The following is a 55,000-nucleotide window of genomic DNA, read 5'->3' on the forward strand; positions in this document are numbered from 1 at the left end:
TATTGGAAATTGGAGCGGAAGACGGGATTCGAACCCGCGACCCCAACCTTGGCAAGGTTGTATTCTACCACTGAACTACTTCCGCAAGACATGTTTGAGTTATTTCATTAAAAGTGCGGGTGAAGGGAGTCGAACCCCCACGCCAAAGGCGCTAGATCCTAAGTCTAGTGCGTCTGCCAATTCCGCCACACCCGCATATTTCATTAAAATGGTGAGCCATGAAGGATTCGAACCTTCGACCCTCTGATTAAAAGTCAGATGCTCTACCAACTGAGCTAATGGCTCTTGCAATAAAAACTGGTGCCGACTAGAGGACTTGAACCCCCAACCTACTGATTACAAGTCAGTTGCTCTACCAATTGAGCTAAGTCGGCTAAATGGTGGAGGATGACGGGATCGAACCGCCGACCCCCTGCTTGTAAGGCAGGTGCTCTCCCAGCTGAGCTAATCCTCCGAATTGCCTGGCAACGTCCTACTCTCACAGGGACAAGGTCCCAACTACCATCGGCGCTAGAGAGCTTAACTTCCGTGTTCGGTATGGGAACGGGTGTGGCCTCTCTGCCATCATTACCAGACTGTATTCATTTAAGACAAGAATCATCATAACTTATTTAACTTTTAAAGTCAACAAGTTTTTTATATTCTTTCAAAACTAGATAACATTTGCTTCATATTATATGGTTAAGTCCTCGATCTATTAGTATTCGTCAGCTCCACATGTCACCATGCTTCCACCTCGAACCTATCAACCTGATCATCTTTCAGGGATCTTACTAGCTTACGCTATGGGAAATCTCATCTTGAGGGGGGCTTCATGCTTAGATGCTTTCAGCACTTATCCCTTCCGCACATAGCTACCCAGCTATGCCCTTGGCAGAACAACTGGTACACCAGCGGTGCGTCCATCCCGGTCCTCTCGTACTAAGGACAGCTCCTCTCAAATTTCCTACGCCCACGACGGATAGGGACCGAACTGTCTCACGACGTTCTGAACCCAGCTCGCGTACCGCTTTAATGGGCGAACAGCCCAACCCTTGGGACCGACTACAGCCCCAGGATGCGATGAGCCGACATCGAGGTGCCAAACCTCCCCGTCGATGTGGACTCTTGGGGGAGATAAGCCTGTTATCCCCGGGGTAGCTTTTATCCGTTGAGCGATGGCCCTTCCATGCGGAACCACCGGATCACTAAGCCCGACTTTCGTCCCTGCTCGACTTGTAGGTCTCGCAGTCAAGCTCCCTTATGCCTTTGCACTCTACGAATGATTTCCAACCATTCTGAGGGAACCTTTGGGCGCCTCCGTTACACTTTAGGAGGCGACCGCCCCAGTCAAACTGCCCACCTGACACTGTCTCCCGGGTCGATAAGACCCGTAGGTTAGAATTTCAATACATTCAGGGCGGTATCCCACCAGCGCCTCCACCGAAGCTAGCGCTCCGGTTTCAATGGCTCCCGCCTATCCTGTACAAAATGTACCAAAATTCAATATCAGGCTACAGTAAAGCTCCACGGGGTCTTTCCGTCCTGTCGCGGGTAACCTGCATCTTCACAGGTACTATAATTTCACCGAGTCTCTGGTTGAGACAGTGCCCAAATCGTTACACCTTTCGTGCGGGTCGGAACTTACCCGACAAGGAATTTCGCTACCTTAGGACCGTTATAGTTACGGCCGCCGTTTACTGGGGCTTCAGTTCAGAGCTTCGCTTACGCTAACCCCTCTCCTTAACCTTCCAGCACCGGGCAGGTGTCAGCCCCTATACTTCGCCTTACGGCTTCGCAGAGACCTGTGTTTTTGCTAAACAGTCGCTTGGGCCTATTCACTGCGGCTTTCCGTTAAGAAAGCACCCCTTCTCCCGAAGTTACGGGGTCATTTTGCCGAGTTCCTTAACCAGAGTTCTCTCGCACACCTTAGGATTCTCTCCTCGCCTACCTGTGTCGGTTTGCGGTACAGGCACCTTTTATCTCGCTAGAAGCTTTTCTTGGCAGCGGGGAATCAAAGACTTCGCTCCATAAGGAGCTTCCCCATCACAGCTCAGCCTTCACGATAAGCGGATTTGCCTACTTATCAGCCTAACTGCTTGGACGTGCACAACCAATCGCACGCTTCTTCTATCCTTCTGCGTCCCTCCATTGCTCAAACGATAAAGAGGTGGTACAGGAATATCAACCTGTTGTCCATCGCCTACGCCTGTCGGCCTCGGCTTAGGTCCTGACTAACCCTGAGCGGACGAGCCTTCCTCAGGAAACCTTAGGCATTCGGTGGACGGGATTCTCACCCGTCTTTCGCTACTCATACCGGCATTCTCACTTCTAAGCGCTCCACCAGTCCTTCCGGTCTGACTTCACTGCACTTAGAACGCTCCCCTACCACTGATACCATTGGTATCAATTCGCAGCTTCGGTGGTGTATTTAGCCCCGGTACATTTTCGGCGCAGAGTCACTCGACTAGTGAGCTATTACGCACTCTTTAAATGGTGGCTGCTTCTAAGCCAACATCCTAGTTGTCTAAGCAACTCCACATCCTTTTCCACTTAATACACACTTTGGGACCTTAGCTGGCGATCTGGGCTGTTTCCCTCTTGACTACGGATCTTATCACTCGCAGTCTGACTCCTAAGGATAAGTCATTGGCATTCGGAGTTTGACTGAATTCGGTAATCCGATGAGGACCCCTAGTTCAATCAGTGCTCTACCTCCAAGACTCTTACACTTAAGGCTAGCCCTAAAGCTATTTCGGGGAGAACCAGCTATCTCCAGGTTCGATTGGAATTTCTCCGCTACCCACACCTCATCCCCGCACTTTTCAACGTGCGTGGGTTCGGGCCTCCATTCAGTGTTACCTGAACTTCACCCTGGACATGGGTAGATCACCTGGTTTCGGGTCTACGACCACGTACTAAACGCCCTATTCAGACTCGCTTTCGCTGCGGCTCCGCCTCTTCAGCTTAACCTCGCACGGGATCGTAACTCGCCGGTTCATTCTACAAAAGGCACGCCATCACCCATTAACGGGCTCTGACTATTTGTAGGCACACGGTTTCAGGATCTCTTTCACTCCCCTTCCGGGGTGCTTTTCACCTTTCCCTCACGGTACTGGTTCACTATCGATCACTAGGGAGTATTTAGCCTTGGGAGATGGTCCTCCCAGATTCCGACGGAATTTCACGTGTTCCGCCGTACTCAGGATACATTCAAGAGAGAACGAAGTTTCGACTACGGGGTTGTTACCCTCTACGACGGACCTTTCCAGGTCGCTTCGTCTACCTCGTTCCTTTGTAACTCCGTATAGAATGTCCTACAACCCCAAGAGGCAAGCCTCTTGGTTTGGGCTATGTTCCGTTTCGCTCGCCGCTACTCAGGAAATCGCATTTGCTTTCTCTTCCTCCAGGTACTTAGATGTTTCAGTTCCCTGGGTCTGTCTTCCTTACCCTATGTATTCAGGCAAGGATACCATACCATTACGTATGGTGGGTTTCCCCATTCGGAAATCTTCGGATCAAAGCTTACTTACAGCTCCCCGAAGCATATCGGCGTTAGTCCCGTCCTTCATCGACTCCTAGTGTCAAGGCATCCACCGTGCGCCCTTTCTAACTTAACCAAACTAAAATTAAAAAAATATGAGCTACACTGTTATCTAGTTTTCAAAGAACATACATTTATATATGAGAGATAGTTCTCTCAAAACTGAACAAAACGAAACACGGAAACTTATATTGATGAACAGCGTTCATCAATTCTCCATAGAAAGGAGGTGATCCAGCCGCACCTTCCGATACGGCTACCTTGTTACGACTTCACCCCAATCATCTGTCCCACCTTAGGCGGCTGGCTCCATAAAGGTTACCCCACCGACTTCGGGTGTTACAAACTCTCGTGGTGTGACGGGCGGTGTGTACAAGGCCCGGGAACGTATTCACCGCGGCATGCTGATCCGCGATTACTAGCGATTCCAGCTTCATGTAGGCGAGTTGCAGCCTACAATCCGAACTGAGAACGGTTTTATGAGATTAGCTCCACCTCGCGGTCTTGCAGCTCTTTGTACCGTCCATTGTAGCACGTGTGTAGCCCAGGTCATAAGGGGCATGATGATTTGACGTCATCCCCACCTTCCTCCGGTTTGTCACCGGCAGTCACCTTAGAGTGCCCAACTTAATGATGGCAACTAAGATCAAGGGTTGCGCTCGTTGCGGGACTTAACCCAACATCTCACGACACGAGCTGACGACAACCATGCACCACCTGTCACTCTGCTCCCGAAGGAGAAGCCCTATCTCTAGGGTTTTCAGAGGATGTCAAGACCTGGTAAGGTTCTTCGCGTTGCTTCGAATTAAACCACATGCTCCACCGCTTGTGCGGGCCCCCGTCAATTCCTTTGAGTTTCAGCCTTGCGGCCGTACTCCCCAGGCGGAGTGCTTAATGCGTTAACTTCAGCACTAAAGGGCGGAAACCCTCTAACACTTAGCACTCATCGTTTACGGCGTGGACTACCAGGGTATCTAATCCTGTTTGCTCCCCACGCTTTCGCGCCTCAGTGTCAGTTACAGACCAGAAAGTCGCCTTCGCCACTGGTGTTCCTCCATATCTCTACGCATTTCACCGCTACACATGGAATTCCACTTTCCTCTTCTGCACTCAAGTCTCCCAGTTTCCAATGACCCTCCACGGTTGAGCCGTGGGCTTTCACATCAGACTTAAGAAACCACCTGCGCGCGCTTTACGCCCAATAATTCCGGATAACGCTCGCCACCTACGTATTACCGCGGCTGCTGGCACGTAGTTAGCCGTGGCTTTCTGGTTAGGTACCGTCAAGGTGCCAGCTTATTCAACTAGCACTTGTTCTTCCCTAACAACAGAGTTTTACGACCCGAAAGCCTTCATCACTCACGCGGCGTTGCTCCGTCAGACTTTCGTCCATTGCGGAAGATTCCCTACTGCTGCCTCCCGTAGGAGTCTGGGCCGTGTCTCAGTCCCAGTGTGGCCGATCACCCTCTCAGGTCGGCTACGCATCGTTGCCTTGGTGAGCCGTTACCTCACCAACTAGCTAATGCGACGCGGGTCCATCCATAAGTGACAGCCGAAGCCGCCTTTCAATTTCGAACCATGCAGTTCAAAATGTTATCCGGTATTAGCCCCGGTTTCCCGGAGTTATCCCAGTCTTATGGGCAGGTTACCCACGTGTTACTCACCCGTCCGCCGCTAACTTCATAAGAGCAAGCTCTTAATCCATTCGCTCGACTTGCATGTATTAGGCACGCCGCCAGCGTTCATCCTGAGCCAGGATCAAACTCTCCAATAAAGTTAGTTTGTCTAGCATCTAAAAATAAAAATTGACGTTTCACGTTGTTTGTTTCGTTCAGTTTTCAAAGAACTTATCTGCCGCTCAGAAGCGACTTTATTAATATAACATTTCGTTATATTTTCGTCAACAACTTTTTTCAATAAGTTGTTTTTCGTTTGTTTTGCTTGTTACCTTTCGTGGCAACGAATATAAATATACCAGTTTGATTATTAAAATGCAATAGTTTTTCTAATAAAATTTTTAACTTAGTAAAAAAGTATAAAAACAGCACATTTCTTCTATATAAATATAATTTCTCGCACCATCAAGAGCTACTATCCCTACGTAGCTCATACTCAAATAAAAAAAGCTTTGGAGAAATCTCCAAAGCTTAGTCTTGTTTATGACGCATAGCAGGGAATAATAATACATCACGAATAGATGGTGCATTCGTTAACAACATAACAAGACGATCAATACCAATTCCTAGACCACCTGTAGGAGGCATACCGTACTCAAGAGCTTCAATATAATCATCATCCATCATGTGAGCTTCATCATTACCTTGTTCGCGCTCTTTTAATTGCGCTTCAAAGCGTTCTTTTTGATCAATCGGATCATTTAGCTCAGTGAATGCATTTGCATGTTCGCGTGCAACGATAAATAATTCGAAACGATCTGTGAATCGTGGATCTTCGTCATTCTTTTTCGCAAGTGGCGAAATTTCTACCGGATGACCGTAAATAAATGTTGGTTGGATTAATTTATCTTCTACTTTTTGTTCGAAGAATTCGTTTATAATATGACCAACTTCCATCGTATCCTTAATACCTACATTATGTTCTTTTGCAAGTTCACGCGCTTCTTCTACACTCATTGGATTCCAGAAATCTGCTCCAGAATGTTCCTTGATTGCATCTACCATATGAAGACGTGTCCATTCTGGTTCTAGATTAATTTCATAATCACCATATTGGATTGTTGTTGTACCTAGTACTTGCTTCGCAATATGCGCAACCATATTTTCTGTTAGTTTCATAATATCTTTATAATCAGCATACGCTTCATATAATTCAATCATTGTAAACTCTGGATTATGACGAGTTGATACACCCTCATTACGGAATACACGACCGATTTCATAAACTTTTTCTAATCCACCCACAATAAGGCGTTTTAAATGAAGTTCAATTGCGATACGCATGTATAATTCCATATCTAACGCATTATGGTGCGTAATGAAAGGACGCGCAGAAGCTCCACCTGCAATTGCATGCATCATAGGTGTTTCCACTTCAAGATAACCATTGTCATCTAAGTATCTTCTCATTTCACGAATGATTTTACTGCGAGTAACGAATGTTTCACGGCTTTCCATACTTGTGATTAAGTCTAAGTAACGTTGACGGTAGCGTTGTTCAACATCTTTTAATCCATGATATTTATCCGGTAATGGACGAAGAGATTTCGTTAATAGTGTAAAGCCCGTTGCTTTCACCGAAAGTTCTCCAACGTTCGTTTTGAACACTTTACCTTCAATACCTACTAAATCACCTAAATCTGCTGTTTTAAACAATTCGTACTCTTCATCTCCAACAGCATCTTTACGAACATAAATTTGAACTTGTCCATGTAAATCTTGAATATGTGCAAATCCAGCTTTTCCTTTACCGCGTTTTGTCATAATACGACCAGCGATAGAAACAGAGATTTCTTTCTCTTCTAATTCTTCTTTAGAGAACTCTCCATATAAGCTTAATAAGTCATTTGTTGCATTTGTACGTTCAAATCGTTTACCAAACGGATCGATTCCTTGCTCACGTAAGTTATGTAACTTTTCACGACGAACAAGCAATTGGTCGTTTAATTCTTCGTGGTTCATGTTATCCATGGTATTGATATCACTCCAGCTCTATTAATTTTTACAATATATACAGTATAGCATTTTCTACTCAACTAGAAAAACTGCCAGCAACTAGCTGGCAGTTCTTCTTTCTTTCACGTAATTATAGGAAGTGTATAGAAGAATGTCAATCTTCCCTATCTATTATTAACCAACGTGAATTGTTTGTTGTTTCGCTTCTACTTCTTCTACAAATGCACCTAATACATTCGCAAGGTCCTCACGCGTATTACAAGCATTAATACCATTACGTACAGTTGCATTACCACGAACACCCTTTAAATACCAAGCTGCATGCTTTCTCATCTCTCTTACAGCGACATTTTCGTTCTTTAAATCGATAAGACGATCTAGATGCAACATACATACGTCAATTTTCTCACGCACTGTCGGTTCCGGCATTAATTCACCTGTTTCCAAATACTTTACCGTACGATAAATCATCCACGGGTCCCCAAGGGCAGCGCGACCAATCATAACACCGTCTACACCAATTTCATCAAGCATACGCTTTGCATCTTGTGGCGTTTCGACATCACCATTTCCGATAACCGGGATATTTACAGCTTGCTTTACTTGTTTAATAATATCCCAATCCGCTTTCCCTTCATACATTTGTACTCGTGTACGTCCATGAACTGCTACTGCTTGTCCGCCAGCACGCTCAACAGCTTTTGCATTCTCAATTGCAAAAATATGATCTGCATCCCAACCAATACGCATCTTAACTGTAACCGGCTTTTCAACAGCATCTACAACCGCCGCTACCATTTCATATATTTTATTTGGGTCTAAAAGCCACTTTGCTCCCGCGTCACACTTAATGATTTTCGGTACTGGGCAACCCATATTAATATCAATAATGTCTGCTGTCGTATATTTATCTACGTATTTCGCAGCATCTACAAGAGTTTCTTTCTCTCCACCAAAAATTTGTAAACTTAATGGCTTTTCTCTTTCATCAATATATAACATATCTAATGTTCTTTTGTTATTAAGTAATATCGCTTTATCACTTACCATTTCAGCACAAACTAAACCTGCACCAAATTCTTTTACTGTCAAACGGAATGCAGAGTTACACACTCCCGCCATCGGTGCTAATACAACCGGGTTTTTCATCTCAATATTTGCAATCTTTAACACTCGACTTACTCCTTCCTTCATAGTCACTTCGGCATTAATTCCTCCACTGAAACCTTTAATGCCTTAGCAACTTCCACTACAAAATCTTGGGAAGGCGATCGATTCCCTCTCTCAACTTCACCTAAAACAGATACAGATACCCCTAACTCTTTCGCAAAACCTTCTTGTGTATAACCTTTTAGCTTTCGAAAAGCACGAATGCGTCTTCCCCATTTTTCTGCTTCCATACCGTTACTCCCTCTCGCCTTTTCATTTCTTCTACTTGTGAACGTGAAATGTTTTGTTTTATATCTTGATTAATCTCTAACAACGGAACGATAACAAAAGCTCTTTCGAACATCCGCGGATGCGGAACAATAAGATTCTCTGCTTCAATATTTTCTTGATTATATAGTAAAATGTCAAGGTCGATGGTCCTCGGACCCCATCTAATTTCCCTTTTTCTTCCTAAATCATTCTCTACTCTTTGTGTAATTTTCAATAATTCTTGCGGTGATAAATTGGTAGAAATTTTTATAACTAAATTTAAAAAGCAACTTTGGTCAGTATAGCCAACTGGCTCTGTTTCATATACAGATGAAATATCGTTAACTTGGATATACGGGTTTTTGTTTAAAAACTGAATCGCTTCAGTTAAATACGTATAACGTTCTCCGATATTTGAACCTAATGCAATGTAAGCTATATTATTCATGGACGTTCTCTCGTAATTTCCACTGCTACAGCACGATAATGCCCAGGTATCGGCGGATCTGGTTTAATTACTTTAATTGTACAACGGAAAATGCTCTCATATTGTTTTAATATATCTGCAGCAATATTTTCAGCGATACTCTCTACAAGCTTATACGTTCTATCTTCAACAACTTTTCTACATAACTCGAAAAGCTCTCCATAATTGACAGAATGCTCTAAGTCATCACTTTCTCCTGCCTGTTTCAAATCCAACTCCACCGTTAAGTCCACTTTAAATCTCTGACCCAATTTATTTTCCTCTGGGAATACACCATGATAACCGTAAAACTCCATATCATGAACATAAATTTTATCCAATTACTTTACCCCCTTACCAATCATCGCATCCATCATCTTAGCCATACGTGCCATTTCCTTCACATCATGAACACGAACAAACTCACAACCCTTTTCAATGCCGAGACAAACGGTAGCTCCTGTTCCCTCAAGACGTTCCTCTACCGGTAAATCTAACACATGTCCAATAAAGGACTTTCTTGAAGTACCTAAGAGAACTGGATAACCCAGTACGTTTAACTGTTCTAAATTACGCATCGCTTCTAAATTTTGTTCAGGTGTTTTAGCAAAACCGATGCCTGGGTCTAAAATGATATTCTCATCTCTTACGCCAGCATCTTTAGCAATTTTGATGCTTTCATATAAATCAGCAATCATATCAGCCATTAAATTGCGGTAATTCATGTTATCGCGATTATGCATCAAGATAATAGGTACATCGTAATGAGCTGCAACTTCAGCGATTTTCGGTTCCGCCTTCGCTCCCCAAACGTCATTAATAATATGAGCGCCCGCTTCGATTGCTTGTTTTGCAACTTCAGCTTTATACGTGTCGATAGAAATAGGCAATTCCACTTCTTTTGCAACCGCCTGAATCATCGGAACAACTCGCTTTATTTCTTCTTCCACCGATACTTTAGCAAAACCCGGGCGAGTAGATTCACCGCCGATATCAATAATATGAGCACCTTCATCTCGCATTTCTTTCGCATGGCGCACCGCAGCCTCTAACTCGTTGTAACTCCCACCATCAGAAAACGAATCTGGTGTTACATTTAAAATCCCCATAATTAAAGTTTTTTCATTTAAGTTCAATGTATATTCGCCGCAGCGTAAATCATAATCCCACTTCAAACTACACATCTCCTCTTCGCAATTCATTTCTGCTCCACAATTTCTCTCTCTGCATTTCATAAAGACTCATAAACCTTTTTGTAACCATACCTACTTTACCCGGGAAATCTCGTCCCTCTATATGATAAAGCGGGACAATTTCTTGAATCGAGTTTGTTACAAAGACTTCATCAGCTGAAAGTAATTCATCTTTTGTAAAGAAACCTTCCTTTACTTCGATGCCCAGCTCTTCAGCAACCTTTATAATAAACGCACGAGTGATACCATTTAAAATCCCTGTTTTTAGCGAAGGTGTATACAAAATATCACCTTTCACGAAAAAGAGATTCGAAACAATACCCTCTGCAACATAACCTGTTTCAGTAAGGAAAATACCTTCCTTATTCACAACATTTCCAATTTCACGTTTTCCTAAAATGTTATTTAAATAATGATGAGACTTTAAGCGAGACGCACCCTCTGGTGTATTTCGCACTTGTTTTAAAACAACCCCTTCTTTTTCCACTACATCTTCAGGGGCTGCTAAAGGTTTTATAAAAACAATAACAGACGGCTCTTCATACATTTCCGTTTGCAATCCAATTTCATCTATACCCGCTGATACATTAAAACGTACATATGCATGCTCTAATTCATTCTTAACGAGTAAATTCTTCAAAATAAGCAGTACTTCATCTTTCGTCATTGTCCATTTAATTTGCAATGTATCCAGCGCATCTATTAAACGGTCATAATGATCATCCAATAAGAAAGGATGACCATTATAAATACGAAATGTCTCAAAAACTCCAAGACCATATAAATAACCATGATCATAAGGAGAAATTCTCGCTTCACTTGCTTCTACATACTCACCATTTACGTAAATTAACACGATGTCACACTTGGGCTGTATTTACGAATGAAATTCTGCAACAACTCTTTCCCGTGGGAAGTCATAATTGATTCTGGATGGAACTGTACACCTTCAATCGGTAATGTTGTATGACGGAGCGCCATAATTTCCCCTTCTTCTGTCCAAGATGTTACCTCTAAGCAATCAGGTAACGTCTCTTTCTTAACGATAAGGGAATGATAACGTGTCGCAGTAAACGGATTAGGGATATCCGAAAAAATCGTCTTTCCGTCATGATGCATAAGCGACGTTTTCCCATGCATTAAGCGCTCCGCACGTATAACCTCTCCGCCAAACACTTGTGCAATGGATTGATGTCCAAGACAAACCCCAAAAATCGGAATCTTTCCAGCAAAGTATTGAATAACCTCCATACTAACACCTGCTTCATTAGGACTACACGGACCTGGCGAAATCATTAAAAAGTCTGGTTTCATATTCTCAATATCTGAAATAGTCACTTCATCGTTACGTTTAACAACAAGCTCTTGTCCAAGTTCTCCAAGAAACTGCACTAAATTAAATGTAAAAGAATCATAATTATCAATCATTAATATCATTTCTCTCACCTAACCGTTTCTTCGCTACGTTCTTTTGCACGCCATAAAGCAATCGCCTTTTTTAACGACTCTTTATATTCATTTTCCGGATTCGAATCAATTACAATTCCCGCTCCTGCTTGTACATGTGCTTTTCCATCTTTAGCAAGCAGTGTTCTAATTACAATATTCAATTCTGTATCTCCAGAATAACCGATCCACCCGATTGAACCTGTATAAATCCCTCGGCGAACAGGTTCTAATTCTTCAATAATTTCCATCGTACGTATTTTCGGAGCACCAGTAATTGTTCCCCCAGGGAATACAGCCTTCACTAAATCAAAAGCATCTTTATCTTCTTCCACCTCACCACGCACATTAGAAACAATATGCATAACATGTGAGTATTTCTCAATTACCATAAATTCATCTACTTCTACAGTGCCATATTTACAAACACGCCCTAAATCATTTCGTTCTAAATCCACAAGCATGACGTGCTCTGCTCTTTCTTTTTCGTTCTCAATTAATTCTTTTGCTAATTCTTCATCCTCTTGCTCATTCTCCCCTCTAGATCTCGTTCCAGCAATCGGTCTTGTACTTACTTCGGTTCCCTCTTTCTTAATTAGCAACTCTGGCGATCCACTAACAATTTGAAAATCCCCGAGCTCCAAGTAACCCATATATGGAGATGGATTAATCTCACGAAGACTTGTATAGATTTCTAGTGGGTGTGTTTGTAACGTTCTTTCTTGCCTTGTCGACAAGTTTACTTGGAACACATCACCAGCCCCAATATATTCTTGAATACATTCAACCGCCTTCATAAAGCTTTCTTCTGTAAAAGCAACTGTTTCACTTTTCTCTTCAGGGCATGCAAAAGGTATATTCACTTCTGGCGCTTCTGTCGCCCAAAGAATCTTCCATTCATTTAATCGCTCTTTTGCCTCTTCATGCTTATCTACATAATGTGTAATAATCCATAATACTTTTTCTTTTTGATCATAAACAAACACATCATCAAATAATAAAAAGAATATATCAGGTATATTAATGTCATCCTCCGCATGGGAAGGGAGTTTTTCAATATAACGGATGCAATCATAACTAAAGTAACCAATTGCACCACCTTGAAATGGAGGGTATTCCGGATTATAATCCGTTTTCCATCGCTCCATATATTCCTGCATTAAATCTAATGGGTTTCCTTGTTTTATTGTTTCCTTACCACTTTCGCTTATATGTAACGTTTCACCCTTCCCTCGGATTACCGCTACTGGGTTCAACCCCACAATGTTATAACGACCGCCACGTCCACTCTCTAACAAAATATGTTGCGGTTTATCCTTAGAAAGAAATTTATACTGCTTAAAGAAATCTAACTGATATGGAATAGAAAGCGCTACAGATTTTCTTCGTTGCATATCAACACCCCGTCTTCTTTTATCCCACCCTCTTAGATTAACCACCTCAAAATACATTCGTTATGTATATAAAGTGGTTATACTCGAAGGCTAGTGAAAATAAATTAATTATACTACCTCTTATTTTACATGAAGTTTTCTAGTCATTCACTCTTTTCCTATTTCCAATCCAAAAAGAAAAAGCATCCTTTTCAAGGATGCTTTTTCAATCACATATAATTAAGACTCAAATTGATAAAGCGGTGTACTTAAATAACGTTCACCGTTACTTGGGATAATAACAAGTACCTTTTTCCCTTTACCTAACTTTTTCGCAATTTCTGTTGCTGCATAAATAACTGCTCCAGAAGAGATACCCACTAAAATACCTTCCTCTTTAGCCACTCTTCTTGCATATTCAAATGCTTGCTCTGCTTTTACTTGAACAATTTCATCATATACCTCTACATCCAATGTCTCTGGGATGAATCCCGCCCCAATTCCTTGGATTTTATGTGGACCCGGTTTCCCACCAGATAGTACTGGTGAATCCGCAGGTTCTACTGCATAAATTTTAATATCTTTATACGCTTCTTTCAGCACTTCACCAGCACCAGTAATCGTTCCACCTGTACCAATACCTGCAATAAACGCATCTAATTGGTCACCCATTTGTTCAACAATTTCTGGCCCTGTTGTTAAACGATGAATTTCTGGATTCGATTGGTTTTTGAACTGTTGTGGTATAAAGTAGCCATGCTCTTTTGCTAATTCAGTCGCTTGACGAATTGCTCCACCCATTCCTTCAGGCCCTGGAGTCAATACTAATTCCGCACCGTAAGCACGTAATAAATTACGACGCTCAATACTCATTGTTTCTGGCATTACTAAAATTGCCTTATATCCTTTAGCGGCCGCTACCATCGCTAAACCAATTCCCGTGTTACCACTTGTTGGCTCAATGATTGTATCGCCTTCTTTTAATAATCCTTTTTTTTCAGCATCTTCAATCATAGCTAATGCAATACGATCTTTAACACTGCTCCCTGGATTCATAAATTCTAATTTTAAGTATATATCTGCGCTGTTTGATTCTACGATGCGGTTCAACTTAACGATCGGCGTTTTCCCGATTAATTCTGAAACTGATTGTGCCACTCGCATTCCTGTCACTCCTAACACCGAGTATTTTTATTGGTTTTATCTATATTTAGATTTTGTCAGAAAATTCCCTGTTTGTCAATCTATTTAGAGGATGGATTCCCTCACTTCCCTTATTACAAACTCTCAATTAAATTTGTAATATCTTCTTTAGAGAACTTGTATCGCTCATTACAGAAATGACAATGAACTTCTGTCTCTTCTTCTTCTTCGCGAATTTGCTCTAACTCTGTTTTACCTAAACTAATTAACACACTCTCAATACGTTCGCGTGAGCATGTACAATTAAATTGAACATCCATCACTTCTAATACTTTTACTTTATCTTCTCCAAGAACTGCATACAGTAACTCTTCTGGAGAAAGCCCTTGTTCAATTAACGTTGATACAGGAGGAATCTTCTGCAAACGATCTTCAATGAATGAAATTGTTTCTTCCTGTGCACCTGGCATAATTTGAAGGATAAATCCACCTGCCGCTAATACGCTGTCATCTCCATTTACAAGAACGCCAACTCCTACAGAAGAAGGTGTTTGCTCAGAAACTGCAAAATAATACGTGAAGTCTTCCCCTAATTCTCCTGAAACAATTGGAGATTGACCAATAAACGGCTCACGCATACCAATATCTTTAATTACTGTTACAAATCCCTCAGTACCTACCGCTTGATATACACGTAATTTCCCTTGTTCCGTTCCTTCAAAATCAACATGTGGATTCGTTACATAACCACGTACATCCCCATTTGCATGAGCATCTACTAAGATAGGACCAATCGGACCATTACCTTCTACCTTAATCGTTAACTTTTGGTCACCTTTTAACATCGCGCCCATCATTGTACCTGCAGTTAAAGAACGACCAAGTGCCGCCGAAGCTGTTCTCCATGTATCATGACGTCTTTGCGCCTCACTTACTGTGTTTGTAGTACGTACACTATATGCACGCACTTCTCCATCAAATGCTAACGCTTTTACTAAATAATCTTTCATACTCATTTATTCACCTTTCTCATGCTGTAAATTTGCATTACGCTCGTATAACATATACAAACCTTTTAATGTTAAAAATGGATCTACAACATCAATTACATTCGATTCTTCTGAAATTAATTTCGCCAATCCACCTGTTGCAATAACTTTCGGTTCTTGTTTAGCTTCCTCTTTCATACGCTTAACAATACCTTCCACTTGTCCAACATAACCATAAAGAATACCAGATTGCATTGCACTTACCGTATTCTTTCCAACAACACTGCTTGGTTTTGTAATTTCAATACGAGGAAGTTTTGCCGCTCTACTATATAAAGCCTCTGCTGAAATCATAATTCCCGGCGTAATAACCCCACCCATATAATGCTTTTCTTCGTTAATATAACAATATGTAGTAGCCGTACCGAAATCGACAATAATAAGCGGACTTCCATACAAGTGGATTCCTGCTACCGCATTTACAATTCGGTCCGCGCCTACTTCACGTGGATTTTCATATTTAATATTTAGCCCCGTTTTTATTCCAGGACCTACTACAAGCGGTTTAATTTTAAAATACTTTTCACACATGCGCTCTAATGCAAACATAATTGGTGGTACGACTGAAGACACGATAATACCTTTCACATCTTCAAACGAAAGACCTTCATGCTCAAGCAACTGCTTTACAAGCATTCCATATTCATCTTCTGTCTTATGACGATCTGTTTCCATGCGCCAATGTTGACGAAGTTCCCCCTCTTCAAACACGCCTAGTACAGCATTTGTGTTCCCTACATCCAATACAAAAATCATATTCTCACCACTTATCTTATTTAATCTATATTTGTGCAGTATGTATAAAACTTATAAAAACATCATATCACACATACTTATATAATCAGCTTTTCTATCCTCATCATTTTACAAAAAGATTACGCTCTATTTCAATTTTTAATACCAGATTTACTTAAATTTTTTTCTACTTCATTTCGTTCCACAAATAAAAAAAGGAGTGACCATCGTCACTCCTTCACCTCTTACTTATCTTCTGATTCTTCATCGTCCTTCTTCATATTGATGTTTACTTTCACATCATCTGAAGATGTTGGACGCTCTGGCAATCTGCCGTAATCATATAAATGATTGATTTGCTCTGCATCTAACGTTTCTACTTCAAGTAACGTTTTCGCAATAATATCTAGCTTATCACGTTTTTCAGTAAGAATTTGTTTCGCGCGAGCATAACATTCTTTTATAATAGTTTGCATTTCCACATCGATTTCATGTGCAATTGCATCACTGTAGTTTTGTTCTGAATGGAAGTCTCTTCCTAAGAACACTTGACCACCTTGTGAGCTACCGAATTGCATCGGTCCAAGCTTATCACTCATACCGAATTCCGTAACCATACGTCTTGCAATACCAGTCGCACGTTGGAAGTCGTTGTGAGCACCTGTACTTGCTTCACCAAACACAATCTCTTCAGCTACTCGACCACCAAGTAAACCAGTGATTTTATCAAGTAACTCTGGTTTTGTCATGAAGTAACGATCTTCTTTCGGAAGCATTACTGCATATCCACCAGCTTGACCACGAGGGACAATTGTTACTTTATGAACGATATCTGCTTCATCAAGGACAACACCAATTACAGTATGGCCAGCTTCATGGAATGCAACGATATTACGTTCTTTTTCAGAGATAACACGACTTTTCTTAGCTGGACCTGCAATAACACGATCCGTTGCTTCATCAATGTCACTCATATCAATTTTCTTCTTATCTTGACGCGCAGCCACTAAAGCAGCTTCGTTTAATAAGTTTTCAAGATCCGCACCAGAGAACCCTGGTGTACGAGTTGCAATTGCTCTTAAGTTGATATGATCATCAAGCGGTTTATTACGAGCATGTACTTTCAGCACAGCTTCACGGCCATTTACATCTGGACGATCTACTGTAATTTGACGGTCAAAACGACCTGGACGTAATAACGCTGGATCAAGAATATCAGGACGGTTTGTTGCAGCGATGATAATAATACCTTCGTTTGCACCGAATCCATCCATTTCAACAAGTAATTGGTTCAACGTTTGCTCACGCTCATCATGGCCACCACCAAGACCTGCGCCACGTTGACGTCCTACTGCATCAATTTCATCAATGAAAATGATACAAGGAGCATTTTTCTTTGCATTTTCGAATAAATCACGTACACGTGATGCACCGACACCGACGAACATCTCTACGAAATCAGAACCACTGATAGAGAAGAATGGAACGCCTGCCTCACCTGCAACGGCACGTGCTAGTAAAGTTTTACCTGTACCTGGAGGTCCTACTAATAGAACACCCTTCGGAATACGGGCACCAACTTCAGCGAACTTACGAGGATCTTTCAAGAATTCAACTACCTCAACAAGCTCTTGTTTCTCTTCATCCGCTCCAGCAACATCTCTGAAACGAACTTTTTTCTTTTCGTCATTATATAACTTCGCCTTACTTTTCCCGAAGTTCATAACACGGCTACCGCCGCCCTGAGCCTGGTTTAATAAGAAGAAGAATAAAATGAAGATAATGACAAACGGAATGATTGAAGTAAAGAACGTTACCCAAGCACTTGTTTCTTCTGCTGGTTGATACTTAACTTCAGCACCTTGCGCTTTGTCATTAATTTTCTTTTGTAATTCCTCAGTATTTGGTGCATAAGTAACAAATTGTTCTCCTTGGCTAGAGTTGTTAAATTGTCCTTTTACCTCAAATACACCATTTTTCGGTTGAAGTTGCACATTACGCACTTCACCTTTTTCTAGTTTAGTAATGAATTTATCGTAGCTAACTGATGTCGTTTTTTGTGTCGAACCATTAAAATAGCTCACGATTCCAATTACTACTAGGAATATCAGTAAATAAAAGATGGTATTACGGAAGATACGATTCATTCCTAACCTCCTCTCACGGCATAAACACTATAGTAAATCGTAACATAGAAAAACTTTCCTATACAATTGTGACGCCTGTATTTAATTAATTTGAGTAAACACTTGGTTTTAATACTCCTACATAAGGAAGATTACGGTACTGCTCTTTATAATCTAATCCATACCCTACAACAAATTCATGTGGAACAGTAAACCCAACATAATCCGCTTTCAAATCTACCTTACGGCCTGTCGGCTTATCTAATAACGTAACAATTTTTACAGACTTCGCTTTACGATATTTGAATAGGTCTACTAAGTAACTTAGCGTAAGACCGCTATCAATAATATCTTCAACGATTAAAATATCGCGACCCTCTACAGAAGTATCAAGGTCTTTTAAAATTTTCACTTCGCCTGTTGAAACAGTAGAGTGACCGTAACTAGATACAGCCATAAAATCCATTTCAAGATATGTATCTGTTCTCTTTAATAAATCTGCCATGAATGGCATTGCGCCCTTTAATACACCAATCGCAAGAGGTATTGTGTTTTTATAATCCTCTGCAATAACCGCACCTAATTCGCGCACCTTTTCTTGTATTTGTTCTTCAGAAATTAATACTTTTTCGATATCTTGATTCATCATTTCATTATCCTCCCGGAAGACTCCTTGCTTTTGTAGTGAATAATCATATATTTATCCTTCTTTGCCGCCTCTTTCGAGATAGCAAATGCAGATCGCTTCAACAAGGGTACCCAAATAATATTCCCACTTGCATCACAAACGACCGGCCATTCTTCTCTTTTTTCTCTTGGTACTTTTGCTTCGATAAAAATAGTTTTTATCTTTTTTGTGCCATTCATACCTTGTATTGACATGCGATCTCCATTTTCTCTAGAACGAATACGAAGTGGATATGATATATCATTATACTTAGCAACAAATACTGTTTCATTCATGTTACTTGGTATGTCTTCGCTCACCTCTGTTACAAGCTTATCCCCGTTCGATAGCGTAATTGTCCCGGGCACTGATAAATCTTGTAAAAAAGGAGAAACAATTTCTTGTTTAAATCCAAAGCTGCACTCCTCGTATGCGCGAACAATTTTTAAATCACCTGGGAAATCAAGTGAACCCGAAGGTTGTGTCCGCTTAAAAAACTCGATCACTTTGTCAATATGTATAGAGGAAAGAGAAGATGGAATCTTATATTCATAAAGATAGTTTAATATTAGTTGAATCCCTCTTCTTTGTAAAGGCATAGACATGGATTCAAAGGCAGGAATTGATAAGCTAATTTGTTTATCACTTTTTTTTGTAATTACTTTATTCATTTTCTCAAAAGCTAATTCCTGCAAATACGCCTCATCCTCTTGCATCTGCATGCTAAATTTTTGGAATTTCTCATGCACTTGTGAATTTTCTTCTTTCAAATGAGGAAGAACATATTTGCGTAATCGATTCCTTGTATATACTTCCTTTTTATTACTTGGATCTATACGGGGAATTATTTTTAGCTTATTACAGTAATCAACAATCTCTTCCTTCGTTACTCCAAGTAACGGCCTAATTAAATATCCATTATGAAAAGGACGCTTCACTGCAATTCCTGCATATCCTTTCGGAGTACTCCCTCGTACAAGGCGCATTAAAATCGTCTCTACTTGATCATCACCATGATGTCCAAGAGCTACATATCTCGCATCATATTTCTTCATTATTCTTTCCAAAAATGCATATCTGCATTCTCTAGCAGCAACCTGTGCATTCATTCCGTGTTGCTGTTGATATTGCGACACATTAATCCTTATCGTTTCGCAAATAACTCCCAGCCCTTTACAAAGGTCCTGCACAAACTGTAGGTCCTCATGAGATTCATCACCTCTAAACATATGGTCCACATGTGCCACTACAATTTCGAACTGTTTTGCTGCTCTTTTTTCTAACAAATAATATAGAAGAGCCAAAGAGTCAGGACCACCAGAAACCCCTACAACAATTGTTGAACGTTCCTTTAATACATCATGCTGCTTTACAAAGTCATCTACCTTTTCAACAAATGTATCTTTCAACTTCGTAATCACCTTTCATTAAACAAGAACAGCAACGTTAGTTACCTTGTTTATAATGGTACAACTTTTACAAACATTGTGCAAAAAAAAGATATACAAAAATTACATTTTTATCTTACATCATCCGTACATATTCACAAAAGTAATAACATTATCTTTTAAAGTAAAAAAACCTAGGCATCCACCTAGGTTTTTAGAAAGAAACAGTGATAAAGAAACATCACACTTAAAATTTATTGTGCCTGCATTCCTACAATTGGAATCGTAGCCCACTTCGGCATATTTTTCTTCACTTTCGCCACAACGATAGTCATATCATCATTTATATAACCATCACAAGAGCGAATCACCTCTTCCATAATGATATCAGCAATTTCTTGCGGATCTTCGGTTTGTAATTCTTTAATTTTTCGTTTCATCCATAGTTCATGATTTTCTACATGTTGCGCTCCCTCGAAAATCCCATCGCTCATCATAATAAGGATATCGCCCGTTTTTAATTGTTCACCTACTACATCAACTTCAACATCCTCAATAATGCCCATCGGCAAATTACTTGCCTCAATTTTCAAAATATTATTCGCGCGTTTAACAAAACTCGGCGTCGATCCAATCTTTAAAAATTTCGCACTCGCATCCCGCAAATCCACCATAGCTAAATCTAACGTCGTAAACATCTCTTCTGTTGTTCTTAAAGAAAGAATAGAATTGATAGATTTAATCGCTATTTCCTCATCAATGCCTGATTGAAGTATTTTTTGTAATAATTTTACCGTTTCTTTACTCTCCATATGAGCTCTTTGCCCATTTCCCATACCATCACTAATTGCAAGCGCATATTTACCAACACTTAAATCCATCATCGCATAAGAGTCACCAGAAACAAACCCACCGCCTTTTGCAGCTGTGGCCAACCCAGTATCAAGAGAATACGTTTTTGCCGAACCAAATGATATTAAGCTGTGGCCGTTCGGATAAGAAGATTTTTCTTCATGTTTAACAACAATATTTTCCTTTAGAATGTCAGAAAGCATCGGCGCAACTAACTTTTCACATTCTCCATGTTCATTAGATGCAACTGGAATCAACATTTCAATATCAATACTTCCTCTATCTAAACAATATATATCAACATGCTCTACTTCTACGCCAAAATCACGAAACGCTTGCATAATCTGTTCTTCCTGCACTTGATGATTTTCTCGTTCTCTTTGGATCTCCTTAGCAAAATCCTCCATAACTTTTGATACACCTAATAGTTGCTCCGCTACTATTCTACGGTTTTCTTTCATTTGTTTTCGTAATTTTTGTCCTTCATAGAAGTGATCTAATTCACCCGCTACTAAATCCGTCACTTTCTTCCCTCTCACACAATGCTTGTCCCATTCACGAACTAACTTCCGATTATGCTGCAACGTCCCCTCTTCCGTTTCACTCATTATTTGTTTCATATAATCGTACGTTTTGTCGAAATTAACTACCCAGCATTGGTCCTTTTTAAAGCATGTTTGACATGTTTTTGCAGTAATTGTACTTAAGAACAAATCCACTTCTGTCTCTTTATCTTCCTCCTCCACATATCCATATACAGAAAAGCTATTAGATAAAGCAGCAAATACATTGGCAAATTGATTAATTTTATTCGCTGTAACATCACGCATCCTTCTTAAATACTGTTGTTGATCTTGCGAATGTTCCTGTGTGCCTGGCATGAATTTAGCAATACGATCCATAACAAGTTTCGGTGTTAATAAGAAGAACATAATCGCCACACCAGATTCAATTAAAGTTGTCACAATGTTTGTTTGCTTGTCTACATATAGCGTAATCAAGCTCGTCCCAATTAATAAACCTAAACTAACACCTAAACGCTTCCCTTCTTTTAACAAACCACCAAGCAACCCAGAAAAAGCAAGTAGACTAAGTTGAGACAAACTGGAGACATTGGCTAAACTTAATATTAATCCAGTGACGACCCCCACTGTAGATCCTGTAGCAGCCCCCGCAATAAATGCAAACACGAGCACTAAATACCTAGTAAAAATATGTTGAATAGAAGCGTCATATACAAACCAATCTGTTGTCCCTGTTAAAACAGATGCTAGTAATATAATTAAACAAACAATTTCTTCTGTCTCTAGCGCTTGTTGTTTACCTTTTCGTTCTACTAAAAGCGGAACACTTTGTAAAAATATCATAGTTAATACGAAGCTAAGCCCTGCCTCAATCGTACTAACGAGTAAATCGTACATGGTGACAGTTTGTTGCGCGAAATATACGACAACTAAATGTGCGGTTAATGCGGAGATAAATACTTGGAATGGAACAAGTCCAACAGTTTTACGTGTAAACCGACTAAAGAAGATATTATAAATGAAGAAAGTAAAAATAGATGCAAAGGTAAAGAATAAATTATCTATCGAAACTGAAAGTGCGCCCCCCATAAGAGCCAAGAACGCGAGCGGCATTTTATCCCGCTTCATAACATAAACAGCAGCAAAAAACGGCAGTGCAAACGGTAAAATGTTTGTTAATATATATGCTCGTCCCAAAAGAAAACCAATAACAACAATAATAAATCCCCATCTAAAGAAAACCTGTTCAAACTTCATTCGCAACTTACTCGTCCACTTTACTGCTCCAAGCTGACTCTCATTCATTGCCAATGCACTTGTATTCATAGTATTCCTTCCTGCTTTAGGCATATTTTTAACACCACCTGCATAGTTTAATTACTGTCATTATAAAAGATGATTATTGGGATTTTTGTCAAAACAACAGTTTTCACTTTTATAATCGTTCGACTTTTTATTCGAAATAACTCTACATATATACACGGTATGTAATTTATTCTCACCATTTTAATTGAACATTCAGAAAATATAGGGTGATTTTGTAGAAGTGTTGTATGTCTTAATTTATTTAACAAAAAAAGATCATGCAAATTTGCATGATCTTTTTAGGATGACCCGTACGGGATTCGAACCCGTGTTACCGCCGTGAAAGGGCGGTGTCTTAACCACTTGACCAACGGGCCGTTAAATTAAATATAGCGGCGGAGGGGATCGAACCCCCGACCTCACGGGTATGAACCGTACGCTCTAGCCAGCTGAGCTACACCGCCATGTCGTCTTATTTAACGGACAATTAGTATCTTACCTCAGATATATTTTAAAGTCAACACATCTTGAAAACTTTTTTAAAAATATATTTTCACATATAAAAAAGCACCCCGAGCAATCGCCCTGGGTACCTCTCTATATGCTAAGAATTAAACGTTCTTATTATCCGCGACGTGCGCCACGGCCACCACGTTTAGATTCTGTGTTACGCTTTAAAGAAGTTAAACGATCTTCACTGTCCTTTAAGAAACGTGCCATCTTTTGCTCGAATGTTTCTTTTGGAGCTCGTTCGTTACCGCCGCCACGGTTATCTCTGTTGAAAGAACGATTACGTTGTGGACGTCCAGAACGTTGTTGATCGCCACCGCCACCGCGTTGGTATTCACCACGTGGACGATCTCCTTCTGTTTTTTCACGCTCTTTCGCTTTTTTAATAGATAGACCGATCTTACCATCTTTTTCAACGTTAATAACTTTTACTTCTACTTGGTCGCCCACTTTTAAGTGATCGTTAATATCTTTCACATAATTATCAGCAACTTCACTAATATGAACAAGACCCGTTAAGCCTTCTGGCAGCTCCACAAAAGCCCCAAAATTTGTAATACCTGTTACTTTACCCTGTAACTTGCTGCCTACCTCGATTGACATAAAAAAAATGCTCCTCCTTAGTGGTTAAAAAGTCAAATTTTACTTTATTATATATAATCCTAAAATATAGTGTCAATAAGACATACTCTACTTAGAAACAGGAAAAATTATCTCCCCTTTTCCAGAGAAGAAATAATCCCTTCTAGCAATCTTTAATACGTACTCTTCATCATTCAACTTTTGAACTTCGTCTTTTAGACTCTTTTCTTTATTCGTTAATGAATCCAGTTCTTTTTTCATGTCCTTAACTTTTGCTTCTTTTGCTCTAATGGAACTGTTTTGTTGATAAAACGTTACACTAATACTCGCAATAATTGTAAAAGCAAAGACAAGAAAAACCGCTAAACGGCGATAAAGTCGCTTCCTGTTCTCATCCGTTTGTATTATATGCTCTTTAACAGGATTTGGACTCTGTTTTTCGATTGTTCTTTGTCTCAGTTCCCTCATTTCCGAGGTCCCCCTAACTTCTTTTTTATACGCCCCCATAATTGGAAGATGTGTCCCTTCAATTTTGCTATATATTGCAGGAACCCTACATGTTTCATTATAAAAAGTTTAACACGATTAGGGAGAAGTTTCCATATGAGCGAAGCAATAAATCGAACAGGCCAGAAAAAAACTTTCCATATGAAAAGTAATATCCAAATCACCATTTTCCATAACACATGTCCAATTGAAAGCAGTATACGAAATAAGAATAATATAAATGCAATAAATAGCTGCGCTATAATAATAACAGGTTTTATCATGAGTAGCTTTATAATTTGAACAAAAAAGTGTGTTGTTTGCATAAAAATATAGATGAGAAAATTTAACAGTCTCATGTATATTGCTTTCAATAAGCTTTGATATGCCGCAAAACCACATAATAATGCCAAAAATACATATATACGTAGTTCAGCTTCATTTACAAGAAGCAGTACATAAAAAACGAATAATGCTTGGACAATCCAAAATAGTATATCATGTATAAATACAAGCCAACGTTTACGTTCTTGCCGCTTTAAAAATCGTTGGTATGTATCTAAAGACGCTCCAATCCAAGCACCCATTCCGATCATTGAGAGCATCGTATACAACTGAATTGTTAGGCTCATTTAAACAACTTACTAAAGAATCCTTTAGTTTTCTCCCCTTGATTCTCATCAATATACAGCATCTCATGAACTTTCCCTTTAATCGATACAACACCTTTTTCTACATCTAAATTTTTCATTTGCAAATTTTGACCACGAATTGTTAAAAAACCCATTACGGTCTCAAGTAAAAACTCCTCGCTATCAAAACTCTCTACCTGCTTTACACCGGTAATATCAATTACACGCCTGCCACGCATAATAATATCATGCTCTACCGAAACATTTTGTTGATTAGAAGACATAGGTGAGTAACCATTATCCACGTAAATCCCCCCATAGATTTATACTAGCTAATAGTAATGTATGAAGGGATAATTGATTTTAGAACAAGCCTTCTTCAGCCTTTACTTTTTCTTCGCGAACTAAACTATACATATTTGCTGCATCTTCTTTTTTAGTCGTTTCTTTCAATTCGTTTATTTTTACAGTTACTATTTTTTGACCAAAACGAATTGTTAATTCATCAGCTACTTTTACATCTGAACTCGCTTTTGCCACTTGACCATTAATTGATATTCTTCCTTGATCAGCTACTTCTTTCGCTAATGTTCTTCTTTTAATTAAACGTGATACTTTCAAAAACTTATCTAGACGCATATCAAATCCCCCTATTAACGCTCTGTTTGTTTTGCCTCTTCCCATAAAACGTCTAACTGCTCTAATGATAAATCTTGCATCTCTTTATTCATTTCAGCTACCTTTGCTTCCATGTATAAGAAACGACCGACGAATTTCTCATTCGTTGAACGTAACGCCTCTTCGGGATCTATTTTATAATGACGAGCTATATTCACAAACGCAAATAGTAAATCGCCAAATTCACCTAACATTTTCGCCTCATCCATATTTGTAACTTCTTGTTGGAACTCTTGCCATTCTTCTAAGGCTTTCTCTATCATCGGTTGTACATCAACCCAATCGAAACCAACTTTGCCAGCTTTTTTCTGGATGTCATAGGCGCGTAGTAACTGTGGCAAACTTTTTGGAACCCCATTTAAAACAGATTCTTTCACGAATCCTTTTTCTTGTTTTTTAATTTCTTCCCAATTGGCAATTACTTCATCGGCATTATTTACATCCGTATTCCCAAATACATGCGGGTGGCGGCGAACCATTTTCTCAGATAAAGTTCGAATAATATCATCTATAGAGAACCAACCTTCATCCTCCCCGATTTGAGCATGCAACATAACTTGTAATAATATATCACCCAGTTCTTCTACTAAGTGATCATCATCCTCTTCATCAATTGCTTCCAACACTTCATAAGCTTCCTCAATTAAATACTTCTTTAAAGATTGATGTGTTTGCTTTTTATCCCACGGACAACCATTCGGTCCACGAAGGTCTGCAATAATTTCTCTAAGCACATCAAACTGTTGATACAAGGACGCACGTTCTTTAACTGGTGGTACATATACACTCGTTAAATTATTCAACTCTGTTTCATGATCTAACATGTACAACGGCACCTTTTTAACTTGTTCAAATGAAGTTCCTGCAGCTGTTACGATATACACTTCATAATCATCTGATAGCATCTCCATTAATGTTAATTTCACATCAGATGCAACGAATGCGTCATATACTTGGCAAAAGATTAAATGTTGACGTAATTCTAATTGTCCTCTTTCAAATGATGTGGCGTCAATTAATTGGAATCCTTCAATCGGATCAATCTTTAGACTCGCAAACATAGGATCAAGGAAACTTTGTCCACCTTCAATGCGCACTTCAACATTCGCTACTTCACCTTTTTCCAACAGTAGCTGAACCGTTCTTTCCGCTACAAGCGGATGCCCTGGCACGGCATAGATGATTTCTGTGCCTTCAGCTTGTTCTAACAATGTATTCGCGATTGTTTCATATACAATTTCAAATGTATCATGCGCTTCATATACACTGTCAAAGGCTGTATATTGTATACCTTCTTTCTCCAACTCTTCTATAACGGGATGTTCCTTCGTTCTAACAAACATGTGATCTGCTTCTTTTATTTTTCGATATACACCCATCGTTAACTGATCTAACTCACCAGCACCTAATCCTAAAATAGTAATGATTCCACTCACAACCTGCCACCTCTATCCACTCTTCTTCAATGAACCTTCTTTTTTCTCTTTTTTCATAACGGTTCCTATTTCCGCTTTTGTAAATACACGTAATTTTAAAATTAAAAACACATATGTTAATCCACCGATAGCTACACCTAACAATGCCTCAAGTGTTGCAATTCCTCTATGCCTTGTATCAATTACTAATCCAGACATTTGCATCAAACGTATAAATATTATTAATACAAACCCCATACCGATACCACTAATAACTACACCTAACATATTACGCTTATCGATAAGCGATTCGGATACAGCTTGCATAAGTAACGCACTATTTAGCACAGAAATTACAATTAACGCAACTAGTGTTGCAATTGCAGCTCCCTTCACACCAAAATACGGCATTAATGTATAATTTAAAACTAACTTTAAACAACCCCCAAATATAACGAATATTGCTGGTTTTAATGTTTGTCCTAACCCTTGCAAAATAGAAGCAGTTGTAATCGACAATGAACTAAATAAAATAGATAAAGATAAAATGGATAAAACATCTGACCCATCACTATTTTCAAACAACATAATATTCGTAGGCTGAATAATACAAGTTAATCCAATGGCAGCTGCAAATCCAATAACAAATGTTATTTTCATTGCTAACTTTACCTTTTCTCGAATAAAGGAAAGATCTCCTCTTTCCTTCGCCGCTGTAATAATTGGAATAAGTGACAATGAGAAAGAAGTTGTCACGACCGTACCTAATTGCATAAGCGGGATACTTCTGTCGTAAACACCTTTTAATACCTTTGCACTTTCAGCTTGCTCTCCTGCCCCAATAAGTAAGGAATAGAAGGAAATGGAATCAGCCATTTGTATAAAAATAAGTACTAAGTTACTAACACAAATTGCCAATCCTTGCCAAAACAGAATTTTAATGATCCTCTTTTTTCCCTTAATTCTCTTTACACTCTTGAAAAATATAGAACGAAAGTCATGACGCATATAAAGTACAAGTACGATAATCCCAATTAGTCCGCCTGCGATTGAACCTAACATAGCACCTGCACCGACTGTATATAAATCAAATCCGCGAGCAATTAGGAATAGAGATAAAAATACAATAATAGAAACACGAATTGTTTGTTCTATCACTTGCGAAACAGCTGTTGGCATCATATTATTGAACCCCTGAAAATATCCTCTTGCTACAGATAAAAACGGCATCAATATGAATGAAAATGAAATAACACGTAATAACTTATCTAAGTGTATATCACCCATGGCTGCTGCAATTGTTTCGGCACCAAAAAACAATGTAAAAAAGCCTACGAAACCAATTCCTAATAAAAACCAAAAAGATACACAGATAATTTCTTCTGCTTCTTGTTGTTTCCCTCGCTCTAATCGTTCCGCAACCATTTTTGAAATTATAATGGGGAACCCATAAGTAGCTAAAATTAAACAAAATCCATAAAACGGATAAATTTGTTGGTAAATATAAAAACCAATATCACCCGCTATATTTTGATATGGAATACGGTAAAAAGCGCTTAATACCTTTGTAACAAAACTTGCGATTGTTAATATAATAGCCCCACGCCAAAAGGCTTGATACTTCTTCGATTCCATACAAGAAAACTCCTTTTTCTATTCTCACCCCTCGTATTATATCATAAAGAAAAGAACAAGCTTCCTTGCCTACACGAGTAATAATACGTTCGTGCAACGCTAGAAATGTTCAACGAAAAAAGGTAGCAAAGCGCTACCTTCATTCAATATACATATATCTCCAAATATTTGATTTCTCAAGAAGAAATATCATAATTAGGAAAGATTGCTACTTCTAAAATTCGATATAGCCTTACTGCTCCATTTGTTTCGCTAAAAAGCTTGCAGCTGTATTTACTGACTTATGCTCTACTTCACTTATAATATCCTCTTTAGAGAAGATAACAACAGCTCCAATTGGATCCCCATTCGCAACAATCGGGCCAATTGTATAGGAACTCACTTTTTCTGTTACTCCATCAATAATTGAAATTTCGCTTTCATCTGTCATAATTACAGACTTACGCTCTTCCATTGTCTTCTCAATTAAATCGCCAACACTTTTATTTAAGTATTCTTTTTTAGATACGCCTGCTACTGCGATAATAGAATCACGATCGCATACAAGCACATTATGTCCTAAGCTATCGTATAAAGCTTCCGTATATTCCTTTGCAAAATTACCTAGTTCACTAATTGGAGAATATTTTTTCAAAATCACTTCTCCATCGCGATCAACAAATATTTCTAGTGGGTCTCCTTCTCGAATACGTAAAGTTCTACGAATTTCCTTCGGGATTACTACCCTACCTAAATCATCAATTCGACGTACGATTCCAGTTGCTTTCATTCTAATGCTGCCTCACTTTCTACTGATGATCAAAGTGGTGAATTTACCTGTTCATGTAAAAATCACCAACTGTTAGACATAGTATTTTACACATTAGTTCTTCTATGCACGCCGAATTGTATTTTTTTATCTTATATTAGGCATTTATGACTTCTTTTTTTACATCTGGTAGGCCTTTTAATAAATTTTCAGCAATTGTTAACCACTTCGATGTCTCTAAACCATTTGTTTTCATAACGATTTTCAATTGCGATCCTTCCATTCCTAGACCAATCATACGTCCAAAACTATTTCCGAGCATGAATAATTTTCCGCCATCAATATTTTGACTTGCTTGTTCTGAGAACAGAATTGTCACTTCAAATTTATTTTGCTTAATTAACTCAATTTGTTCTTTCATTGCCAATACTTTAATATTTGCAATTTGCAATAAGTAACCGACTTCTTGCGGGTAATCACCAAATCTATCTATCATCTCTTCCTGCAACTCTTCAATATCCTCAATTGCAGAAACACCTCTAAACTGTTTATACATCATAATCTTTTGTTTACTATCTGAAATATAAGCATCTGGTAAATATGCATCTACTTCTAAATCAATTTCAACATTAACTGTATTTTCAACCCCATCTGTTCCTCTACGCTGTTCAATTGCATCTTTTAACATTTGAGAATATAGATCAAATCCGACAGAATCAATAAATCCATGCTGTTCGGCTCCTAACAAGTTACCTGCACCACGAATGGATAAGTCTCTCATCGCAATTTTGAAACCTGATCCAAGCTCTGTGAACTCTTTAATGGCTTGCAGACGCTTCTCTGCAACTTCTGATAACACTTTATCTCGTTTGTATGCAAAGTATGCATATGCAACACGATTAGAACGTCCAACACGACCACGAAGCTGATACAACTGCGATAATCCCATACGATCTGCATCAAATACAATTAACGTATTTACATTCGGAATATCTACACCCGTCTCAATAATTGTTGTACTTACAAGAACATCATGCTGCCCTTCTAAAAACGATAGCATAACAGACTCTAATTCACCTTCGTTCATTTTCCCATGTGCATACGTTACACGCGCGTCTGGAACTAACATCGAAATTTCATCTGCTTTTCTTTCGATATCCTCCACACGATTATATAGGAAGTAAATTTGCCCACCTCTTGCAAGCTCTCGTTCTATCGCTTCTCGCATTAACGCTGGATTATACTCTACTACATACGTTTGGACTGGGAAACGATTTTCTGGCGGTGTCTCAATAACAGATAAGTCACGCACACCAAGCATAGACATATGGAGTGTACGCGGAATCGGAGTTGCCGTTAATGTTAACACGTCAACATTTGCTTTTAATTGTTTAATTTTTTCTTTATGTGTTACACCAAACCTTTGTTCTTCATCAATAATAAGAAGACCTAAATCTTTATAAGTAACATCTTTAGATAAAATACGATGCGTTCCGATTACGATATCTACCGTACCATCTTTTAAGCCTTTAATTGTTTCATTTTGCTGTTTTCTCGTACGGAATCTACTTAATAATCCTATATTGATTGGATAATCTTGAAAACGCTCTCGAATTGTTTCATAGTGTTGTTGTGCAAGGATCGTTGTCGGCACTAAAATTGCAACTTGTTTTTCATCCATAATTGCCTTAAATGCCGCACGGATAGCTACTTCCGTCTTTCCATATCCTACATCACCACAGAGAAGCCTATCCATCGGACGTCCACGTTCCATATCTTTCTTAATCTCGTCAATAGAACGTAATTGATCCTCTGTCTCTTGATATGGGAAAGAAGATTCAAATTCTTGTTGTTCTGCCGTATCTGGTGTATATGCATAACCCTTTGAAGCTTCGCGCTCAGCATATAGTTTAATTAGGTCATCCGCAATATCTTGTACAGATTTTTCAACTTTCGTTTTGACCTTTTTCCAATCATTTCCGCCCAATTTATAAACTTTAGGATCCTTACCTTCAGATCCTACATATTTCTGCACTTGGTCAATTTGTTCAATTGGAACGTATAACTTATCATTACCTTGATATTTAATATTCAAGTAATCTTTATGAACACCATTAATCTCTAGTGTCTCGATACCTAAGAATTTACCTATACCATGATTTACATGAACTACATAATCTCCAACTTTTAATTCCGAATAACTTTTAATACGTTCAGCATTAGATAACTTCTGCTTACGTTGTGATTTTTTAACTTTTTTATGAAAAAGCTCTTTTTCAGTAATAACAACAAGCTTTTGCATCGGCATTTCAAATCCTGCATGTAAATCACCTACAGCAATTTGTAACCTTCCAGGCAATAATATATCTGTGCCCTCTACGATATCTGCCTCAATATCATAATCACTTAAAATATGTTGTAGTTTTTTTACACGTTCATCATCTGTGCCGAGCACAACAGTCGTAAAATGCCCTTCGTTCCATCTATCAATTTCAGTTTTCAACAACTGCATCTGCCCATGGAAATCTTGCATTGTTTTACATGTCACATTCACAATGTTTTGCGGATGTGTATGTGCTATATGACGTAAGAATAACGTTAAATATACAAAACTTCTTTTTTTATGATGAAGAAATTCCTCAAACGAGTGTGAGAAAGATAAATCTTGAATAATTGTTCCCTCACCAAGAAGTGATATATACCATTCCGCCTCTTCCGTTTCAAGATGTGATGCCGTTTCTTGAATACGGGAAATCTCATCTAAAACCACAATACCATCTTCTGGTAAATAATCTATCAGACTAGCAGGTTCTTTATAGAAAATAGATAAATATTTAAACATCTGTTCTATACTTTGCCCGTTTTTTAACATCTCAATTTCATGACTTACCGTTTCAAGCACTGTAGTCTTCAATTTATCATCGGAAAGTTTTTGCATCGTCTTAGTCAAGCCTTCCTCAAGATGCTCAATTCCCGACTTCAATTCTTCCTGTGAAAATAAAAACTCTGTTGCTGGACCAAATCTAACACTTTCTTTTTTATCTTGAGAGCGCTGTTCATCCACATCAAATAATCGAATAGAATCAACTTCTGTATCGAAAAATTCAATACGAAATGGTAACTCTTCAGTTAATGGGTAAATATCTAATATTCCCCCGCGCAAACTGAATTCCCCAGGAGCTTCTACCATCGACTTACGCTCATAACCAATATGATGTAAAGTATGCAAGAATGTATCTAAATCAATCTCTTGCCCTAGATTGATTTCGATTTGCCTTTGCTTCCACAACTCTTTCATTGGTAAAAATCTGCGTAGTCCTGCAACTGGCGCTACAATAATCCCGTTCTCTCCTGCCACTAAACGATTCAATACTTCAATACGTTGCGCCTTCAATTCTGGGCTTGCAACACCAATTTCTGATGCTATCAATTCATTTACTGGGTATAACCACACATCTTTTTCACCAAGTAACGCCACTAAATCTTCATGCACTTTTTGTGCTTGATATAAATTATGCGTCACAATAAGTTGTGATTTTTTTGTTTTTTTATATAAGGCCGCCATTAATAACGAACGAGAAGAGGTTGCCATACCTGATACAAGTTGTTCTTTTAAACCATCTTCTAGTCCATTAATAACCGATTGGATCTCTTCATTTTTATAAAATTGCTCTAATAAACCTATCATTTTCAAAACCCCTCTCAACATAAAGAGCAAGCCACTATATTTTATGCAAATATTTTGGAAAAAGAAAACAGAAAAATGCTTTGGACATGCCAAAGCGACAACATTTTATTGCAGAAATTTTTCATATTCATAATACTCAGGATAAGATGCGAGCGTTTCTTGACACGATTCACAAATCGTTTTTATATATATATTTCCATTCTCATGAAAATGAATCATCTCTACTACTTCTTGCTCTGTTAGTTGAAATAAAACGTCGCTATACACTTTTTCTGCGGTAACGGAGCCTACATTACTCCCGCAATGTCTGCAATAATAATACCCTTCCATACTAGCCTCCTAAAAATCCAATTACTACTAGTATGGGTAAAAGCAAGACAAAATATTCCCAATCATACCCTTAACTATTGAAGGTATTCATGATTTGAAGAAAAGGTTTATTTAACCATTCTTCACATGCATCCGCTGCTTTTTCAATAGAATGACTCACATCAGGAATTTCTTCCGATGTAAAACGTCCTAATACGTAATCTACTACCTTCATGCCATTTTTCGGACGATCAATTCCCATACGGATACGTTGAAACTCTTGTGTTCCTAAATGTGAAATTGTTGATTTCACACCATTATGTCCACCAGCACTACCTTTCATACGAAGGCGTAATTTACCTACAGGGATGTCTAAATCATCGTACAGAACAACGAAGTCCTCAACATCAATTTTATAGTAATCCATGAGTGGTCGAATACTTTCCCCAGATAAATTCATATATGTAAGTGGCTTTAATAAGATTACTTTTTCTCCATTAACAAATCCTGCACCAAATATTCCTTTAAATTTTTGTTCATTCAAAGAAATATTCCAACGCTTCGCAAGTTCATCAATCGCCATAAATCCAATATTATGCCTTGTTAATTCATATTCTCTACCCGGGTTCCCAAGTCCTACTATCAATTTCATTCTTGTACCACTACTTTCTTTTTTCGATACGAAAAGACGTAACCAATCTTGGTTACGTCTCATTCTATCCAATTAATTGAATAATACACTTACAGATTCTTCTTCGTATACACGAATGATTGCTTCTCCGATTAGTGGAGCAACTGAAAGTTCATGTACTTTGTCGATTTTCTTCTCTTCTGGTAATACGATAGAGTTCGTTACAACTAACTCTTTAATATTTGAGTTTTGGATACGCTCAATTGCTGGACCAGATAATACTGGGTGTGTACAGCAAGCATATACTTCAGAAGCACCGTTCTCAACAAGAGCGTTTGCTGCTAATGTAATTGTACCAGCTGTATCAATGATGTCATCAATTAAAATTGCTGTTTTACCTTCAATATTACCGATAATGTTCATTACCTCTGATACGTTCGGACGAGGGCGACGCTTATCAATAATAGCGATTGGTGCTTTTAGACGATCTGCCATTTTTCTAGCACGAGTTACCCCACCGTGGTCAGGTGACACGATTACGATATCTTTAAGACCTTTTGTTTCAAAGTAATCTGAAAGAATCGGTACACCCATTAGGTGGTCGATTGGGATATCAAAGAACCCTTGAATTTGTGGAGCATGTAAATCTAGAGTGATTACACGAGTTGCACCTGCCGTTTCAAGCAAGTTTGCTACAAGTTTCGATGTAATTGGTTCACGAGAACGCGCTTTACGGTCTTGACGCGCATAACCATAGTAAGGAATAACAATATTAATTGTTTTTGCAGATGCACGCTTTAATGCATCGATCATAATAAGTAATTCCATGATATGTTCGTTTACTGGGAAGCTTGTAGATTGAATAATGAATACATCGCAACCACGGATACTTTCTTCAATGTTAATTTGAACTTCTCCATCACTAAAACGATCAACAGAACATTTTCCTAGTCCTACTCCAATGTGCTTTGCAATTTGCTCAGCAAGTTCCTTATTAGAGTTTAAAGAGAATACTTTCAAATTAGAATTTAGATATTGAGTCGACATCTAGATTAACCCTCCACATTATGATTTTTTCTTATTCAGCAATTGATCAACATAGTCTTCTTTGTTAACTTGACGTGCACGTGCTACAGATAATGCTTTTGATGGAACATTCTCTGTAATTGTAGAGCCTGCTGCCACATAAGCACCATCTTCAACTGTTACAGGAGCAACAAGGTTTGAATTACATCCAATAAATACCCCGTTACCAATCACAGTTTTGAATTTATTCTTACCGTCATAGTTCACCGTAATTGAACCACAACCAAGATTCACGTCTTCTCCAACTTGTGCATCCCCGATATAACTTAAGTGTGAAGCTTTACTTCTATTACCAAAAACAGTTTTTTTGATTTCCACAAAGTTTCCAACGCGTACTTCATCTCCAATAACTGAATCTGGGCGAATATGTGCAAATGGACCAACCGATACTTCTGTACCAAGTTTACTATCATGTACAGTAGATTGTCGAATTGTCGTACGATCTCCAATTTCACTATCGCGAATTACTGTGTGCGGTCCAATTTCACAATCAGAACCAATTACAGTATTCCCCTCAATAATTGTTCCTGGATGAAGAACTGTATCACTACCGATAATTGCATCAGCAGAAATATACGTGTTACTTGGATCAATAATTGTAACACCATTTACCATGTTTTTACGGTTGATACGGTTTTTCATAATAATTTCCGCTTGCGATAGAGCGACTCTGTCGTTAACACCTAACGTTTCATCGAAGTGCTCTGTTTGATAAGCCGATACGATATGACCTTCATTTTTTAAAATCTCAATAACATCTGGCAGGTAATATTCACCTTGTACGTTATCATTTGAAACTTTAGAAAGTGAGGCGAATAAAGCTTTATTATCAAAACAATACGTACCTGTATTGATTTCTTTAATAGCTAATTCTTTCTCATTTGCATCCTTATGCTCAACAATCTTTTCAACATGACCATTCTCATTACGAACGATACGACCATATCCAGCAGGTTCTTCTATGTAAGCTGTTAGCACCGTTGCCATTGCCCCTGCTTCTTTATGTTGCTGAAGCAATGCTTCCATCGTTTCAGCAGTTATTAGCGGCGTATCACCACAAATAACTAAAGTTGTTCCTTCTTCATTTGCAAGTACACTTGCAGCTTGATCGACAGCATGTGCTGTACCAAGTTGTTCTGCTTGTAATGCAAACTCACTTACGTTTCCTAGCTGTTCTTGTACCATTTCAGCACCATGTCCTACGACTGTTACAAGTTTCTGCAATCCTAATTGCGTTACTTGATCGACAACATGCTGTACCATAGGTTTTCCACATACAGGATGAAGCACTTTGTATAGCTTAGACTTCATACGTGTGCCTTTGCCTGCAGCTAGAATCACTGCAAATCTGTTTGACATATAGACCCTCCATCGCAACCTATTTATCCATTAACGATATTATCCTAAATCATCATATATTTCAAGAAACACATTTTAACTATTAAATTTTACCATAATTCTTATACGATGTTTTACTCTTTAGTATCTTTTTTAAGAAATAAGCTATACTATTTAAAATGATTTTGAAAAAATTAGAAGTTTTTCTCTTCACTTTAATAAATTCAGAATTTTCCGTACGAAAATAGATAAAACCACACAAAAAAAAACAAACTCCTGTAAATGCTTACAGGAGTTTGTTGCAAAATTATAGGGATTTCTTTAAAAAGCCCTTTTCATTCGAATTTTACGAAGCACCCGCTTCTTCAAACTCAACCTCTTCTAACTCGCCTAAACGATGATACTCTGTTAAAACCGCATCTTGAATTTTAGAGCGTGTATTAGAATTAATTGGATGTGCAATGTCACGGAATTCTCCATCTGGAGTACGTTTACTTGGCATTGCTACAAATAATCCATTATTACCATCAATTACACGAATATCATGAACAACAAATTCATGGTCTAGAGTAATAGAGGCAATTGCTCTCATGCGGCCTTCTGTGTTTACGCGGCGTAATCTTACGTCAGTCACTTCCATCTTGTGTTCACCACCCTTTTCTAAATAAGCGATATATTTGTATAAATTCCACAAAATTTCTATTTTCCCTTTAATTTTTTAAAAATTTTTAAGATAAAAATTTTTAATGTAATTGAATATAGAGATTAGTGGAGGTTATCGCTTACAAAAGATTACTTAACTAGGGCAATTACTTCGATTTCAATTGAAACATCTTTCGGTAATTTTGCTACTTGTACACAAGAACGAGCTGGCTTATGAGTAGAGAAATAAGAGCCGTATACTTCATTAACAGCATTAAAATCATCCATATCTTTTAAGAATACTGTTGTTTTTACTACTGTATCAAATGAAGCACCTGCTTCTTCTAATACCGCTTGTAAATTTTGAAATACTTGCTCTGTTTGTACTGTCACGTCTCCTGCTACAAGCTCTCCACTTGCAGTTAACGGAATTTGTCCTGAACTGTAAAACATATTATTTACAATAATCCCTTGTGAATATGGTCCAATTGCTTGCGGTGCATTGCTTGTTTGAACAACTTTCATATTTTTTCACCCTTTTATTATTTATTTTTACTCTTTAAAAATAGTGCACGAAAAGCAGTTTGTCCATCTATTTTATAATTTATAAATAGAATAAAAAAAAGATAAAGCGATCTGCTTTACCTTTTTACTCAGCCTCTACAAGCCCTTCATCAAATGGTGCCAGTGAATAATTTCCCTTTTCCACTTGAATCGCTTTTTCTTTCACATCAACTTCTGATAGACGAATTAATGATACAAAATTATTAATTAGTCGTTCTTCAATATCCGTGGATTCTACTAATACACCAATACCAACAACATTAGCCTTAAACTCTTCTAACATACTCATCATACCTTGAATTGTCCCGCCGGCTTTCATGAAGTCATCAATAATTAAAACATTTGATCCCTCTGGAAGGCTACGCTTTGCTAACGTCATTGTTTGAATTCGCTTAGAAGAACCTGATACATAGTTAATACTAACAGTTGGGCCTTCTGTTACCTTATTATCTTTCCTTGCAATTACTACCGGTACATCTAAGTAATTTGCCACCGCATAAGCAAGTGGAATCCCCTTCGTTGCCACCGTCATAACCGCATCAATTGGTTGCCTAGCAAAAACAGAAGCAAACAAACGACCTGCGCCATTAATATGGCGAGGATTACTTAAAAGATCTGTCATATATAAGTAACCACCAGGCAAAATACGATCTGGATTTTCAAATAAGCTACAAAGCTCACCAATAATTAGATCTGCCTCTTCCTCACTTATATATGGTATATATTTCACTCCTCCTGCTGCTCCTGGTACCGTTTGCAATGTGCCGACCCCTTGTTGTTCAAACGTTTGCTTAATAATAACTAAATCTTCACTAATGGAAGACTTAGCTGATTGATACCTTTCAGCAAAAAAAGTGAGAGAAACTAGCTGACGAGGGTTTTGTAACAAGTAATACGTCATATCGACTAATCTTGTACTTCGTCTAATTTTCATACTCTCACCTCAAATCACGAATATTCTAAACAAATCATAACGTATTATACGTCTTTATTCAAGCGTTTCTCGCTCTCCTAATAAACGTACTGCGTATACTTGTTCACAAAATCCTTTTAATCCGTTATATATACGATGCATTCGCGAATCATGGTGCACAAGACCAAATACGGTTGGGCCACTTCCACTCATTAATACGGCATCCGCCCCAAATCGCTTCATCTGTGCCTTAATACGTGCAACTTCAGGATGCATCGCAAACGTTACATCTTCTAAAACATTACCAACAGTATCACAAATCCCTTTGTAGTCCCCAGCATTTATGACGTTAACCATTTTATCTACATTTGGATGTGTAACTCGATTTAACTTTAAATTTCCATACACATCAGCAGTAGATACACCAATATGGGGTTTTGCTAAAATAACCCAACAAGAAGGTGGAGTTTTTATGTGCTCAATTTGCTCTCCTCTTCCAGTGGCAATTGCTGTCCCACCATATACACAAAACGATACATCTGATCCAATTTTTGCGCCAAGCTCTGCTAACTGATCAATTGTAAGCCCTAAATTCCATAATTTATTAAGGCCACGTAATGTCGCTGCTGCATCACTACTTCCACCTGCTAATCCAGCTGCTACTGGAATCGTTTTTTCAATAGTAATAGATACACCTTTTTTCACATTAAACTTCTCTTTTAATAATTTCGCTGCTTGATAAGCTAAATTTCTTTGGTCGTCTGGGACATACCGATTATGGGATAAAATTTCAATACGGTCTTCTGCTAATTCCATTAGTTCTAAACGATCCGCTAAATCAATTGTTGTCATAATCATTTTCACTTCATGATATCCGTCTTGTCTTTTTCCCAGTACATCTAACGACAGATTAATCTTTGCTGGTGCTTTCACTAGTAGCTTCAATCTATTCACCCACTCTATGTACTCAATCTTTTATCGTTTATTTTACCATAAATTTATAGTAAGACGATGACACTTCCCTAATTATAACGAAAAGCATTCAGAATGAAACTACTTATGTAAAATGATGGCACCTTTTCGAGTACAAAAAGCCGAGGAATCACTCCTCGGCTACCGTAGCATAGAAAGTATCTTACAACTACTGGTTTTGTTTCATTAATTGCTGTTCTGCAATTTCTATAGCACGTTTCACCATGTTACCAGCATCTTTCGCACGAATTCCGCCCCAGCCTTCTTTCTGAACAACATCATAAAAGCCTAGCTCTTTTGCAAGCTCTTCTTTAAATTGATTTGACATGACACCTCTTCGTCTACTCAATGCAGAGTCCCTCCTTATTTTGCTACGGTATAATTAGTATGCAAAATAATATAGCTTTTCATTTGTGGGAATATATGTAACGATACATGAATTATAAAATCACTTCATTATGAGGTTCACCATAAAACGTTAACTCTACTGTCTCTGTTAAAACATCCGCATAGCTATATGATACACGTTGCAACGCATCTTCTTGCTGATCCAATTGTACAACAAAAACAGAACGGTACGTTTCTGCAAGTACACCTGATTGTTCTACTGTTTTTCTTCTCCCACTATTTGCCTTTAACATCAGTCTCTGTCCAAGATGGTGATCTAATTCGCTTTTAATTTCATCTAAACGTTTTGACATATACTTCGTTACACCTCGCTGTAATTTAGATTGAACACTTAAAACACGATATATCTATCCCAATTATTAACCGCAACTCACAGACAATATCATTATAAAAGCATCATGCGTTCAAATAGATAGAAGAAATACTATATTGTAAAAGTATCATTATGTAGTCTGCGCGTTCTTGTCTCTTTTTATCCAAGCTGATTTAAATCCTTCCCATACAAAAAAGCAAGATACATATGTACCTTGCTTATTCTTCATAATGTTGAAAGGGTAATCCAGTTCGTAAAATTCCCCTCGTCTCAATACCGCCAAGTCCCTTTTCGCCGGTAATCGTATTACGTACAACATCCCATACATTTACTCTTTCCATAAATGACGTAAAACTAATTTTTCCAACCACATATACAGGATCTAGTGCGTGAATATTAATTCTAGATGGTGAACTAGCAAAATTAGCACCTGCTCGAATTAATGCTTCAAAGTGTGATTGGCATGCCCCAGCAAAAATAACGAGTTGATCCAATGATGGATATTTTTTTCTCACTTCTCGAACAGCCTGTACAAAATGCCTTGAATGCCTATATGCTGCTAAATCTCCCTTTACCCCTTTTGATTTTGTATATGCATCGTGCCCTGTAATAACTAAAATGTCCGGACGAAAATGATCTATTAAATCTACTACCTTTTCATGCATCTCTGTTTCTTTACAATGAATACCTTGTACAGGAACACCAATTTTATTATATAAGTCTAAGCACTTGCGCAAATATAACGGGTCTCCATCTATATGCAATACACGTCCTGGCATTTGAAAATAATTTACCTCACTTGTATATCCACCCGTTGAAGTGTGTTCATGCCTTTGTTTCATTAATACATAATCTTGTTGAAACAAACGATACGTACGCTCCATCGTTTCTTTCTCACGCTTCGCTCTTTTTTTATGTTCTCGTTGGTCTATACTAATTAAATCTTCAAGTGGCGCATCTGCCACCAGTCTAATTTCCTCTCCAAATAATATAGCTATCTCGCCTTTTATTTCTATAATACGAAAAAGGATATCCCTATTATGAGAATATCGTTCCACTAATTCTCCAACATGTAAAGCCATTCTCCTACCTCCAAACTCGTTAGGCCATCTTACCTGTTTTTAAAGTATGAATGTAGGAGAGGAAAGGTGACAAAAGGGACAGTTCAAGTTGAACTGTCCCTTTTCTATTCTTATGACAATTTATGAAGAACTAATGCATTACTTAATGTTGCAAACTCCTCTATAGATAGCGTTTCGCCTCTTCGTTTTGGATCAATTCCTACTTCTGTTAAAATTCGATCCAACAGCTCTTTATCTTTCGGGAAACCATTTAAATTATTTGATAAATTATTCATTAAAGTTTTACGACGCTGTGCAAAACTTGCTCGTACTACTTCAAAGAAGAATGTCTCATCTGTTACTTCTACAACTGGTTTCGGGCGCTTTAGGAGACGAATAATCGCAGAATCAACATTTGGTTGTGGCACAAACACTGTACGTGGTACAGTCATAACTGTTTCTACCTCTGTATAATACTGAATAGCAATGGATAAAGAACCATACTCTTTCGTTCCAGGTTTAGCAGCTAAACGATCTCCAACTTCTTTTTGCATCATAACAACAAATCCACGAACCGGTAATTTCTCTTCCAACAATTTAAATAAAATTGGCGTTGTAATATAGTACGGTAAGTTCGCTACTACCATTACATCTTGCCCTTCCTCAAATTGCTCACTAAACACCTCATGTACATCTGCCTTTAGTACGTCTTTATTTATAACTGTAACGTTGCTATATGGCGCTAACGTCTCATCTAAAATCGGTAATAATCTCTGATCAATTTCAAAAGCAACTACTTTTTTAGCACGCTTCGCTAATTGTTCTGTTAACGCACCGATACCTGGTCCAATTTCAATTGCACCACTTTCTGAACCAATTTCAGCGTGATCGACAATACGATTTAATACATTCGTATCAATTAAAAAATTTTGTCCTAAACTTTTTTTGAATGAAAATCCATACTTTTCAACAATGTCTTTCGTACGATTTGGCGTTGCGATATCCTTCATTTTCTTTCCTCCTGTATGACTTGCTTATAAGCTTCTGCAAACGATTCTTTTGAAACTTGAAACATTTGTAAACGTTTATGTAACTGTTTTGCGTTTGTATAACCAATCTTTAATAGCTTACCCATTCTTTCTCTGCGACTCTTTGCCATTTCTCCGCCCACTAAGCCTGCATCGACTAAATCGCTCCAACTAATTTCACTTGTGTAAGCTTCCATTTCTTCATGTATATTCTCTAAAGCACGGCGAATTGATTCATTAGAAGCATGTTCAATCCCGACACCCTTTTTCCTTTTGGCAAGTGCTTCTTCCTTCGGTAAAAAAGCATGTTTACATCCAGGCACCTTATCAGAAATAATTTTTCGAATACGCTCTCCAGGATAATCCGGATCTGTGAAAATAATAACGCCCCGTTTTTGTAGCGCTAATTTAACTTGCTCAATAACATGATCACCGATTGCTGAACCGTTTGTTTCAATTGTATCCGCATCAACAGCACGCTTAATCGCAACTGTATCATCTTTACCTTCTACAACGATAATCTCTTTAATTTTCATGCTTGCCTCCACACTCGTTTCGTCTCTACTTAGTAAAACAAAAAAATGACGACTTTTCCATTATTATTTTCCCCATTCTTACATTTTAAAAAATAGAATGTCCAAAACTTTGTTCTCTCTTCTTATTGTAACACTTCCTCATTCGCCCTTATTTTTTCACAAAAATAAAAAAGAATGGGTTCTCCCACTCCTTTTTATTCAACACCAAATAAAGTTTTTGCATTTTTTGTTGTTATTTCTGCTACTTCCTCATAAGAAATTCCTTTTAAATTCGCAATTTCTTCTGCTACGAGTTTTACATAACTCGGTTCATTTCGTTTTCCTCGAAATGGATGTGGTGTTAAATATGGACAATCTGTCTCTATTAACAATTTCTCTAATGGAATCTCCACAGCAACTTCTTTCGGCTTCTTAGCATTTTTAAATGTAACTGGTCCGCCTAACGAAATTAAAAAGTTCATATCAACACATCGCTCTGCTACTTCTACGCTGCCGCTAAAGCAATGCATAATGCCTCCCACTTCAGCTGCATTCTCTTCTTCTAGAATATCAACAATATCTTGAGTTGCATCGCGGTTATGTATAATAATCGGCAATTTCACCTTTTTGGCTAATGCAATTTGTTTACGGAATACTTCCTTCTGTATTTCTTTTGGAGACTTATCCCAATGATAATCTAATCCCATCTCTCCAAGTGCAACGACTTTAGGATGAGAAGCAAGTTCTTCTAACCAAGCTAGATGTTCTTCTGTCATGTCAATTGCATCAACTGGATGCCATCCAACTGCAGCGTAAATAAAATCATAAGTTTCAGCTAATTCAATCGCCTTTTTTATCGTTACTTCATCAAAACCAACAACAACTGTATAGGTAACTCCCGCTTCTTTCATTCGTGCAATAACCTCTTGCAAATCTTCTTCAAATTGCTCTGCATTCAAATGTGAATGTGTATCAAACAACATAATACATAACTCCTTTTATATTGAAATCAAGTTTATTCTAAAAAAATAAGCTCTTTAATAACTTAACGATAACAATACTATAATTTTAATGCAAAAATAGAGAGTGTAAAAAGAAAAAAGACGCTTCACACATGTTACACGTGAAACATCTCTTTTCTTGTCTTAATTACTTGATTTTTGTACCATTTGGTAGATTTTGGTCAATTGATGCTAATGATAATACGCCATTCTCTTCACCCGCTAAAATCATACCTTGTGATAATTCACCGCGTAATTTTACAGGTTTTAAGTTTGTTACACAAATAACCTTTTTACCTTTTAGGTCTTCCGGCGAATAGAATTTTGCAATTCCTGAAACAACTTGACGCTTTTCTGTACCTAAATCCAACTGAATTTTTAACAACTTATCTGCTTTTTTCACAGGTTCAGCTGATAGTACTTCAGCTACGCGTAATTCTACTTTAAAGAAATCATCAATTGTAATTTCTTCTGCTTTCGGTTCTTCTTCTTTTTTCTCTTCTACTTTAGGAGCAGAGCTTTTCATTTGTTCTTTAATGTAACCTACTTCTACTTCCATTTCTAAACGCGGGAAAATCGGGTTTCCTTTTTCTACTTTTGTTCCAACTGGAATACAGCCAATTGTAGATAGGCTTTCCCAAGATTTATGTGCCTCTTCAGTAAGTCCAAGCTGAGCAAACATCTTACTTGGTGCTACTGTTAGGAACGGCATAAGCATAATACCTGTTTGACGAAGCACCTCTGCTAAGTGAGCCATTACAGAAGCTAATTTTTCACGATCATTCTCATCTTTCGCTAATACCCATGGTTGTGTTTCATCAATATATTTATTTGCACGGCTAACCAATTGCCAAATTGAGCTTAGCGCTACAGAGAATTCCATATTCTCCATTGCCTCTTCTACTTTTTTCAATGTATCTTTTGCAAACGTTACTAACGTTTCATCGAATTCCGTTACATTTTCTTTAAATGCAGGGATTTCTCCGTTAAAGTACTTATCAATCATAGCTACTGTACGATTTAATAAGTTACCTAAGTCATTTGCTAAATCGAAATTAATGCGCTCCACAAATCCTTCTGGTGTGAATACGCCATCAGATCCGAATGGAACTTCACGAAGTAAGTAATAACGTAATGCATCTAATCCGTAACGATCGATTAAAGTAACTGGATCTACTACGTTTCCTTTTGACTTACTCATCTTTCCATCCTTCATTAAAATCCAACCATGAGCAAAGATTTTTTTCGGAAGAGGTAAATCTAATGCCATTAAAATGATTGGCCAATAAATTGTATGGAAACGAACGATTTCTTTTCCAACTAAATGTACATCAGCTGGCCAGAACTTCTTATACATCTCTTCATTTTCTGTTCCATAACCTAATGCTGTAATGTAGTTAGATAATGCGTCAACCCATACGTAAATAACGTGTTTCGGGTTACCTGGAACACGAACTCCCCAGTCAAATGAAGTACGGGAAACAGCTAAATCTTCTAGGCCTGGTTTAATGAAGTTATTAATCATCTCATTCTTACGAGACTCTGGCTGAATGAAATGTGGATTATCTTCATAGAATTTTAATAGTCTGTCGACATATTTACCCATTCTAAAGAAATACGATTCTTCACGAACAAGTTCTACATCATGACCACTATCTGGGCTTTTTCCTCCAACTACTTTTTCACCTTCCATAATTGGATCTACTAATTGATGCTCTGTATAGAATGTCTCATCTTGTACAGAATACCAACCTTCATATTCATCAAGATAAATATCACCTTGATCTACTAGTTGCTTGAAGATTTTTTCAACAACATCTTTATGACGATCTTCAGTTGTACGAATAAAATCATCATAAGAGATATCCATTTTCTCCCAAAGCTCTTTAATTCCTGCAACAATGTTATCCACATATGCTTGTGGTGTAACATTTAATTCTTCTGCTTTCTTTTGGATCTTCTGTCCATGCTCATCAGTTCCTGTTAAATAATGAACATTGTATCCTTGCATACGCTTATATCGTGCCATCGCATCTCCTGCTACTGTTGTATAAGCATGTCCAATGTGTAATTTTCCACTTGGATAATAAATTGGGGTAGTAATATAAAAGGACTTATTTTCCTCTGTCATTGTTTTGGACCTCCCGGATAACCTCATATGTATTTATAAATAGTATATCAAAAACTTATATATAAAGTGAAACTTTAATCTGTGGGGGTTTTGTTCACTCCCGCGGATTATTAGCCCGCACCAATCAGGCTTTTACGAGCAATCCGAATCCAACTTAACTTCTTTGCTCCAGCCAAATTTTAAATTTAGAATCTTACTGCTTGGCAAATAGCGAGTTAAAAACGAGTTAATACTTAATATCTTTATCATCTATTGCTCATATTTCAAGAAAATATACAGTCCTTACTTACAATCTATAAATTTTTCTGAAAATAAAGTGAAATAATAGTAGAAATTACTCTCATTCTATTATATATAAGAAGTAAGAAATCTATAAATCTTTTTAAAAAATATAGAATTAAAGAATTGACGGAAATGTAAATGATTGGTATCATATGTCCATAGGGTATTTTGTCGAAAAATGACGAATCTAGAAAATAGACTCGAAACTTATAAACTATTTCTTTAGGAGGAAAAGAATTATGAAATCTACTGGTATCGTTCGTAAAGTTGATGAATTAGGTCGTGTAGTAATTCCAATCGAATTACGCCGTACTTTAGGTATTGCAGAAAAGGATGCTCTTGAAATCTACGTTGATGACGAGAAAATCATCTTAAAAAAATATAAGCCAAACATGACTTGCCAAGTAACTGGTGAAGTATCTGATGGTAACCTATCTTTAGCTGAAGGTAAAATTATCTTAAGCAAAGAAGGCGCTGAGCGAATCTTAAACGAGCTTCAAGATTATATCGAAACAGCAAAATAAGCTTCTCAATTATGAGAAGCTTATTTTTTATCGACATGATAGATTTGATATACATCGCGTTTCGACAAATCTCGATCTTTAGCGACTGTTTTTATTGCCTCTTTTGAATTCATACCTTTTTCGTTTATATAGTGTTCAATATGATCATATACCGAAATAGATTCCCACCATTTTTCTTCTGGGGTAGGTTCTTCCGTTGAACCAGCTACTAAAATACAAAACTCGCCACGAACTTCATTTTGTTTCGTCCACTCAATTGCTTCCTCAACTGTTCCACGAATAAATTCCTCAAATTTTTTCGTTAACTCTCGACATAATACAATTTCTCTATTTCCCAACACTTCTTGCATCGAGATTAAAGTATCATCTAAACGATGGGGCGCTTCATAAAACATCATTGTAGTTTGTACATAACGAAGCTTCTCTAACTCCATTTTTCTTTCTTTTTTATTTCTTTGTAAAAATCCATAGAAATAAAATTGTTTTGTTTCAAGACCTGATGCAATTAATGCTGTAAGGGCTGCATTTGCCCCAGGAAGCGGGATTACATGATACTGTTCTGCTACAGCCTCTACAACAATATCGTAACCTGGATCGGAAATACAAGGCATACCAGCATCACTAACAAGTGCTACAGTCTTTCCTTCGTCTAACTTCCCTAATATTTTCCTACCACTTACTTCCTTATTATGCTCATGGTAACTCATAACGGGGGTTTCAATTTCGAAATAATTACAAAGTTTTTTCGTTTGTCTCGTATCTTCAGCAGCAATTAAATCAGCTTCTTTTAAAATTCGGATTGCACGAAATGTCATATCTTCTAAATTTCCAATAGGAGTTGGTACTAAATATAAAACTCCCTTTTCATTTTGTTGAAAGCTTTTTTGTTGCCACATAGCGTTCTCCTTTTTGCATATATTCTTCTTTTTGTTTTCTATTTAACTGCTTAAAATAATACTCTGCTTGCATAGCTGTACGCTTATCTTCATGAAATTCTATGTATTTTAAAACAACAGGAAGTCTAGCACGCGTATACCTAGCACCTTTTCCACTATTATGGGTCTGAATCCGCTTCTCTATATGATTTGTATATCCAGCATAATAACTTCCGTCAGAGCACTCTACTACATAAAAACAATGCTTATTCTTCTCCATATAAAATTGAACGAATCTCCTTTGTATATTCATTATTTGCTTCATATACAAAAAGAGGGGGCAATATTTTCAAATCTGCGTTTCCATCCTTAATTCCTTCAATTAACAATGTATTCGCTTCTTTCCCTGCCTTAGGATAAACAAATCGCACACGCTTTGGTTCAATTTTGTATTTACGCATTAATGTAACAATATCTAGCAAACGACCTGGACGATGTACAAATGCTACTTTCCCACCTTGCTTTACTAACTGACTACTTGCAGATACAACATCCTCTAATGTACACATAATTTCATGACGAGCTATCGCTAAATGTTCATTCATATTTTTCTCAGAAGTTGCAGGTGTTTGAAAATAAGGGGGATTACATGTAACTACATCATATTGATGACGTCCAAGTTTCTCTGGCATATCTTTCAAATCCCCATGTATTAAGTGAATTCTTTCTTCTAACTTATTGTATTGAACGCTTCTGATTCCCATATCATATAAACGTTCTTGAATTTCTACACCTGTAATGTTTCCCTTTGTTCTTGTACTTAATAAAAGGGGGACAACTGCGTTACCTGTACACAGATCAAGTACATTACCTTTTTGAATCGGCACCCAAGCAAAGTTTGCAAGTAAAACAGCATCTAACGAGAAATTGAATACTGATGGGCTTTGTACAATCTTCATATCTTGCGCTAATAAGTAATCTAAACGTTCATCTTCATATAAATTCATATGTTACTCCTTTTCTTACACTTAACCTACCCTATTTCATCTTCTACTAATAAAAAAACATATTTCATTCTACTCTCATGTATAAAAAATTACCTTTCCAATTATCATTGGAAAGGTAATTTCACTTTTTATTTAAAAATGACAGGCAGAATAAACAATCTCCCTCTTTACGTACACTTCCATAATGCAGATTACAAATATGAAAACCTTCTTGATATAGCCTTGCTAAATTATCATAGCCTTCGCCAATATCAGTTGTCTTCGGCTTCACTTCTTTACGTTTTTGAGTTTTTTGTTTTTCCTTAATCTGCACTTCTTCAAAGCGGTGTCGCAAATTTTCATTTTCCATTTTTATATGTTGGTTCTCTTCCAACAACTCTGCAAGATGTTGTTTTAATTCTCCCAACTGTTTGTATAAATGTCCAATTTGCTCTTCCATACTAGAAACCGATGCAAAAATATCTTTTTTCTCCACAAGCACCCACCTCATTAATCTGTGGTTTGACTCGAAACGACCCCTTTATTCACTAACTCATCTAACGTATATTCTACTATCCGTTCCTTGTCTACTAGTTCCACTTGAATTAATCTTTCTAAAATATTTAATCCGATAACACGGCCAGTACCATGCGGGGTTTGTATACGTTGATCTAAATCAGGAAGTTGTTCCTTTGCTGCCTCATATTCATCATTCTCATATTTTAAGCAACACATTAAGCGACCACATAAACCAGAGATTTTTGCAGGATTTAATGATAAATTTTGATCCTTTGCCATCTTAATGGATACAGGTTCAAAATCTCCTAAAAAAGTAGAACAACAAAGCATACGACCACACGGACCAATACCACCAAGCATCTTCGCTTCATCACGAACACCAATTTGTCTTAGTTCAATTCTTGTCCTAAAAATTGCCGCTAAGTCCTTCACTAGTTCGCGGAAATCAATCCGACCATCCGCAGTAAAGTAGAAAATAATCTTATTGCGATCGAACGTATACTCTACATCTACAAGTTTCATATCAAGATTATGCTCTACTACCTTTTGCTGACAAACTTGATATGCTTCTTTTGCAGCATGTTTGTTCTCTTCAACAATGGTACGATCATTTTCATTTGCAATACGAATAACCTTTTTTAGCGGTAATACAACGTCGTTTTCATCAACTTGCTTTTTGGTAATAACTACTTTTCCGTACTCAATACCTCTTACTGTTTCTACAATTACAAACTCATTTTCAGAGATATCGAACTGATTCGGATCGAAGTAATACACCTTTCCGGCCTTCTTAAAGCGAACACCTACTACATCATACAAAACGGTCATCCCTCCTGCAACCGCAACACTAACTGTTCGAACACAAGCTGCGCATTTACATTAGCGTTGATTCTATTTTTTGCCTCTAATATATTAAAGAGAGCTGATACAATGCGCTTCTGAGCATAGGAGAAAGATTCAAACATCTCTTTCTGCTCATGAAAAACAAGACGATCTTCTTCTCCAAGTTGAACATATAATAAATCCTTATAAATAAGGAGCAACATATCTAAACCTTGCTGTAATTGTTCTTTCTCTCTAAAGTGTTTCCCCCATTTTTCTTGTACAAAAAAAATAGAGGCTTTATCCTTTTCGAGCGCTTCACATAATTTTATCACTAAAGCTCGTGCTTGTGCAAACCATTCATCACTACATAAAGCTAAAGCTTCATCAAAACTATTCGTGAGTTGCGCAGCAAGTGTCGATAAAGATGCCGTAATACCTTCATCCTGTAATTTTCTAATTAAAGATTCCGTAGGTAACGGTCTAAATGTAACAACTTGACAGCGAGATAAAATCGTATTTAAAATTTGATGACTTTGTTCAGTAAGTAAAATAGCTGTTGTATCACTACTTGGTTCTTCTAAAAATTTTAAAAGTGTATTCGCTGCATTTGCTGTCATACGATCTGCGTGCTCAATAATATATACTTTTTTATTTGCTTCTAATCCTGTTTTTGAAAACTCTTCTTGTAAATCATGAATTTGCTGTTTCTTAATAGATAATCCGTCTGGTTTTACAATATGTAAGTTAGGGTGGTTACCTGAATCAATTCGCTTACAATTTGTACATACGTGACAAGGCTCTACCCCATTCCGACCAGAACAGAGGAAACTCTTTGCCATTTGAATTGCCGTTGCAAACTTTCCAGTCCCTTTCCCTCCCTCTAACAAGTAAGCGTGGGATATACGCTCTTTTGCAATGCTATTCATCAACATTTTTACACCGATGGGTTGTATAGCAGAAAGCTGCTCCCACGTCTTCGTCATAACGCATACCTCACTTATTTCATTCTTTCCTTCTATTATAACAATTTATCTTCTATAATCTGAACAACTTCTTCTATAAGTTTTTCCATTGGTTGATCAGCATTTACCAATACAATACGATCTGAGAAACGTTCTACAACTTGTAAATATCCTTCACGGACACGTTTATGGAAAGAGATATCTTCCATATCTAATCGATTTACTTCACGTCCTGCATCTTTTTCAATGCGAGCTAAACCAATCTCTGGTTCAATGTCTAGGTAAATCGTTAAACTAGGCATACAGTCCTCTGTTGCGAAACGATTTATTTCAAATACTTTATCCATACCTAACCCTCTTGCATATCCTTGATACGCTAAAGAGCTATCTATAAAACGATCACATAATACAAGGTAGTCCTCGTTAAGTGCCGGCATAACCTTTTCCACCAAATGTTGTCTACGTGCAGCAGCATACAGAAGCGCCTCTGTACGTGCTTCCATCATCGTATATTCTTGTTTATGTAAAATTGTTCTAATATCCTCTGAAATTGCAATGCCACCTGGTTCTCTCGTCGCCATTACCTTTTGTTCTTTTTGTTCAAAGTACGGCAATAAACTTTTAATTAACGTTGTTTTACCCGAACCTTCTGGACCTTCAATTGTTACAAATAATCCCTTCATCCTAAAACCTACTTTCTATATCATACACTTTCATATATTTCGTGCTACCTTGAAAACGAGCGCCTGATTGCTCTAAATACATAATTTGCTCTTTATGTTCTGAAGTAATTCTTTCTCCATACATAATCAATGGAATTCCAGGTGGGTACGGAATTACCATTTCTGCTGCTATCATCCCAACTGCTTCTTCTACAGATACTACTTTTGTTTCATATCCTTCCAGTTGTTTATATGTATACGGTAAAGGAGAAAATTCTCCTTTATAAGTATAACGAATAGATTCCTTCTTGTCTTTCACCTCATAATATTGCAATGCCCCTCGGATCATCTCTATAGCCTTCATATACTCCTTATTTACTTGCAAGGGCAAAATAAATAGGACATTATACGGATCCGCCATTTCTGTATATATACCGACCTTTTCAAATACAGACTGTAATTCGTACCCTGATAACTGACAACGTGTCTGTACAGTAACCTTTAAATGGTCTTGTAATGGATACTGTAAAATAGCTATTTGTGGAATAGAACACAATTCGTCTTTAAATCCCCGTAAAAACTCGACTATTTCATCATGTCCCTTTTCTTTTATACGTGCTATTGTAAAGCGTGCAATATCAAGAGAAGTCATAATTGGATACGATGGACTACTAGATTGTAGCATACTTAAATAGGTAGAAACTTTTTCTTCTTTCACTAAGCGACTATTTATATGTAAATAGGACCCCATTGTCATCGCGGGTAATGTTTTATGTGCAGAATGAACTACAATATCTGCACCATATGCTAATGCTGACTTTGGAAATGCCCCTCCTAAACAAAAATGGGCTCCATGTGCTTCATCTACTAAAACGGGGATTTTATGTGCATGTGCATAAGCGATGCTTGCCTCCAGATCTATTCCCATACCATAATAATTAGGATGCGTTAAAATGAGTGCTTTAGCATTTGGATATTTTTCAATTGCTTCCTTAATAATTTCATCATGAATTCCCACTGGTACATTATAAGCTTCATCAATCCATGGATCTAAAAAAATTGGATTTGCGCCCGCTAATTTTAAACCATTAATAATTGATTTATGACAATTTCTTTGTACAAGAACAATATCATGTTCCCCACAACAAGACAAAATCATTGCTAGATTCCCTACTGTTGAACCATTAATTAAAAAATAACTTTTTTTTACTCCATATACATCAGCTAATAACTGTTGTGCCTCATCTATACATTCAAACGGACTATGTAAATCATCTAACCCTGACAACTCAGTTACATCGATAGATAGTATATCTTTAAACTCCCCTACAGCTTCCTGAGGGAAGTTTAAACCATTTTTATGACCTGGAACATGAAAGGATAACGGCCCTCTTTCTTTAAACTCTGTTAATGCCTCATATAAAGGTATGCGATTTTGATTCATCTATATCTCTTCCTTATTATTTCATTCTTCCTCTATTATACAGAACAAAAAAAATAATAGGCATATGCCTATTTAAAAAGATGATACTTCTAATTTCCGAAGCTGTTTTAAATAATATATATACTTCGGATCATTTGTCTCCGTATTCACCATATCCTTTTCACATTCATAACATATTAAATTATTATAAACATATATCCCTTCTTTTCTTTCTGTCTCACAAACAATACAAACTTCATTTTGTGCTTTCATAACCTTCCCTCCCTATTTAAATGGACATATTTTATACTTCTATTCCTTAACAATTTACAGAAAAATATACATCCATCTCTTATATAATATGATTAACCCTTGGGCAACGTGTTTGTATTACCATTACTTCTTTTTTCGTACTGTTTGAAAACAGAAAAAAACACAAGTCAAAAGACTTGTGTTTTTAGTTGCTTGGCGACGTCCTACTCTCACAGGGACAAGGTCCCAACTACCATCGGCGCTAGAGAGCTTAACTTCCGTGTTCGGTATGGGAACGGGTGTGACCTCTCTGCCATCATCACCAAACTATGAAGGCATATTCCTTCAAAACTAGATAACATTGCTTCATATTATATGGTTAAGTCCTCGATCTATTAGTATTCGTCAGCTCCACATGTCACCATGCTTCCACCTCGAACCTATCAACCTGATCATCTTTCAGGGATCTTACTAGCTTACGCTATGGGAAATCTCATCTTGAGGGGGGCTTCATGCTTAGATGCTTTCAGCACTTATCCCTTCCGCACATAGCTACCCAGCTATGCCCTTGGCAGAACAACTGGTACACCAGCGGTGCGTCCATCCCGGTCCTCTCGTACTAAGGACAGCTCCTCTCAAATTTCCTACGCCCACGACGGATAGGGACCGAACTGTCTCACGACGTTCTGAACCCAGCTCGCGTACCGCTTTAATGGGCGAACAGCCCAACCCTTGGGACCGACTACAGCCCCAGGATGCGATGAGCCGACATCGAGGTGCCAAACCTCCCCGTCGATGTGGACTCTTGGGGGAGATAAGCCTGTTATCCCCGGGGTAGCTTTTATCCGTTGAGCGATGGCCCTTCCATGCGGAACCACCGGATCACTAAGCCCGACTTTCGTCCCTGCTCGACTTGTAGGTCTCGCAGTCAAGCTCCCTTATGCCTTTGCACTCTACGAATGATTTCCAACCATTCTGAGGGAACCTTTGGGCGCCTCCGTTACACTTTAGGAGGCGACCGCCCCAGTCAAACTGCCCACCTGACACTGTCTCCCGGGTCGATAAGACCCGTAGGTTAGAATTTCAATACATTCAGGGCGGTATCCCACCAGCGCCTCCACCGAAGCTAGCGCTCCGGTTTCAATGGCTCCCGCCTATCCTGTACAAAATGTACCAAAATTCAATATCAGGCTACAGTAAAGCTCCACGGGGTCTTTCCGTCCTGTCGCGGGTAACCTGCATCTTCACAGGTACTATAATTTCACCGAGTCTCTGGTTGAGACAGTGCCCAAATCGTTACACCTTTCGTGCGGGTCGGAACTTACCCGACAAGGAATTTCGCTACCTTAGGACCGTTATAGTTACGGCCGCCGTTTACTGGGGCTTCAGTTCAGAGCTTCGCTTACGCTAACCCCTCTCCTTAACCTTCCAGCACCGGGCAGGTGTCAGCCCCTATACTTCGCCTTACGGCTTCGCAGAGACCTGTGTTTTTGCTAAACAGTCGCTTGGGCCTATTCACTGCGGCTTTCCGTTAAGAAAGCACCCCTTCTCCCGAAGTTACGG

50 protein-coding genes, 7 tRNA genes and 5 rRNA genes (1 of these 62 cut by a window edge) are annotated in these 55,000 nt (G+C 38.0%); 1 reads left to right on the top strand and 61 read right to left on the bottom strand.

Annotation, left to right across the window (positions count from 1 at the left end; genetic code table 11):
* Positions 1-10 precede the first annotated feature (10 nt).
* From QEP67_RS27450 to metG, 50 genes are all read right to left on the bottom strand, one after another.
* Positions 11-85, bottom strand: a tRNA-Gly gene (locus QEP67_RS27450).
* Positions 86-114: 29 nt separating this feature from the next.
* Positions 115-195 (bottom strand) — tRNA-Leu (locus QEP67_RS27455).
* 14 nt (positions 196-209) lie between these two features.
* Positions 210-285 (bottom strand) — tRNA-Lys (locus tag QEP67_RS27460).
* A 13-nt stretch (positions 286-298) separates the two neighbouring features.
* Positions 299-374, bottom strand: a tRNA-Thr gene (locus tag QEP67_RS27465).
* Between the two features lie 4 nt (positions 375-378).
* A tRNA-Val gene (locus tag QEP67_RS27470) sits at positions 379-454 on the bottom strand.
* A 5-nt stretch (positions 455-459) separates the two neighbouring features.
* A 5S ribosomal RNA gene (rrf, locus tag QEP67_RS27475) occupies positions 460-575 on the bottom strand.
* 102 nt (positions 576-677) lie between these two features.
* Positions 678-3,599, bottom strand: a 23S ribosomal RNA gene (locus QEP67_RS27480).
* Positions 3,600-3,745: 146 nt separating this feature from the next.
* Positions 3,746-5,297 (bottom strand): 16S ribosomal RNA (locus tag QEP67_RS27485).
* Together the 16S, 23S and 5S rRNA genes with 5 tRNA genes alongside form the textbook arrangement of a ribosomal RNA operon.
* Before the next feature lie 373 nt (positions 5,298-5,670).
* The gene (lysS, locus tag QEP67_RS27490) at positions 5,671-7,170 is read right to left on the bottom strand and encodes a lysine--tRNA ligase (RefSeq protein WP_000369672.1); all 1,500 of its coding nucleotides are present in this window, start codon (positions 7,168-7,170) and stop codon (positions 5,671-5,673) included.
* A 159-nt stretch (positions 7,171-7,329) separates the two neighbouring features.
* Positions 7,330-8,328: a tRNA dihydrouridine synthase DusB gene (gene dusB / locus QEP67_RS27495; RefSeq protein WP_000912237.1), complete on the bottom strand. Its 999-nt coding sequence runs from the start codon at positions 8,326-8,328 to the stop codon at positions 7,330-7,332.
* A gap of 23 nt (positions 8,329-8,351) precedes the next feature.
* Positions 8,352-8,555, bottom strand: coding sequence for a helix-turn-helix transcriptional regulator (locus QEP67_RS27500; protein WP_000387029.1), 204 nt, complete (start codon positions 8,553-8,555; stop codon positions 8,352-8,354).
* Positions 8,507-9,022, bottom strand: coding sequence for a 2-amino-4-hydroxy-6-hydroxymethyldihydropteridine diphosphokinase (folK, locus tag QEP67_RS27505; protein WP_001059453.1), 516 nt, complete (start codon positions 9,020-9,022; stop codon positions 8,507-8,509). Before folK ends, QEP67_RS27500 begins: the two co-directional genes overlap by 49 nt.
* Positions 9,019-9,381: a dihydroneopterin aldolase gene (gene folB, locus QEP67_RS27510; protein WP_000358076.1), complete on the bottom strand. Its 363-nt coding sequence runs from the start codon at positions 9,379-9,381 to the stop codon at positions 9,019-9,021. Before folB ends, folK begins: the two co-directional genes overlap by 4 nt.
* The gene (gene folP / locus QEP67_RS27515; RefSeq protein ID WP_046958124.1) at positions 9,382-10,242 is read right to left on the bottom strand and encodes a dihydropteroate synthase; all 861 of its coding nucleotides are present in this window, start codon (positions 10,240-10,242) and stop codon (positions 9,382-9,384) included.
* Complete coding sequence (gene pabC / locus QEP67_RS27520) at positions 10,217-11,089, bottom strand: aminodeoxychorismate lyase (RefSeq protein ID WP_000909864.1); 873 nt, start codon at positions 11,087-11,089, stop codon at positions 10,217-10,219. The genes folP and pabC overlap by 26 nt, the downstream gene beginning before the upstream one ends.
* A complete protein-coding gene (pabA, locus tag QEP67_RS27525; RefSeq protein ID WP_000602303.1) occupies positions 11,083-11,670 on the bottom strand; it encodes an aminodeoxychorismate/anthranilate synthase component II in 588 nt (195 codons plus the stop codon). Before pabA ends, pabC begins: the two co-directional genes overlap by 7 nt.
* A gap of 5 nt (positions 11,671-11,675) precedes the next feature.
* Entirely contained in the window at positions 11,676-13,073 is a 1,398-nt protein-coding gene (pabB, locus tag QEP67_RS27530) for an aminodeoxychorismate synthase component I (protein WP_001189731.1), read from the bottom strand.
* Positions 13,074-13,292: 219 nt separating this feature from the next.
* Positions 13,293-14,216 (bottom strand): cysteine synthase A, encoded by a 924-nt coding sequence (gene cysK, locus QEP67_RS27535; protein ID WP_001261726.1) that lies wholly within the window; start codon positions 14,214-14,216, stop codon positions 13,293-13,295.
* Positions 14,217-14,329: 113 nt separating this feature from the next.
* Entirely contained in the window at positions 14,330-15,205 is an 876-nt protein-coding gene (gene hslO, locus QEP67_RS27540) for a redox-regulated molecular chaperone HslO (RefSeq protein ID WP_033658948.1), read from the bottom strand.
* A gap of 6 nt (positions 15,206-15,211) precedes the next feature.
* Positions 15,212-16,000 (bottom strand): type III pantothenate kinase, encoded by a 789-nt coding sequence (locus QEP67_RS27545; RefSeq protein WP_000578367.1) that lies wholly within the window; start codon positions 15,998-16,000, stop codon positions 15,212-15,214.
* A 224-nt stretch (positions 16,001-16,224) separates the two neighbouring features.
* A complete protein-coding gene (ftsH, locus tag QEP67_RS27550; protein ID WP_001079657.1) occupies positions 16,225-18,126 on the bottom strand; it encodes an ATP-dependent zinc metalloprotease FtsH in 1,902 nt (633 codons plus the stop codon).
* Positions 18,127-18,211: 85 nt separating this feature from the next.
* Positions 18,212-18,754, bottom strand: coding sequence for a hypoxanthine phosphoribosyltransferase (hpt, locus tag QEP67_RS27555; RefSeq protein WP_000981845.1), 543 nt, complete (start codon positions 18,752-18,754; stop codon positions 18,212-18,214).
* Complete coding sequence (tilS, locus tag QEP67_RS27560) at positions 18,751-20,181, bottom strand: tRNA lysidine(34) synthetase TilS (protein ID WP_000655443.1); 1,431 nt, start codon at positions 20,179-20,181, stop codon at positions 18,751-18,753. Before tilS ends, hpt begins: the two co-directional genes overlap by 4 nt.
* 233 nt (positions 20,182-20,414) lie before the next feature.
* Positions 20,415-22,886 (bottom strand): stage II sporulation protein E, encoded by a 2,472-nt coding sequence (spoIIE, locus tag QEP67_RS27565; RefSeq protein ID WP_353706481.1) that lies wholly within the window; start codon positions 22,884-22,886, stop codon positions 20,415-20,417.
* A 260-nt stretch (positions 22,887-23,146) separates the two neighbouring features.
* A tRNA-Glu gene (locus QEP67_RS27570) sits at positions 23,147-23,218 on the bottom strand.
* Positions 23,219-23,231: 13 nt separating this feature from the next.
* Positions 23,232-23,305, bottom strand: a tRNA-Met gene (locus tag QEP67_RS27575).
* 160 nt (positions 23,306-23,465) lie between these two features.
* Positions 23,466-23,954 (bottom strand): S1 domain-containing RNA-binding protein, encoded by a 489-nt coding sequence (locus QEP67_RS27580; RefSeq protein WP_000021454.1) that lies wholly within the window; start codon positions 23,952-23,954, stop codon positions 23,466-23,468.
* An 87-nt stretch (positions 23,955-24,041) separates the two neighbouring features.
* A complete protein-coding gene (gene divIC, locus QEP67_RS27585; protein ID WP_001208737.1) occupies positions 24,042-24,401 on the bottom strand; it encodes a cell division protein DivIC in 360 nt (119 codons plus the stop codon).
* A complete protein-coding gene (gene yabQ, locus QEP67_RS27590) occupies positions 24,398-25,051 on the bottom strand; it encodes a spore cortex biosynthesis protein YabQ (RefSeq protein ID WP_000059764.1) in 654 nt (217 codons plus the stop codon). The genes divIC and yabQ overlap by 4 nt, the downstream gene beginning before the upstream one ends.
* Positions 25,048-25,356, bottom strand: a complete 309-nt coding sequence (yabP, locus tag QEP67_RS27595; RefSeq protein WP_000368630.1) for a sporulation protein YabP — start codon at positions 25,354-25,356, stop codon at positions 25,048-25,050. The genes yabQ and yabP overlap by 4 nt, the downstream gene beginning before the upstream one ends.
* A 58-nt stretch (positions 25,357-25,414) precedes the next feature.
* Positions 25,415-25,690 (bottom strand): RNA-binding S4 domain-containing protein, encoded by a 276-nt coding sequence (locus tag QEP67_RS27600; protein ID WP_001234876.1) that lies wholly within the window; start codon positions 25,688-25,690, stop codon positions 25,415-25,417.
* A gap of 14 nt (positions 25,691-25,704) precedes the next feature.
* Positions 25,705-27,165 (bottom strand): nucleoside triphosphate pyrophosphohydrolase, encoded by a 1,461-nt coding sequence (gene mazG / locus QEP67_RS27605; RefSeq protein ID WP_353706482.1) that lies wholly within the window; start codon positions 27,163-27,165, stop codon positions 25,705-25,707.
* A 12-nt stretch (positions 27,166-27,177) separates the two neighbouring features.
* Entirely contained in the window at positions 27,178-28,779 is a 1,602-nt protein-coding gene (locus QEP67_RS27610) for an oligosaccharide flippase family protein (protein ID WP_000444150.1), read from the bottom strand.
* Positions 28,780-29,011: 232 nt separating this feature from the next.
* Complete coding sequence (spoVT, locus tag QEP67_RS27615) at positions 29,012-29,548, bottom strand: stage V sporulation protein T (protein ID WP_000648313.1); 537 nt, start codon at positions 29,546-29,548, stop codon at positions 29,012-29,014.
* A gap of 136 nt (positions 29,549-29,684) precedes the next feature.
* Positions 29,685-33,215 carry a transcription-repair coupling factor gene (gene mfd / locus QEP67_RS27620; RefSeq protein WP_353706483.1) on the bottom strand — a complete coding sequence of 1,177 codons (3,531 nt, stop codon included), beginning with the start codon at positions 33,213-33,215 and terminating at the stop codon, positions 29,685-29,687.
* Positions 33,216-33,320: 105 nt separating this feature from the next.
* A complete protein-coding gene (locus QEP67_RS27625; protein WP_000399441.1) occupies positions 33,321-33,545 on the bottom strand; it encodes an anti-sigma-F factor Fin family protein in 225 nt (74 codons plus the stop codon).
* Between the two features lie 70 nt (positions 33,546-33,615).
* Positions 33,616-34,176 carry an aminoacyl-tRNA hydrolase gene (pth, locus tag QEP67_RS27630; protein ID WP_078183735.1) on the bottom strand — a complete coding sequence of 187 codons (561 nt, stop codon included), beginning with the start codon at positions 34,174-34,176 and terminating at the stop codon, positions 33,616-33,618.
* Positions 34,177-34,248: 72 nt separating this feature from the next.
* A complete protein-coding gene (locus QEP67_RS27635; protein WP_000107420.1) occupies positions 34,249-35,202 on the bottom strand; it encodes a ribose-phosphate diphosphokinase in 954 nt (317 codons plus the stop codon).
* A gap of 18 nt (positions 35,203-35,220) precedes the next feature.
* Complete coding sequence (gene glmU, locus QEP67_RS27640) at positions 35,221-36,600, bottom strand: bifunctional UDP-N-acetylglucosamine diphosphorylase/glucosamine-1-phosphate N-acetyltransferase GlmU (RefSeq protein ID WP_000071045.1); 1,380 nt, start codon at positions 36,598-36,600, stop codon at positions 35,221-35,223.
* 325 nt (positions 36,601-36,925) lie between these two features.
* Positions 36,926-37,219, bottom strand: a complete 294-nt coding sequence (gene spoVG / locus QEP67_RS27645) for a septation regulator SpoVG (RefSeq protein WP_000454042.1) — start codon at positions 37,217-37,219, stop codon at positions 36,926-36,928.
* 152 nt (positions 37,220-37,371) lie between these two features.
* Entirely contained in the window at positions 37,372-37,746 is a 375-nt protein-coding gene (locus QEP67_RS27650; RefSeq protein WP_000869826.1) for a RidA family protein, read from the bottom strand.
* 124 nt (positions 37,747-37,870) lie between these two features.
* Positions 37,871-38,719, bottom strand: coding sequence for a pur operon repressor (purR, locus tag QEP67_RS27655; protein WP_000702481.1), 849 nt, complete (start codon positions 38,717-38,719; stop codon positions 37,871-37,873).
* A gap of 54 nt (positions 38,720-38,773) precedes the next feature.
* The gene (gene ispE, locus QEP67_RS27660) at positions 38,774-39,643 is read right to left on the bottom strand and encodes a 4-(cytidine 5'-diphospho)-2-C-methyl-D-erythritol kinase (RefSeq protein ID WP_000772096.1); all 870 of its coding nucleotides are present in this window, start codon (positions 39,641-39,643) and stop codon (positions 38,774-38,776) included.
* Between the two features lie 196 nt (positions 39,644-39,839).
* Positions 39,840-40,019, bottom strand: a complete 180-nt coding sequence (gene sspF / locus QEP67_RS27665) for an acid-soluble spore protein SspF (protein WP_001985066.1) — start codon at positions 40,017-40,019, stop codon at positions 39,840-39,842.
* Between the two features lie 91 nt (positions 40,020-40,110).
* The gene (gene veg / locus QEP67_RS27670; protein ID WP_000044349.1) at positions 40,111-40,371 is read right to left on the bottom strand and encodes a biofilm formation stimulator Veg; all 261 of its coding nucleotides are present in this window, start codon (positions 40,369-40,371) and stop codon (positions 40,111-40,113) included.
* A 238-nt stretch (positions 40,372-40,609) separates the two neighbouring features.
* A complete protein-coding gene (yabG, locus tag QEP67_RS27675; protein ID WP_001173738.1) occupies positions 40,610-41,473 on the bottom strand; it encodes a sporulation peptidase YabG in 864 nt (287 codons plus the stop codon).
* 110 nt (positions 41,474-41,583) lie between these two features.
* Positions 41,584-42,462 carry a 16S rRNA (adenine(1518)-N(6)/adenine(1519)-N(6))-dimethyltransferase RsmA gene (gene rsmA, locus QEP67_RS27680; protein ID WP_000651555.1) on the bottom strand — a complete coding sequence of 293 codons (879 nt, stop codon included), beginning with the start codon at positions 42,460-42,462 and terminating at the stop codon, positions 41,584-41,586.
* Positions 42,459-43,016, bottom strand: a complete 558-nt coding sequence (gene rnmV, locus QEP67_RS27685) for a ribonuclease M5 (RefSeq protein ID WP_000692830.1) — start codon at positions 43,014-43,016, stop codon at positions 42,459-42,461. Before rnmV ends, rsmA begins: the two co-directional genes overlap by 4 nt.
* Before the next feature lie 194 nt (positions 43,017-43,210).
* Positions 43,211-43,978 (bottom strand): TatD family hydrolase, encoded by a 768-nt coding sequence (locus QEP67_RS27690; protein ID WP_000895837.1) that lies wholly within the window; start codon positions 43,976-43,978, stop codon positions 43,211-43,213.
* Positions 43,979-44,144: 166 nt separating this feature from the next.
* Entirely contained in the window at positions 44,145-46,127 is a 1,983-nt protein-coding gene (metG, locus tag QEP67_RS27695) for a methionine--tRNA ligase (RefSeq protein ID WP_000134154.1), read from the bottom strand.
* A 521-nt stretch (positions 46,128-46,648) separates the two neighbouring features.
* Here metG and QEP67_RS27700 point away from each other — a divergent pair.
* A complete protein-coding gene (locus QEP67_RS27700; RefSeq protein WP_000843039.1) occupies positions 46,649-46,933 on the top strand; it encodes an AbrB/MazE/SpoVT family DNA-binding domain-containing protein in 285 nt (94 codons plus the stop codon).
* A 20-nt stretch (positions 46,934-46,953) separates the two neighbouring features.
* Here the strand turns inward: QEP67_RS27700 and rsmI are convergent, their stop codons facing one another.
* The 11 genes from rsmI to QEP67_RS27755 form a co-directional block, all read right to left on the bottom strand.
* Entirely contained in the window at positions 46,954-47,829 is an 876-nt protein-coding gene (gene rsmI / locus QEP67_RS27705; protein ID WP_000267813.1) for a 16S rRNA (cytidine(1402)-2'-O)-methyltransferase, read from the bottom strand.
* Positions 47,798-48,088, bottom strand: a complete 291-nt coding sequence (locus QEP67_RS27710; protein ID WP_000414343.1) for a GIY-YIG nuclease family protein — start codon at positions 48,086-48,088, stop codon at positions 47,798-47,800. The genes rsmI and QEP67_RS27710 overlap by 32 nt, the downstream gene beginning before the upstream one ends.
* The gene (locus QEP67_RS27715; RefSeq protein WP_001055376.1) at positions 48,075-48,815 is read right to left on the bottom strand and encodes a tRNA1(Val) (adenine(37)-N6)-methyltransferase; all 741 of its coding nucleotides are present in this window, start codon (positions 48,813-48,815) and stop codon (positions 48,075-48,077) included. Before QEP67_RS27715 ends, QEP67_RS27710 begins: the two co-directional genes overlap by 14 nt.
* Positions 48,816-48,936: 121 nt before the next feature.
* Positions 48,937-49,290: a DNA replication initiation control protein YabA gene (gene yabA / locus QEP67_RS27720; protein ID WP_000412057.1), complete on the bottom strand. Its 354-nt coding sequence runs from the start codon at positions 49,288-49,290 to the stop codon at positions 48,937-48,939.
* Positions 49,291-49,304: 14 nt separating this feature from the next.
* Complete coding sequence (locus QEP67_RS27725; protein WP_000272429.1) at positions 49,305-50,132, bottom strand: stage 0 sporulation family protein; 828 nt, start codon at positions 50,130-50,132, stop codon at positions 49,305-49,307.
* A 5-nt stretch (positions 50,133-50,137) separates the two neighbouring features.
* Complete coding sequence (gene holB / locus QEP67_RS27730) at positions 50,138-51,121, bottom strand: DNA polymerase III subunit delta' (RefSeq protein WP_000169566.1); 984 nt, start codon at positions 51,119-51,121, stop codon at positions 50,138-50,140.
* Between the two features lie 35 nt (positions 51,122-51,156).
* Positions 51,157-51,783, bottom strand: coding sequence for a dTMP kinase (gene tmk, locus QEP67_RS27735; RefSeq protein ID WP_000677225.1), 627 nt, complete (start codon positions 51,781-51,783; stop codon positions 51,157-51,159).
* Position 51,784: 1 nt separating this feature from the next.
* Positions 51,785-53,206 carry an aminotransferase class I/II-fold pyridoxal phosphate-dependent enzyme gene (locus QEP67_RS27740; RefSeq protein WP_001075289.1) on the bottom strand — a complete coding sequence of 474 codons (1,422 nt, stop codon included), beginning with the start codon at positions 53,204-53,206 and terminating at the stop codon, positions 51,785-51,787.
* A 72-nt stretch (positions 53,207-53,278) separates the two neighbouring features.
* Positions 53,279-53,458, bottom strand: a complete 180-nt coding sequence (locus QEP67_RS27745) for a sigma factor G inhibitor Gin (RefSeq protein WP_000647290.1) — start codon at positions 53,456-53,458, stop codon at positions 53,279-53,281.
* Between the two features lie 190 nt (positions 53,459-53,648).
* Positions 53,649-53,764: ribosomal RNA gene (rrf, locus tag QEP67_RS27750) — 5S ribosomal RNA — on the bottom strand.
* 48 nt (positions 53,765-53,812) lie between these two features.
* Positions 53,813-55,000, bottom strand: a 23S ribosomal RNA gene (locus tag QEP67_RS27755) (it continues 1,734 nt past the right edge of the window).

The organism is Bacillus cereus group sp. MS39 (assembly GCF_040448665.1).
Taxonomy (GTDB): domain Bacteria; phylum Bacillota; class Bacilli; order Bacillales; family Bacillaceae_G; genus Bacillus_A; species Bacillus_A wiedmannii.

Excerpts from the sequence above, each read along its gene's own strand:
- rsmI (WP_000267813.1), bottom strand. The coding sequence starts at position 47,829 with ATGTGGCAACAAAAAAGCTTTCAACAAAATGAAAAGGGAGTTTTATAT.
- pth (WP_078183735.1), bottom strand. The coding sequence starts at position 34,176 with ATGAAATTGATAGTAGGACTTGGGAACCCGGGTAGAGAATATGAATTA.
- veg (WP_000044349.1), bottom strand. The coding sequence starts at position 40,371 with ATGTCAAAACGTTTAGATGAAATTAAAAGCGAATTAGATCACCATCTT.
- holB (WP_000169566.1), bottom strand. The coding sequence starts at position 51,121 with ATGACGAAGACGTGGGAGCAGCTTTCTGCTATACAACCCATCGGTGTA.
- QEP67_RS27635 (WP_000107420.1), bottom strand. The coding sequence starts at position 35,202 with ATGTCGACTCAATATCTAAATTCTAATTTGAAAGTATTCTCTTTAAAC.
- QEP67_RS27610 (WP_000444150.1), bottom strand. The coding sequence starts at position 28,779 with ATGGAATCGAAGAAGTATCAAGCCTTTTGGCGTGGGGCTATTATATTA.
- rnmV (WP_000692830.1), bottom strand. The coding sequence starts at position 43,016 with ATGAAAATTAAAGAGATTATCGTTGTAGAAGGTAAAGATGATACAGTT.
- QEP67_RS27745 (WP_000647290.1), bottom strand. The coding sequence starts at position 53,458 with ATGAAAGCACAAAATGAAGTTTGTATTGTTTGTGAGACAGAAAGAAAA.
- rsmA (WP_000651555.1), bottom strand. The coding sequence starts at position 42,462 with ATGAAGGATATCGCAACGCCAAATCGTACGAAAGACATTGTTGAAAAG.
- pabA (WP_000602303.1), bottom strand. The coding sequence starts at position 11,670 with ATGATATTAATGATTGATAATTATGATTCTTTTACATTTAATTTAGTG.
- pabB (WP_001189731.1), bottom strand. The coding sequence starts at position 13,073 with ATGCAACGAAGAAAATCTGTAGCGCTTTCTATTCCATATCAGTTAGAT.
- tmk (WP_000677225.1), bottom strand. The coding sequence starts at position 51,783 with ATGAAGGGATTATTTGTAACAATTGAAGGTCCAGAAGGTTCGGGTAAA.
- hpt (WP_000981845.1), bottom strand. The coding sequence starts at position 18,754 with ATGATGAATCAAGATATCGAAAAAGTATTAATTTCTGAAGAACAAATA.
- spoVT (WP_000648313.1), bottom strand. The coding sequence starts at position 29,548 with ATGAAAGCAACTGGAATCGTACGTCGAATTGATGATTTAGGTAGGGTA.
- purR (WP_000702481.1), bottom strand. The coding sequence starts at position 38,719 with ATGAAAATTAGACGAAGTACAAGATTAGTCGATATGACGTATTACTTG.
- QEP67_RS27715 (WP_001055376.1), bottom strand. The coding sequence starts at position 48,815 with ATGAATTTATATGAAGATGAACGTTTAGATTACTTATTAGCGCAAGAT.
- glmU (WP_000071045.1), bottom strand. The coding sequence starts at position 36,600 with ATGTCAAACAGATTTGCAGTGATTCTAGCTGCAGGCAAAGGCACACGT.
- spoVG (WP_000454042.1), bottom strand. The coding sequence starts at position 37,219 with ATGGAAGTGACTGACGTAAGATTACGCCGCGTAAACACAGAAGGCCGC.
- QEP67_RS27580 (WP_000021454.1), bottom strand. The coding sequence starts at position 23,954 with ATGTCAATCGAGGTAGGCAGCAAGTTACAGGGTAAAGTAACAGGTATT.
- folP (WP_046958124.1), bottom strand. The coding sequence starts at position 10,242 with ATGAATTGCGAAGAGGAGATGTGTAGTTTGAAGTGGGATTATGATTTA.
- QEP67_RS27700 (WP_000843039.1), top strand. The coding sequence starts at position 46,649 with ATGAAATCTACTGGTATCGTTCGTAAAGTTGATGAATTAGGTCGTGTA.
- lysS (WP_000369672.1), bottom strand. The coding sequence starts at position 7,170 with ATGGATAACATGAACCACGAAGAATTAAACGACCAATTGCTTGTTCGT.
- mfd (WP_353706483.1), bottom strand. The coding sequence starts at position 33,215 with ATGATAGGTTTATTAGAGCAATTTTATAAAAATGAAGAGATCCAATCG.
- yabG (WP_001173738.1), bottom strand. The coding sequence starts at position 41,473 with ATGGCTTTACATGTTGGAGAATTAGTGGAACGATATTCTCATAATAGG.
- QEP67_RS27650 (WP_000869826.1), bottom strand. The coding sequence starts at position 37,746 with ATGAAAGTTGTTCAAACAAGCAATGCACCGCAAGCAATTGGACCATAT.
- QEP67_RS27500 (WP_000387029.1), bottom strand. The coding sequence starts at position 8,555 with ATGGAAGCAGAAAAATGGGGAAGACGCATTCGTGCTTTTCGAAAGCTA.
- ftsH (WP_001079657.1), bottom strand. The coding sequence starts at position 18,126 with ATGAATCGTATCTTCCGTAATACCATCTTTTATTTACTGATATTCCTA.
- metG (WP_000134154.1), bottom strand. The coding sequence starts at position 46,127 with ATGACAGAGGAAAATAAGTCCTTTTATATTACTACCCCAATTTATTAT.
- cysK (WP_001261726.1), bottom strand. The coding sequence starts at position 14,216 with ATGCGAGTGGCACAATCAGTTTCAGAATTAATCGGGAAAACGCCGATC.
- yabQ (WP_000059764.1), bottom strand. The coding sequence starts at position 25,051 with ATGAGCCTAACAATTCAGTTGTATACGATGCTCTCAATGATCGGAATG.
- QEP67_RS27625 (WP_000399441.1), bottom strand. The coding sequence starts at position 33,545 with ATGGAAGGGTATTATTATTGCAGACATTGCGGGAGTAATGTAGGCTCC.
- QEP67_RS27545 (WP_000578367.1), bottom strand. The coding sequence starts at position 16,000 with ATGATTTTTGTATTGGATGTAGGGAACACAAATGCTGTACTAGGCGTG.
- spoIIE (WP_353706481.1), bottom strand. The coding sequence starts at position 22,886 with ATGCCTAAAGCAGGAAGGAATACTATGAATACAAGTGCATTGGCAATG.
- divIC (WP_001208737.1), bottom strand. The coding sequence starts at position 24,401 with ATGAGGGAACTGAGACAAAGAACAATCGAAAAACAGAGTCCAAATCCT.
- folK (WP_001059453.1), bottom strand. The coding sequence starts at position 9,022 with ATGAATAATATAGCTTACATTGCATTAGGTTCAAATATCGGAGAACGT.
- QEP67_RS27710 (WP_000414343.1), bottom strand. The coding sequence starts at position 48,088 with ATGGAGAAGAATAAGCATTGTTTTTATGTAGTAGAGTGCTCTGACGGA.
- QEP67_RS27690 (WP_000895837.1), bottom strand. The coding sequence starts at position 43,978 with ATGTTGTTTGATACACATTCACATTTGAATGCAGAGCAATTTGAAGAA.
- QEP67_RS27740 (WP_001075289.1), bottom strand. The coding sequence starts at position 53,206 with ATGAATCAAAATCGCATACCTTTATATGAGGCATTAACAGAGTTTAAA.
- QEP67_RS27600 (WP_001234876.1), bottom strand. The coding sequence starts at position 25,690 with ATGCGTCTAGATAAGTTTTTGAAAGTATCACGTTTAATTAAAAGAAGA.
- hslO (WP_033658948.1), bottom strand. The coding sequence starts at position 15,205 with ATGAAAGATTATTTAGTAAAAGCGTTAGCATTTGATGGAGAAGTGCGT.